This window comes from Escherichia sp. MAL-1 (genome assembly GCF_052948035.1).
The window spans coordinates 2696023-2753693 of sequence record NZ_CM129609.1; the positions used below are offsets into that span (position 1 = coordinate 2696023).

57 protein-coding genes and 4 pseudogenes (2 of these 61 only partly in view) are annotated in these 57671 nt (G+C 51.0%); 27 read left to right on the forward strand and 34 right to left on the reverse strand.

The genetic code is table 11. The annotated features are described in order from the left end of the window. Both fnr and uspE read left to right on the forward strand, forming a co-directional pair. A protein-coding gene (gene fnr / locus ACU8XX_RS13355; protein WP_000611911.1) for a fumarate/nitrate reduction transcriptional regulator Fnr crosses the window boundary here: on the forward strand, positions 1-289 show its end. It extends 464 nt beyond the left edge of the window; only the last 289 of its 753 coding nucleotides appear in the window; its start codon lies beyond the left edge, outside the window; it ends in the stop codon at positions 287-289. 151 nt (positions 290-440) lie between these two features. Then, positions 441-1391 (forward strand): universal stress protein UspE, encoded by a 951-nt coding sequence (uspE, locus tag ACU8XX_RS13360; protein WP_001262123.1) that lies wholly within the window; start codon positions 441-443, stop codon positions 1389-1391. A gap of 49 nt (positions 1392-1440) precedes the next feature. Here uspE and ACU8XX_RS13365 read toward each other — a convergent pair whose 3' ends face one another. Next, a complete protein-coding gene (locus ACU8XX_RS13365) occupies positions 1441-1698 on the reverse strand; it encodes a DUF2534 family protein (RefSeq protein WP_000605090.1) in 258 nt (85 codons plus the stop codon). Between the two features lie 243 nt (positions 1699-1941). Between ACU8XX_RS13365 and ynaI the strand changes: the two genes are divergently transcribed. Then, complete coding sequence (ynaI, locus tag ACU8XX_RS13370) at positions 1942-2973, forward strand: low conductance mechanosensitive channel YnaI (protein WP_000559900.1); 1032 nt, start codon at positions 1942-1944, stop codon at positions 2971-2973. A 50-nt stretch (positions 2974-3023) separates the two neighbouring features. Here the strand turns inward: ynaI and mppA are convergent, their stop codons facing one another. Together mppA and pgrR are read right to left on the reverse strand one after the other, a co-directional pair. Then, positions 3024-4637 (reverse strand): murein tripeptide ABC transporter substrate-binding protein MppA, encoded by a 1614-nt coding sequence (gene mppA / locus ACU8XX_RS13375; protein ID WP_240765174.1) that lies wholly within the window; start codon positions 4635-4637, stop codon positions 3024-3026. A gap of 336 nt (positions 4638-4973) precedes the next feature. After that, positions 4974-5873 carry a DNA-binding transcriptional regulator PgrR gene (gene pgrR, locus ACU8XX_RS13380; RefSeq protein WP_000817708.1) on the reverse strand — a complete coding sequence of 300 codons (900 nt, stop codon included), beginning with the start codon at positions 5871-5873 and terminating at the stop codon, positions 4974-4976. A 137-nt stretch (positions 5874-6010) separates the two neighbouring features. Between pgrR and ACU8XX_RS13385 the strand changes: the two genes are divergently transcribed. The 3 genes and pseudogenes from ACU8XX_RS13385 (at position 6011) to mpaA (ending at position 7994) form a co-directional block, all read left to right on the forward strand. Then, the gene (locus ACU8XX_RS13385) at positions 6011-6931 is read left to right on the forward strand and encodes an alpha/beta hydrolase (RefSeq protein ID WP_001300523.1); all 921 of its coding nucleotides are present in this window, start codon (positions 6011-6013) and stop codon (positions 6929-6931) included. Between the two features lie 70 nt (positions 6932-7001). Further along, positions 7002-7139 (forward strand): annotated as a pseudogene (locus tag ACU8XX_RS13390) (NAD-dependent dehydratase); the annotation flags it as partial. Between the two features lie 126 nt (positions 7140-7265). Continuing rightward, entirely contained in the window at positions 7266-7994 is a 729-nt protein-coding gene (mpaA, locus tag ACU8XX_RS13395; RefSeq protein ID WP_000219122.1) for a murein tripeptide amidase MpaA, read from the forward strand. Here the strand turns inward: mpaA and ycjG are convergent. Continuing rightward, complete coding sequence (gene ycjG / locus ACU8XX_RS13400) at positions 7969-8934, reverse strand: L-Ala-D/L-Glu epimerase (RefSeq protein ID WP_001261211.1); 966 nt, start codon at positions 8932-8934, stop codon at positions 7969-7971. The genes mpaA and ycjG overlap by 26 nt on opposite strands. 118 nt (positions 8935-9052) lie before the next feature. Between ycjG and tpx the strand changes: the two genes are divergently transcribed. Continuing rightward, positions 9053-9559 carry a thiol peroxidase gene (gene tpx / locus ACU8XX_RS13405; protein WP_000084387.1) on the forward strand — a complete coding sequence of 169 codons (507 nt, stop codon included), beginning with the start codon at positions 9053-9055 and terminating at the stop codon, positions 9557-9559. Between the two features lie 43 nt (positions 9560-9602). Here tpx and tyrR read toward each other — a convergent pair whose 3' ends face one another. The 3 genes from tyrR to ACU8XX_RS13420 all read right to left on the reverse strand — a co-directional run bounded on the left by tyrR (position 9603) and on the right by ACU8XX_RS13420 (position 13747). After that, positions 9603-11144 carry a transcriptional regulator TyrR gene (gene tyrR, locus ACU8XX_RS13410; protein WP_001300658.1) on the reverse strand — a complete coding sequence of 514 codons (1542 nt, stop codon included), beginning with the start codon at positions 11142-11144 and terminating at the stop codon, positions 9603-9605. Between the two features lie 147 nt (positions 11145-11291). After that, complete coding sequence (locus tag ACU8XX_RS13415) at positions 11292-12353, reverse strand: YcjF family protein (protein WP_000138728.1); 1062 nt, start codon at positions 12351-12353, stop codon at positions 11292-11294. Then, positions 12350-13747: a YcjX family GTP-binding protein gene (locus ACU8XX_RS13420; RefSeq protein ID WP_000825775.1), complete on the reverse strand. Its 1398-nt coding sequence runs from the start codon at positions 13745-13747 to the stop codon at positions 12350-12352. The genes ACU8XX_RS13415 and ACU8XX_RS13420 overlap by 4 nt, the downstream gene beginning before the upstream one ends. 155 nt (positions 13748-13902) lie before the next feature. Here ACU8XX_RS13420 and ACU8XX_RS13425 point away from each other — a divergent pair, with 155 nt between their 5' ends. Further along, a complete protein-coding gene (locus ACU8XX_RS13425) occupies positions 13903-14901 on the forward strand; it encodes a LacI family DNA-binding transcriptional regulator (protein WP_000075375.1) in 999 nt (332 codons plus the stop codon). A 110-nt stretch (positions 14902-15011) separates the two neighbouring features. Here ACU8XX_RS13425 and ompG read toward each other — a convergent pair. Beyond that, positions 15012-15818 (reverse strand): annotated as a pseudogene (gene ompG, locus ACU8XX_RS13430) (monomeric porin OmpG); the annotation flags it as partial. Positions 15819-15875: 57 nt separating this feature from the next. Here ompG and ACU8XX_RS13435 point away from each other — a divergent pair. Continuing rightward, a protein-coding gene (locus tag ACU8XX_RS13435) for an IS1-like element IS1A family transposase (RefSeq protein WP_103215986.1) occupies positions 15876-16573 on the forward strand; the annotation gives its coding sequence in 2 pieces (ribosomal slippage) (positions 15876-16125 and positions 16125-16573; 699 coding nt in all). 15 nt (positions 16574-16588) lie between these two features. Here the strand turns inward: ACU8XX_RS13435 and ACU8XX_RS13440 are convergent. The 16 genes and pseudogenes from ACU8XX_RS13440 to pspA form a co-directional block, all read right to left on the reverse strand. After that, a pseudogene (locus ACU8XX_RS13440) lies at positions 16589-16693 on the reverse strand (hypothetical protein); the annotation flags it as partial. Between the two features lie 44 nt (positions 16694-16737). Beyond that, a complete protein-coding gene (locus tag ACU8XX_RS13445; protein WP_000057985.1) occupies positions 16738-17820 on the reverse strand; it encodes an ABC transporter ATP-binding protein in 1083 nt (360 codons plus the stop codon). 13 nt (positions 17821-17833) lie between these two features. Continuing rightward, entirely contained in the window at positions 17834-18493 is a 660-nt protein-coding gene (gene pgmB, locus ACU8XX_RS13450) for a beta-phosphoglucomutase (protein ID WP_000775794.1), read from the reverse strand. Beyond that, positions 18490-20757, reverse strand: coding sequence for a kojibiose phosphorylase (ycjT, locus tag ACU8XX_RS13455; protein ID WP_097466532.1), 2268 nt, complete (start codon positions 20755-20757; stop codon positions 18490-18492). Before ycjT ends, pgmB begins: the two co-directional genes overlap by 4 nt. After that, on the reverse strand, positions 20754-21809 hold the full coding sequence (locus tag ACU8XX_RS13460) for a Gfo/Idh/MocA family protein (protein WP_001300711.1): 1056 nt from the start codon (positions 21807-21809) through the stop codon (positions 20754-20756). Before ACU8XX_RS13460 ends, ycjT begins: the two co-directional genes overlap by 4 nt. A 9-nt stretch (positions 21810-21818) precedes the next feature. Next, positions 21819-22607, reverse strand: a complete 789-nt coding sequence (locus tag ACU8XX_RS13465; RefSeq protein WP_000690229.1) for a sugar phosphate isomerase/epimerase family protein — start codon at positions 22605-22607, stop codon at positions 21819-21821. Positions 22608-22625: 18 nt separating this feature from the next. Next, positions 22626-23678 (reverse strand): zinc-dependent alcohol dehydrogenase, encoded by a 1053-nt coding sequence (locus tag ACU8XX_RS13470; protein ID WP_124791206.1) that lies wholly within the window; start codon positions 23676-23678, stop codon positions 22626-22628. Between the two features lie 30 nt (positions 23679-23708). After that, a complete protein-coding gene (locus tag ACU8XX_RS13475) occupies positions 23709-24551 on the reverse strand; it encodes a carbohydrate ABC transporter permease (protein WP_000224659.1) in 843 nt (280 codons plus the stop codon). Next, on the reverse strand, positions 24538-25419 hold the full coding sequence (locus ACU8XX_RS13480; protein ID WP_001080790.1) for a carbohydrate ABC transporter permease: 882 nt from the start codon (positions 25417-25419) through the stop codon (positions 24538-24540). Before ACU8XX_RS13480 ends, ACU8XX_RS13475 begins: the two co-directional genes overlap by 14 nt. Positions 25420-25439: 20 nt before the next feature. Next, on the reverse strand, positions 25440-26732 hold the full coding sequence (locus ACU8XX_RS13485; protein ID WP_000597460.1) for an ABC transporter substrate-binding protein: 1293 nt from the start codon (positions 26730-26732) through the stop codon (positions 25440-25442). Positions 26733-26745: 13 nt separating this feature from the next. Beyond that, the gene (gene ycjM, locus ACU8XX_RS13490; protein WP_000810500.1) at positions 26746-28425 is read right to left on the reverse strand and encodes a glucosylglycerate phosphorylase; all 1680 of its coding nucleotides are present in this window, start codon (positions 28423-28425) and stop codon (positions 26746-26748) included. A gap of 211 nt (positions 28426-28636) precedes the next feature. Then, positions 28637-28951, reverse strand: a complete 315-nt coding sequence (gene pspE / locus ACU8XX_RS13495; RefSeq protein ID WP_000473109.1) for a thiosulfate sulfurtransferase PspE — start codon at positions 28949-28951, stop codon at positions 28637-28639. Between the two features lie 74 nt (positions 28952-29025). Further along, complete coding sequence (gene pspD, locus ACU8XX_RS13500; protein ID WP_001295585.1) at positions 29026-29247, reverse strand: phage shock protein PspD; 222 nt, start codon at positions 29245-29247, stop codon at positions 29026-29028. Positions 29248-29255: 8 nt separating this feature from the next. Further along, positions 29256-29615, reverse strand: coding sequence for an envelope stress response membrane protein PspC (gene pspC, locus ACU8XX_RS13505; protein WP_016242071.1), 360 nt, complete (start codon positions 29613-29615; stop codon positions 29256-29258). Further along, the gene (gene pspB / locus ACU8XX_RS13510) at positions 29615-29839 is read right to left on the reverse strand and encodes an envelope stress response membrane protein PspB (protein ID WP_001274963.1); all 225 of its coding nucleotides are present in this window, start codon (positions 29837-29839) and stop codon (positions 29615-29617) included. Before pspB ends, pspC begins: the two co-directional genes overlap by 1 nt. Before the next feature lie 53 nt (positions 29840-29892). Then, the gene (pspA, locus tag ACU8XX_RS13515; protein WP_000511025.1) at positions 29893-30561 is read right to left on the reverse strand and encodes a phage shock protein PspA; all 669 of its coding nucleotides are present in this window, start codon (positions 30559-30561) and stop codon (positions 29893-29895) included. Positions 30562-30727: 166 nt separating this feature from the next. Here pspA and pspF point away from each other — a divergent pair, with 166 nt between their 5' ends. Beyond that, entirely contained in the window at positions 30728-31705 is a 978-nt protein-coding gene (pspF, locus tag ACU8XX_RS13520; protein ID WP_240765176.1) for a phage shock protein operon transcriptional activator, read from the forward strand. Positions 31706-31822: 117 nt separating this feature from the next. On the opposite strand, the gene puuE is transcribed toward pspF, so the two are convergent. The 5 genes from puuE to puuD all read right to left on the reverse strand — a co-directional run bounded on the left by puuE (position 31823) and on the right by puuD (position 37518). After that, positions 31823-33088, reverse strand: coding sequence for a 4-aminobutyrate transaminase (puuE, locus tag ACU8XX_RS13525; protein WP_000069247.1), 1266 nt, complete (start codon positions 33086-33088; stop codon positions 31823-31825). A 37-nt stretch (positions 33089-33125) separates the two neighbouring features. Then, positions 33126-34406 (reverse strand): gamma-glutamylputrescine oxidase, encoded by a 1281-nt coding sequence (gene puuB, locus ACU8XX_RS13530; protein WP_000134870.1) that lies wholly within the window; start codon positions 34404-34406, stop codon positions 33126-33128. 1 nt (position 34407) lies between these two features. Continuing rightward, positions 34408-35895, reverse strand: a complete 1488-nt coding sequence (puuC, locus tag ACU8XX_RS13535; protein WP_001009090.1) for an aldehyde dehydrogenase PuuC — start codon at positions 35893-35895, stop codon at positions 34408-34410. Positions 35896-36169: 274 nt separating this feature from the next. After that, complete coding sequence (puuR, locus tag ACU8XX_RS13540) at positions 36170-36727, reverse strand: HTH-type transcriptional regulator PuuR (protein WP_001278727.1); 558 nt, start codon at positions 36725-36727, stop codon at positions 36170-36172. Between the two features lie 26 nt (positions 36728-36753). Further along, positions 36754-37518, reverse strand: coding sequence for a gamma-glutamyl-gamma-aminobutyrate hydrolase (gene puuD, locus ACU8XX_RS13545; RefSeq protein ID WP_001300506.1), 765 nt, complete (start codon positions 37516-37518; stop codon positions 36754-36756). A 211-nt stretch (positions 37519-37729) separates the two neighbouring features. Here puuD and puuA point away from each other — a divergent pair, with 211 nt between their 5' ends. From puuA to rnb, 13 genes are all read left to right on the forward strand, one after another. Further along, positions 37730-39148 (forward strand): glutamate-putrescine ligase, encoded by a 1419-nt coding sequence (gene puuA, locus ACU8XX_RS13550; protein ID WP_001300763.1) that lies wholly within the window; start codon positions 37730-37732, stop codon positions 39146-39148. 148 nt (positions 39149-39296) lie between these two features. Further along, a complete protein-coding gene (locus ACU8XX_RS13555; protein ID WP_120795382.1) occupies positions 39297-39461 on the forward strand; it encodes a YmjE family protein in 165 nt (54 codons plus the stop codon). Next, positions 39451-40836 carry a putrescine/proton symporter PuuP gene (gene puuP / locus ACU8XX_RS13560; protein WP_016242070.1) on the forward strand — a complete coding sequence of 462 codons (1386 nt, stop codon included), beginning with the start codon at positions 39451-39453 and terminating at the stop codon, positions 40834-40836. The genes ACU8XX_RS13555 and puuP overlap by 11 nt, the downstream gene beginning before the upstream one ends. A 133-nt stretch (positions 40837-40969) precedes the next feature. Continuing rightward, entirely contained in the window at positions 40970-41215 is a 246-nt protein-coding gene (locus tag ACU8XX_RS13565) for a YmjA family protein (protein WP_001015099.1), read from the forward strand. 311 nt (positions 41216-41526) lie between these two features. Beyond that, positions 41527-43170, forward strand: a complete 1644-nt coding sequence (gene sapA / locus ACU8XX_RS13570) for an ABC transporter substrate-binding protein SapA (protein WP_001250216.1) — start codon at positions 41527-41529, stop codon at positions 43168-43170. Next, positions 43167-44132: a putrescine export ABC transporter permease SapB gene (gene sapB, locus ACU8XX_RS13575; protein ID WP_000583277.1), complete on the forward strand. Its 966-nt coding sequence runs from the start codon at positions 43167-43169 to the stop codon at positions 44130-44132. The genes sapA and sapB overlap by 4 nt, the downstream gene beginning before the upstream one ends. Beyond that, positions 44119-45009 (forward strand): peptide ABC transporter permease SapC, encoded by an 891-nt coding sequence (sapC, locus tag ACU8XX_RS13580; RefSeq protein ID WP_001146163.1) that lies wholly within the window; start codon positions 44119-44121, stop codon positions 45007-45009. Before sapB ends, sapC begins: the two co-directional genes overlap by 14 nt. Next, a complete protein-coding gene (gene sapD / locus ACU8XX_RS13585; RefSeq protein ID WP_001128858.1) occupies positions 45009-46001 on the forward strand; it encodes a peptide ABC transporter ATP-binding protein SapD in 993 nt (330 codons plus the stop codon). Before sapC ends, sapD begins: the two co-directional genes overlap by 1 nt. 1 nt (position 46002) lies before the next feature. Next, positions 46003-46809: a peptide ABC transporter ATP-binding protein SapF gene (gene sapF / locus ACU8XX_RS13590; protein ID WP_000573407.1), complete on the forward strand. Its 807-nt coding sequence runs from the start codon at positions 46003-46005 to the stop codon at positions 46807-46809. Positions 46810-46876: 67 nt separating this feature from the next. Then, on the forward strand, positions 46877-47230 hold the full coding sequence (locus ACU8XX_RS13595; RefSeq protein WP_000565727.1) for a DUF559 domain-containing protein: 354 nt from the start codon (positions 46877-46879) through the stop codon (positions 47228-47230). Between the two features lie 367 nt (positions 47231-47597). Continuing rightward, positions 47598-48386, forward strand: a complete 789-nt coding sequence (gene fabI / locus ACU8XX_RS13600) for an enoyl-ACP reductase FabI (RefSeq protein WP_000506490.1) — start codon at positions 47598-47600, stop codon at positions 48384-48386. A gap of 143 nt (positions 48387-48529) precedes the next feature. Then, positions 48530-49657 carry a carboxymuconolactone decarboxylase family protein gene (locus tag ACU8XX_RS13605; RefSeq protein WP_001301103.1) on the forward strand — a complete coding sequence of 376 codons (1128 nt, stop codon included), beginning with the start codon at positions 48530-48532 and terminating at the stop codon, positions 49655-49657. A gap of 67 nt (positions 49658-49724) precedes the next feature. Continuing rightward, a complete protein-coding gene (gene rnb / locus ACU8XX_RS13610) occupies positions 49725-51659 on the forward strand; it encodes an exoribonuclease II (RefSeq protein WP_112034047.1) in 1935 nt (644 codons plus the stop codon). A 76-nt stretch (positions 51660-51735) separates the two neighbouring features. Here the strand turns inward: rnb and ACU8XX_RS13615 are convergent. Beyond that, positions 51736-51841, reverse strand: a pseudogene (locus ACU8XX_RS13615) (hypothetical protein). Between the two features lie 53 nt (positions 51842-51894). Here ACU8XX_RS13615 and pdeR point away from each other — a divergent pair. Beyond that, on the forward strand, positions 51895-53880 hold the full coding sequence (gene pdeR, locus ACU8XX_RS13620; protein ID WP_000859984.1) for a cyclic di-GMP phosphodiesterase: 1986 nt from the start codon (positions 51895-51897) through the stop codon (positions 53878-53880). Here the strand turns inward: pdeR and ymiD are convergent. After that, positions 53862-53990 (reverse strand): protein YmiD, encoded by a 129-nt coding sequence (gene ymiD / locus ACU8XX_RS13625; RefSeq protein ID WP_023157074.1) that lies wholly within the window; start codon positions 53988-53990, stop codon positions 53862-53864. The two genes, pdeR and ymiD, sit on opposite strands and share 19 nt — an antisense overlap. A 37-nt stretch (positions 53991-54027) precedes the next feature. Here ymiD and ACU8XX_RS13630 point away from each other — a divergent pair, with 37 nt between their 5' ends. From ACU8XX_RS13630 to osmB, 3 genes are all read left to right on the forward strand, one after another. Then, positions 54028-54201: a YciZ family protein gene (locus tag ACU8XX_RS13630; protein ID WP_001288368.1), complete on the forward strand. Its 174-nt coding sequence runs from the start codon at positions 54028-54030 to the stop codon at positions 54199-54201. Between the two features lie 89 nt (positions 54202-54290). Continuing rightward, on the forward strand, positions 54291-55040 hold the full coding sequence (gene yciT, locus ACU8XX_RS13635; RefSeq protein ID WP_001088630.1) for a DNA-binding transcriptional regulator YciT: 750 nt from the start codon (positions 54291-54293) through the stop codon (positions 55038-55040). A 268-nt stretch (positions 55041-55308) separates the two neighbouring features. Beyond that, positions 55309-55527: an osmotically-inducible lipoprotein OsmB gene (gene osmB, locus ACU8XX_RS13640; protein ID WP_000498253.1), complete on the forward strand. Its 219-nt coding sequence runs from the start codon at positions 55309-55311 to the stop codon at positions 55525-55527. 125 nt (positions 55528-55652) lie between these two features. Here the strand turns inward: osmB and yciH are convergent, their stop codons facing one another. The 3 genes from yciH to lapB form a co-directional block, all read right to left on the reverse strand. Continuing rightward, positions 55653-55979, reverse strand: a complete 327-nt coding sequence (gene yciH / locus ACU8XX_RS13645; protein WP_001295580.1) for a stress response translation initiation inhibitor YciH — start codon at positions 55977-55979, stop codon at positions 55653-55655. Beyond that, positions 55979-56716 (reverse strand): orotidine-5'-phosphate decarboxylase, encoded by a 738-nt coding sequence (gene pyrF / locus ACU8XX_RS13650; protein WP_000176278.1) that lies wholly within the window; start codon positions 56714-56716, stop codon positions 55979-55981. The genes yciH and pyrF overlap by 1 nt, the downstream gene beginning before the upstream one ends. A gap of 192 nt (positions 56717-56908) precedes the next feature. Beyond that, positions 56909-57671, reverse strand: the 3' portion of a protein-coding gene (lapB, locus tag ACU8XX_RS13655) for a lipopolysaccharide assembly protein LapB (protein WP_000891353.1). It continues 407 nt past the right edge of the window; only the last 763 of its 1170 coding nucleotides appear in the window; its start codon lies beyond the right edge, outside the window; it ends in the stop codon at positions 56909-56911.

Consider the following 57671-nt stretch of genomic DNA (forward strand, 5'->3'; position numbering starts at 1 on the left):
GGACATGATCCTGCTGTTGTCGAAGAAAAATGCCGAGGAACGTCTGGCTGCATTCATCTACAACCTGTCCCGTCGTTTTGCCCAACGCGGCTTCTCCCCTCGTGAATTCCGCCTGACGATGACTCGTGGCGATATCGGTAACTATCTGGGCCTGACGGTAGAAACCATCAGCCGTCTGCTGGGTCGCTTCCAGAAAAGCGGCATGCTGGCAGTCAAAGGTAAATACATCACCATCGAAAATAACGATGCGCTGGCCCAGCTTGCTGGTCATACGCGTAACGTTGCCTGATTTTTCCGCATAACTCACTATCCTTCTGTCATATCATTAAATTTTTCTGATTTATTGATCTGGCAGAAGGTTCATCACTGTTTCATTCACCAGATATGGGTTAATCTTTTAATTACAAACTGCGTTGACAGTTGTTGTAAGGAGACCCTGTATGGCTATGTATCAGAACATGCTCGTTGTTATCGATCCTAACCAGGACGACCAACCAGCATTGCGGCGAGCTGTTTATTTACATCAACGGATTGGTGGCAAAATTAAAGCCTTTTTGCCGATCTATGACTTCTCATACGAAATGACCACCCTGCTCTCCCCGGACGAACGTACCGCTATGCGTCAGGGCGTCATCAGCCAGCGTACAGCCTGGATCCACGAGCAGGCAAAATATTATCTCAATGCTGGCGTTCCCATTGAAATTAAAGTGGTCTGGCATAACCGTCCTTTCGAAGCCATCATTCAGGAAGTGATCAGCGGCGGGCACGATTTGGTGCTAAAAATGGCGCACCAACATGACCGTCTGGAAGCGGTGATTTTTACGCCAACGGACTGGCATCTGTTACGCAAATGCCCAAGCCCGGTGTGGATGGTGAAAGACCAGCCGTGGCCGGAAGGAGGTAAGGCGCTGGTGGCGGTGAATCTCGCCAGTGAAGAGCCGTATCATAATGCGCTCAATGAAAAACTGGTCAAAGAGACGATCGAACTGGCAGAACAAGTCAACCATACCGAAGTTCATCTGGTTGGCGCTTACCCAGTAACGCCAATTAATATCGCGATTGAACTGCCGGAATTTGATCCGAGCGTTTATAACGATGCCATTCGTGGGCAACATTTGCTGGCAATGAAAGCCCTGCGGCAGAAATTCGGCATTAATGAAAACATGACGCACGTAGAAAAAGGTCTGCCAGAAGAGGTGATTCCTGATTTGGCGGAGCACTTACAGGCGGGGATTGTGGTTCTGGGCACGGTAGGACGCACCGGTATTTCAGCAGCATTCCTCGGCAACACGGCGGAACAGGTGATTGATCATCTTCGCTGCGACCTGCTGGTCATTAAACCTGACCAGTATCAGACACCCGTTGAACTGGATGACGAAGAAGACGATTAACGACTCTTCAATAACTGACAAGGCCCGAGTTATCGGGCCTATTTTTTACTTACTGCTCTTCGCCGCCAAGGAAATAAATTCCCAACGGGATTGCCAGCAACACAGTAAAGACCAGGCTATAAACAAAAATCATCGATGACTGAATCACATACATTGATGTCGTCCACTCAGACAGCGGAATATTGTACTGTTCTATAACGCCGCCGATGGTCGCGCGAGTCACAACCGACGCCGCAATAATGAAAACCGCCAACAAACCAAAGAGAAATTTCTTCCCTTTCGCTGACTTCAGTTTCGCCATAATCATGATGTAATCCTTGTGCAGACAAATTTCTTGTTACCTAAACGTAACAATACCATGACATTTCACCGTTGTCTGCTCTGAAAACCTCACCTCTTAGCTGGATTTACAATCAACGCATTGATTAGTTAGCTAATGTTGCTACTTCCTTCCCTGACTATTGATGATCTGAATGAATTGTCGCGGTAAAATAGCCCCGCCAGGGGTTTCCGGCATGACGACAATTATCTGGAGGAGCCTGATAAAACAATGATCGCTGAACTGTTTACAAATAATGCGCTTAATCTGGTCATTATTTTCGGTAGCTGCGCAGCATTGATTCTGATGAGCTTTTGGTTTCGCCGTGGAAATCGTAAAAGAAAAGGATTTTTATTCCATGCGGTGCAATTTTTAATCTACACCATAATTATCAGTGCTGTTGGTAGCATTATTAATTATGTTATAGAAAACTATAAACTCAAATTTATCACCCCAGGCGTTATCGATTTTATCTGTACGTCCCTGATTGCGGTTATTCTGACGATTAAGCTATTTCTGCTGATTAATCAGTTTGAAAAACAGCAGATTAAAAAAGGTCGCGATATCACCAGTGCGCGGATTATGTCGCGTATCATCAAAATCACCATTATTGTGGTGCTTGTTCTGCTTTATGGCGAACATTTCGGCATGAGCCTTTCTGGCTTGCTGACCTTTGGTGGTATTGGTGGTCTGGCTGTCGGTATGGCCGGTAAAGATATTCTGAGTAACTTCTTTTCCGGGATTATGCTCTATTTCGACCGTCCTTTCAGTATTGGCGACTGGATCCGTTCACCGGACAGAAATATCGAAGGTACAGTAGCGGAAATTGGCTGGCGAATTACCAAAATTACGACCTTTGATAATCGTCCATTGTACGTACCGAACTCGCTGTTTTCGTCGATCAGCGTAGAAAACCCAGGACGAATGACCAACCGCCGCATTACCACGACCATTGGTTTACGTTATGAGGATGCGGCAAAAGTGGGCGTTATTGTCGAAGCTGTACGTGAGATGCTGAAAAATCACCCGGCCATCGACCAGCGACAAACCTTACTGGTTTATTTCAACCAGTTTGCTGACTCTTCATTGAATATTATGGTTTATTGCTTTACCAAAACCACGGTATGGGCTGAATGGCTTGCTGCACAGCAAGACGTTTATTTGAAGATTATCGATATTGTACAGTCACACGGCGCGGACTTTGCCTTCCCCAGCCAGACGCTGTATATGGATAACATTACACCGCCGGAACAGGGTCGCTAAATCAGACATCACTGGCGTTATGCACAAGGGTAACGCCAGTTCCCATCACATCAATGCTTCACAATATACATAGTCCGACTGTACGCCACATCTTCAGGATTATTAATGGGATAACCTTTCAGCCACGGCTTGATTAATCGTCCATTGGTATATTGATAAATTGGTGCGATCGGTGCTTGCTCCATGAGGATTTTTTCTGCCGCGTTGTAATCGGCATTACGCGCTTTAACGGTATTTTCCGTCGATGCCTGGGCCAGAACTTTGTCATATGCCGGATTGTTAAAGCGTGAAATATTTCCTGAATGCGTTGACGTTAATAATGTCAGGAAAGTGGAGGGTTCATTATAATCCCCCACCCACGAGGCGCGGATAACATCAAAATTGCCGGTGTTACGGCTATCGATATAGGTTTTCCATTCCTGATTTTGCAATTTAACATCTACGCCAAGGTTCTTTTTCCACATCGATGCTACAGCAATCGCAATTTTTTGATGGTTTTCTGAAGTGTTATACAAAAGCGTCAGCGTCAGCGGTTTTTGCGGACCATAACCAGCTGCGCTCAACAAAGTTTTTGCCTGCGCATTCAGTTCTTCCTGACTCATTTGTTCAAACGGCGAAGGTTCCGGCGTAAATCCCGCGGTAACATCTGGTGTAAAATGCCACGCTGGCTTTTCGCCCGTCCCTAATACTTTTTCGGTCATCAGGCGGCGATCTATCGTCATACTTAATGCCAGACGAACGCGCTGATCTGCCGTCGGCCCTTTTTGCGTGTTAAACGCATAATAATAGGTCCCGAGCTGCGGCGGCGTATAAACCTGCCCCGGAATATCCTTCAACAGCTTCTGATACATATTTTTCGGGAAGGATTCGGTGATATCAATATCCCCCGCGAGGTAACGCTTAGTGGCTGCGGATTCCTGATTAATTGGCAGGAAGGTCACTTTTTGCAGTACCGTTTTGGCGTTATCCCAATAATGGGTATTCGGTACCACGACCAGTTTTTCATTGACTACGCGCTCTTTAAGAACATAAGCGCCATTGCCGATCAGATTTCCGGGTTTCGTCCACTCTTTACCGCTTTCTACGTTGGCTTTTTGCACCGGGAAGAAGGCAAAGTTAGCGGTTAAATTCACAAACCACGGCAACGGTTTATCAAGCTGAATTTTCAAAGTATGGGCATCAACTGCGGTGACGCCAAGCTGGTCAGGCGTAGCTTTACCATCAATAATCGCCTGTGCGTTGTTGATTCCCGCCAGCGCGGCAAACCATGCAAATGGCGACAATGTTTTTGGGTCCACCAGACGTTGCCAGCTGTAGACAAAATCTTGCGCCGTTACCGGTGTGCCATCCGCCCATTTTGCGTTATCGCGCAGGGTAAAAGTCCAGATACGGTTGTCATTACTTTTCCACTGAGTCGCAACGCCGGGGACAATCTCCCCTTTTTCGTTCTGATTCACCAGACCTTCAAACAGATCGCGAATGACCTGAATCTCTGGCAGGCCCACGGCTTTAGCGGGATCCAGCGACGCAGGCTCATCTTTAATGTGGCGCACCAGCTCCTGCTTCTCTGCCAGTACTGTGCCGCTCGGAACTTCTGCAGCATACGAAAGAGAAATGCTGCTGACCAACAGCGCACAACACGTGACTGAAACAGAGTGCTTCATAAGTTTCCCTCTAACCGACATTAAAATTGATGCGTAATTATTTGTTTCGCCTTAAAGAAATGCAAACAACTTCCATCAAAAAAGTGACAAAGGAAGCATCAAATGTTTTAAGTATCAATATATCAAATCAGATTTAGTGTAAATAATAGTCTCCAAAATGCGGTAAAGCACATAGAACTCCGAACACTACGTTCGGGCTTCGCACGTTCAAACCCGTTTTCGGTATCATAATCAGCATCTGTCGCCATTGTACGAAGAATAAAAAATGACCAAAACGTTGAAAGGAACTGAGAATACGTTAAGAGAAGAATTAAATTAATGTATCAGCAAGTAGTGCTAAACAGCACCTTTATACTTCAGCCTATCTATAAATAATGAGAATGCCGAGCCAGCATGTCGACGGTGTGGATAGTACAGGTGATAACCGGGTAAATCTGGTGTGAATTTATCCAAAACACGTATCAGTTTTTTTTCTTTAATAGCCCGCTCAACCTGATCATAAGGTAGATACGCCAATCCATGCCCATCAATTGCAGCATCAATGATCAGGTCTATCGTATTCAGTAAAAGCTGACCTTCCATGCGAACACGAACTTCACGTCCACCGCGTATTAATCTCCAGCGATTTGCTGTACCCGATGTGGGAAGATACAAATTAATTGCCTGATGATCTATTAATTGTGACACTGACGTTGGAACACTTCGGCGAGAAAAATAATCCGGTGAGCCAACAATAGCCATTGGTATATCTGGCCCGATTCGAATGGCGATCATATCTTTATCCATCTCCCCACCCAGACGGACGCCTGCATCAAAACGTTCAGAAACGACATCGGTCAAACCATAATCAATGGTGAGCTGAATATCAATTTCAGGATGCGATTTCAGGAATGTGCGCATTGCTGGTAACAATATCGTTTTTGCTGCATGTTCTACAGTAGTAATACGTATTGTCCCGGATGGGCGGTTCTGCAGATCGCTCAGGGATGCCATGGCTGAATCTATGTCATGCAACATAGGGCCAAGAACAGACAAAAGATGCTCGCCCGCTTCAGTTGGAACAACGCTGCGCGTGGTTCGCGTCAGAAGCCGCAATCCCAATCGTTCTTCTATACGACGCACTATCTGGCTTAAAGCTGACTGCGCCATGCTCAGGCGGGCTGCTGCACGAGTGAAGCTACGCTCCTCTGCAACGACGACAAACGCCATCAGATCAGCGATTTCTTCACGCTTCATTCAGTATCTCCATGCAATCTATTAATCATTTAAATGATAGGTCTAATCATGATTTTGGGTCTAATCAACTTAATGATCAATATCTATAGTGATATCACCAACCGTTAAAACGAACCGACAACTCCATGAGGAACGGAATGATGAATAATAAAGTCAGCTTCACTAACAGCAATAATCCAACCATCTCTTTGTCTGCAGTGATCTATTTCCCTCCAAAATTTGATGAAACCCGTCAGTATCAGGCAATTGTGTTATCTCACCCAGGTGGGGGCGTTAAAGAACAAACGGCCGGAACCTATGCCAAAAAACTGGCGGAAAAGGGATTTGTCACTATTGCTTATGACGCATCTTATCAAGGTGAAAGTGGCGGCGAGCCGCGTCAGTTAGAAAACCCATACATTCGTACTGAAGACATCAGTGCCGTGATTGATTACCTGACAACGCTTTCTTATGTCGACAATACCCGAATTGGTGCGATGGGAATTTGTGCCGGTGCAGGATATACAGCCAATGCTGCAATTCAGGATCGCCGCATCAAGGCCATCGGTACCGTTAGTGCGGTCAATATTGGTTCGATATTCCGTAATGGTTGGGAAAACAATGTGAAATCTATTGATGCCCTGCCATACGTTGAAGCGGGTTCAAACGCCAGAACCAGCGATATTAGCAGCGGAGAATACGCCATTATGCCACTGGCACCAATGAAGGAGTCCGATGCGCCGAACGAAGAACTGCGTCAGGCCTGGGAGTATTACCACACCCCTCGCGCGCAGTATCCAACAGCACCGGGTTACGCTACTTTGCGCAGCCTTAACCAGATTATTACCTATGATGCTTACCATATGGCGGAAGTGTACCTGACTCAGCCGACGCAGATTGTGGCGGGCAGCCAGGCAGGGAGCAAATGGATGAGTGACGACCTGTACGATCGAGCATCAAGCCAGGATAAACGCTATCACATTGTTGAAGGCGCAAACCATATGGATCTTTATGACGGCAAAGCCTATGTGGCTGAAGCAATTTCAGTATTAGCTCCGTTCTTTGAGGAAACTCTGTAATGAAACATATTCAAATCCGCAATAGTGATATGGCCTGGCATATTGCTGCCAATAATCTGGGATAATTTTCATGAAAAATGTACTGATTCTTGGTGCTGGCGGTCAGATAGCCCGCCATGTGATTAATCAACTGGCAGATAAGCAAACCATTAAACAAACTTTATTTGCCCGTCAGCCAGCAAAAATCCACAAACCCTATCCAACTAATAAAATGCAAACAACTTCCGGCAAAAAAGTGATACAAGATCGATGACATAGCGTTGAAGAAAAGGATTTGATAATCCGCAAAATTTGCACAACACTGCCTGTAATACTTCCTGAACCAGAGACGATCATGACCGTAACCCGCCCACGCGCCGAACGCGGCGCATTTCCGCCCGGAACAGAACATTACGGACGTTCATTATTGGGCGCGCCGTTAATCTGGTTTCCTGCCCCTGCAGCCAGCCGCGAAAGTGGTTTGATTCTGGCTGGCACTCACGGTGATGAAAACTCTTCGGTCGTCACGCTCTCCTGTGCTCTGCGGACGTTGACACCTTCTTTGCGCCGTCATCATGTGGTGCTGTGTGTGAATCCTGACGGCTGCCAGTTGGGGTTACGGGCCAATGCTAATGGTGTGGATTTAAACAGAAACTTTCCGGCGGCGAACTGGAAGGAAGGTGAAACCGTTTATCGCTGGAACAGCGCCGCTGAAGAACGCGATGTCGTATTACTGACAGGTGACAAACCTGGCTCCGAACCTGAAACCCAGGCGCTGTGCCAGCTTATACACCGCATTCAACCTGCCTGGGTGGTCTCATTCCACGATCCACTGGCCTGTATTGAAGATCCCAGACACAGCGAATTAGGCGAATGGCTGGCTCAGGCGTTTGAATTGCCTCTGGTAACCAGCGTCGGTTATGAAACGCCTGGCTCTTTCGGCAGTTGGTGTGCAGATCTGAACTTGCATTGCATCACCGCAGAGTTTCCGCCCATCTCCTCCGACGAAGCCAGCGAAAAATATCTCTTTGCGATGGCAAACTTGCTGCGCTGGCATCCTAAAGATGCAATTCGCCCGTCGTGAACTGAAGCGCCGGTTCCACATCTACCGCCAGCCAGGTCGGTCCGTCAAGATCGGCGAAACTGACCTGCGGCACCAGCGGTAAAGCGGCGCTAATGGCACGAGAGGTACACAACATGCAGCCCAGCATCAGACTGAAACCTTGTGCACGCGCTTCAGTCGCCAGCGCCAGCGCTTCCGTCAGACCCCCGGTTTTATCGAGCTTAATATTAACCATCTCATAGCGCCCTTTCAGCGCCTTCAAATTGCTACGAGTATGACAACTTTCATCAGCACAAATCGGCAACGGATGAATAAAATTCTCCAGCGCCGCATCGTCCTGCGCAGGAAGCGGTTGTTCAAGCATCGCAACGCCTAAATCCGCCAATAGCTGGCAACGCGCCGCCAACCCTTCTGCACGCCAGGATTCATTTGCATCAACGATCAGCGTCGCATCGGGCACAGCTGTGCGAATTGCCACCATCCGCTCACTGATAAGATGGTTATCCAGCTTCACTTTCAGTAATTTCGCGCCTGCCTGCCAGAGTGTTGATGCACTATTGGCCATCTGATCAGGCGTACCGATGACAACCGTCTGTGCAGTGATAACTGTCTCGGGAAGCGTTATGCCGATCAAATCAGCCAGCGATTGCTGCTGTCTTCGCGCGGCCAGATCCCACAATGCACAATCCAGCGCATTACGTGCTGCGCCGGCAGGGAGAATTTTTTGCAACTCCTCCCGTGTCAGCCCTTTCTCTAGTTGCGGCACGACGCTCATAATTTGCGCCATTACCGAGGCATCACTTTCCCCATAACGCGGATACGGCGTGCATTCGCCGGTGCCTTTAATACCCTCTTCTTCCAGTTCAACCACCACCACGCGCGCTTCACTGCGACTTCCCCGGGCAATCACAAACGGGGTATGTAAGGGCCAGGCTTCCTCGAATACCTTAACGGTTCTCATCTTTACTCCTTGTTGTCGCGGTGGTCTGCGGATTAAGCGCAAATAGCGTTTGCTGTGTTATTGACAGTTAGCATAAACTAGGTGTGACGTTAACTATATGTAAACAGGAAAGATAATCATGTCACAAACCGTTCATTTCCAGGGCAACCCGGTTACAGTCGCCAATTCCATCCCGCAGGCGGGTAGCAAAGCGCAGACTTTTACTCTCGTGGCAAAAGATCTGTCTGACGTCACCCTCGGTCAGTTTGCGGGTAAACGCAAAGTGCTGAACATTTTCCCGAGTATTGATACCGGTGTTTGCGCCGCATCAGTACGTAAGTTTAACCAACTGGCAACCGAGATCGACAACACCGTTGTGCTGTGTATCTCTGCCGATCTGCCGTTCGCCCAGTCTCGTTTCTGCGGCGCAGAAGGTCTGAACAACGTTATCACCCTCTCCACTTTCCGTAACGCTGAATTTCTGCAAGCCTACGGTGTGGCAATTGCTGATGGCCCACTGAAAGGTCTGGCAGCGCGTGCCGTTGTGGTTATTGACGAAAATGACAATGTGATTTTCAGCCAGCTGGTGGATGAAATCACCACCGAGCCGGATTACGAAGCAGCTCTGGCTGTACTGAAAGCATAATTTAATATGCCTGATGGTGTTGCACCATCAGGCATATTCGCGCTTACTCTTCGTTCTTCTTCTGACTCAGACCATATTCCCGCAACTTATTGGCAATCGCGGTATGTGAAACGCCGAGACGTTTTGCCAGTTTGCGCGTGCTGGGATAATTGCGATAAAGCTGGGTTAATACCGAGCGTTCAAAACGGCTGGTGATTTCGTCCAGCGAACCTTCCATCGCATCTTCGCCCACGGCTACCGTTGCGGCGTCATAATCCGGCAACAAAATATCCTGTGGACGCAGCTCATAACCGTCCAGTTGTGTCAGTGCGCGATAGATAGCGTTCTTTAACTGCCGCACATTTCCCGGCCACGCATAACGCGTAAGTACAGTATTCAGGTCAGCGGCCAGTTTCGGACGCGGCACGCCCTGCTCGTCGGCAAAGCGGGCGACGAACAGCTCAGTTAACGGCATGATGTCCTGCGGACAGTCACGTAGCGGCGGCAGATTGAGCGTCAACACGTTCAGACGATAATAGAGATCTTCACGGAACATGCCTTTTTGCACCAGTTCGACCAGATTCTTCTGCGTAGCGCAAATCACCCGCACATCGACATGCACCTCATGGTCTTCGCCAACCCGACGGAAAGTGCCATCATTAAGGAAACGCAGTAATTTCGCCTGCATCCGTGGTGACATTTCCCCTATTTCATCCAACAGCACCGAACCACCGTTCGCCTGCTCAAAGAATCCTTTCTTCCCTTCCGGAGCATGACCAAACAGTTCACTCTCGACCGCATCTTCCGGTATAGACGCACAGTTCAGCGCCAGGTAAGGTTTGCCCGCTCTGGGGCTTGCCTGATGGCAGGCGTAGGCAAAGAGATCTTTACCTGTACCTGTGTCACCCGTAATCAGCAGCGGCGCGCTTAGCATCGCCAGTTTCTGCGCCTGTTCGACAACATGCTTCATTTTCGGGCTGACGGCGACAATTTGACTGAAGGCGCTGACGTCCTGGGCGGCGACATTTTGCAACTGGCGGCCCATACGAATCGTTGATCGCAACATCACCACCGCACCGGTCAGGACGTGTTGATCATTTTCATCCTGAAGATAAACAGGCGTAATCTCCATCAGGAAATTCTGCCCATTAATAACGACATGCTCGTTATGCGAATCTTGCGGTTCGCTTTCCAGCCAACGTAAAAAATTAAAGCCGTTAATCAATTGTGCGGCGGTATGGTTGCGCAGGCGATCCAATTTTTGCCCAAAAAGCTGACAGCTCGCCGGGTTCGCCATATCCACTTTGCTTTTCATATCGACAGAGAGCACAGGTTCAGGCAACGCCTCCAGTAACGCGCTCAACGCCAGATGCTCACGTTCGGAAGGCATCCACGGGACAGTACGCACATCGGTAACACCCGCAATACGGCGTATTTCGGCCATCAGACTGCTGAAACTCTCAAACTCCAGTTCAGCAAAATTGAGGTAGATTCGCCCAATGGGATCAATCTCAATACCGCGTAAATCAATGCCTCTTAGCACGAGTAGATCGAGTAATTCGCGGGTCAGACCGAGTCGGTCTTCACAAAAGACTTCCAGACGCATGGGAACCTTCACCTGAAAAAAGAACAATTAATATGATGATATGACACTATTTGGATAGCAGGAAGGTTTCTGTCAACAATCATTGACACAAAGACGGAAAAACGGGCACTTCGGCGTAAAGATATCCGGTCAGCACCCGATATTGCATTATTTTTCGCTGGGCGTTTTGCCTTTTTGCAGCGTTTCTTTCACCTGACCGATAAGCTGACGACGGAAATCCCCGAGGCGAGGTTTGTCATCGTCAATCCACGGCAGCGGGCGGCAAAGCTCCATAGCTTTAATCCCGAGTCGTGCCGTCAGAAGTCCTGCACCAATCCCCTGAGCTGCGCGGGTAGACAAACGAGCAGCGAGATCTTGCGACATCCAGTCCATCCCCACTTCGCGCACCAGTTCGCTGGCTCCGGCAAAAGCGATATTCAGCAATACCAGCTTAAACAGACGCAAACGGCTGTAATACCCCAGTTCAATGCCATACAGCGTGGCGATGCGATTAATTAAACGCAGATTGCGCCAGGCGATAAACGCCATATCGACCAACGCCAGCGGGCTGACCGCAATCATCAACGTTGATTCCGCCGCCGAACGGCTGATTTCGCGCCGCGCCTGGGCATCTAAAACTGGCTGGACCAAATGCGCATACAGGCTGACCACTTCACGGTCGTTTTGCGTTTCATGGATTGAGGCATACCAGCGTTGCAGCGCCGGATGCGACTGATCAATACCCGCCTGCTGCGCCAGTTTTTCGCAAAATGCGCGGCCTTTGCCCGTGCCGTGGCTATGCAATAAATCACGCGCTTCGTCGCGTTCATGGGCGCGCTGTCGCAAGCGCCATAAGCGCCGCCACTCTGTTACCACAGAACCTACGCCAGCGCCGATAATCAATGCCCCAGCGGCACATCCACCCAGCGCCACCCAGTCCTGGGTTTGCCAGGCATTCATTGTCCACTGTACACCCTGCCCGACAACGCTTGCGCCAAACAGAGCCAGCCCGCCCATCACCATTTTGCGCCACAGGCTGCGTTTCGGACGTAACGCTGCGTCCATTACCGCTTCGACTTGCCCCTCTTCTTCCTGCGCTTCGTCGAGCGTGGCCGGGGCAAAATTTTGCGCCTGATTTTCGTCAAAGGTCTGCTGCGCCCTGAATTTAGGATTCTGATCGACCTCCAGAGGACCGTCGAAATCAATACGTGGTTTTAACGGTTCGGTCATCGCAATTTATCTCCTATTAAAAATTCCAGCGCAGCATCAAGACGAATATGCGGTAGTGGTTTGTCGACATCCATCACCTGCGGACGAAATGCCTCAAACTGGAAGCCTTGCTTATCCCAGAACGCCTGACCAGGCAAACGTGCGGGAACTTCGCCAGGATAAACAGTGAGCGGTGCGCCATCGCTAAGTCGATTACCACGCAGCGCCGGGATTTTCTCACCGTTAACATCAATAATGCCGCTGGTGGTCGCCTGAACTGACGCCAGCCCCAGGCAGTCCATGCTGATCCCTTCGAACGCCGCATTTTGCCAGGCATCCTGAATCAGTTGTTGCAGTAATGAAACCATATTAGCGTGCTGATCGATGGTCACATGGTCCGCTTTAGTAGCAGCAAACAATAGCTTATCGATAACCGGCGAAAACAAACGCCGGAACAGGGTACGCTGCCCGTAGTGAAAACTTTGCATCAGCTGCGTCAGTGCCAGACGCATATCATTAAATGCCTGTGGCCCACTGTTGAGAGGTTGCAGGCAATCCACCAGCACAATCTGGCGGTCAAAGCGCAGAAAATGATTCTTATAGAACCCCTTCACCACCTTCTCGCAGTAATAATTAAAGCGCTCGCGCAGCATTCCGGCATTGGTATGCTTATCGGCCTGCGCCAGTTTGGACTCGCCCCAGGTATCGACATCCGGCCACGGGAAGAATTGCAGCGCGGGCGCACCTGCCATATCTCCCGGCAAGACAAAGCGCCCAGGCTGAATAAAGTGCAGCCCCTGCTCTTTACAGTGGTGGAGATAATCGGTCCACGCGGCGGCAATGTCCGCCAGCCGGTTTTCGTCGGCAGGCGCTAGCGGGTCCAGCCCTTCGCTCATCATTCGCCATTTCGCCGACCATTCTCCGCGCTGACCATTGAGTAAGCCCGTCATCTGGCGCGACCAGCTTAAATAGTCCTGCGCCAGCATCGGCAGGTCGAGCAACCATTCGCCGGGATAATCCACAATTTCCAGATACAGCGTGGAGGTATCCTTAAAGTGGCGTAGCAGCGAATCATTCGATTTAAAACGTAGCGCCAGGCGGATTTCACTGACGCCGCGCGTTGGCGTTGGCCAGGCGGGTGGATCGCCATATAACTGCGCCAGCCCTTCGTCATAGGTGAAGCGCGGAATGCCAAAGTCACGCTGGGGAATGCGTTTCACGCCCAGCAGGCGCTCTTCACGCACCGCACTTAACAGCGGCAAACGTGCTCCGGCGTGAATATTAAGCAACTGATTAACCATCGCGGTGATAAACGCTGTTTTGCCGCTGCGGCTAAGTCCGGTTACAGCGAGGCGCAGATGTCTGTCGACACCCCGATTCACCAGCGCATTGAGTTCATTTTTAAGTCGCTTCATTGCTGTCCTGTGCTGCTCTGAAGACCAGAAAAAAAATCATTCGTAAGGATATGAATGTGGGGGCCAGGCCATTGATTATCAACTGCCCGTGTTGTCATCGACCGGCGAACTCCATAAGATGTGCAGCATTCACGTTCGGACGGAGTTCCTGACCTATGTCCCCTACTATTTATGATATTGCCAGGGTTGCAGGCGTATCAAAATCCACCGTATCACGCGTGCTGAATAAGCAAACTAATATCTCCCCGGAAGCGCGCGAAAAAGTGTTACGGGCCATTGAAGAATTACAGTATCAGCCAAACAAGCTGGCCCGCGCGCTGACCTCTTCGGGTTTTGATGCCATTATGGTGATTTCTACCCGTTCGACCAAAACTACGGCGGGTAATCCGTTTTTCTCTGAAGTTTTGCATGCCATCACCGCCAAAGCTGAAGAAGAAGGTTTCGACGTGATATTACAAACGTCGCACAATCCGGCAGAAGATCTGCAAAAATGCGAAAGCAAAATTAAGCAGAAAATGATTAAAGGCATTATTATGCTCAGTTCGCCAGCGGATGAGTCATTTTTTGCCCAACTCGATAAATATGATATTCCGGTGGTGGTGATTGGCAAAGTTGAAGGTCAATATGCCCATGTTTATTCTGTCGATACCGATAATTTTGGCGACAGCATTGCGTTGACCGATGCATTAATTGAAAGTGGGCATCAAAATATTGCCTGCCTGCATGCTCCGCTTGATGTCCATGTTTCGGTTGATCGCGTTAATGGTTATAAGCAGAGCCTGGCTGCGCATAATATTGCAGTGCGTGATGAATGGATTGTTGATGGCGGTTATACCCATGAAACTGCATTAAAAGCAGCACGGCAATTATTAAGCCAGTCACCGTTGCCTGAGGCGGTGTTTGCCACTGACAGCCTGAAATTAATGAGCATTTATCGTGCGGCAGCAGAGAAAAATATTGCTATTCCGCAGCAGTTAGCGGTGGTGGGTTATAGCAATGAAACGCTGTCATTTATTTTAACGCCTGCACCGGGCGGCATCGATGTTCCGACGCAGGAGTTAGGTCAACAAAGCTGCGAGTTATTATTCCGCTTAATTTCTGGAAAACCGTCACCACAGAATATTACCGTTGCCACGCATATGACGCTGAAATAAATACCAGCTACCTTGCCTGAATGCCGGATGCGATGCTAGCGCATCTTATCCGGCCTACATTTATAGATCGGATAAAGTACTCGCGCCGCATCCGGCAATTTAGCCCATTATCAGAACGAGTAATTTACGCCGACACCTGCATAATGGAATTTATCACTGTCGCCTTCGTCGTGATCCTGCCACTCAAACGCGTATTCCAGCGAAACGGAAAGTCCGTTCTGGAAATCATAACCGTAAAATAAACCTACACGGTTAAAATCATGGCCTTCACGTTCAATATCATCCTGCCAGTCCCAGTTACTCCAGCGATCCAGCCCAATGCGCGTATACGGCGTCACCGAGTGGTTGCCGAGCGTCAGCGGCAAATAGGCGCGAATTTCTTGCGTGGAAAACTCACCGTTATTGCGGCTGTCGTCCATATTGAAGCCGCGCTCGAGATAATAGTTCACTCGCAAGGCAACCGTTTCGTTGAAGGTATATTGCAGACCTGTTTCCGTTTCGACACGGGTATCAGCGTAACCGGTAGTGTTCAGATCGTTGGCAAATTTATACATCGACAACCAACCGTTGAAACGTAAATCGTCAGTCAGTTTCACATCCCAGTCTGGCGCGATTTTCCAGCGCTGCATATTCGCCGTGTCTTTACCCGGTTCATCAACGTAGTGATAACCATAATTACGGAAACCGCCGGTCAGGCCGAAACTGAAATCATCGTTTTCGAGGAACTGATAATGCACCTCCAGCTCCGGGCGATCAAACCACGTTCCACGTTTACCCGCGCTATAATCTACCGGCCCTTCCTGATAATAGGCCAGAGCAATTCTCCACGGCCCGTTGGCGGCATTAAAATAGACTGAAGGCTCCGCCAGCCCATCCATATCTTCGCCATAACCCTCGACGTTTTCTATTTCGTACATCGGGTGATGCTGCCAACTTACTGATTTAGTGTATGATGGTGTTTTTGAGGTGCTCCAGTGGCTTCTGTTTCTATCAGCTGTCCCTCCTGTTCAGCTACTGACGGGGTGGTGCGTAACGGCAAAAGCACCGCCGGACATCAGCGCTATCTCTGCTCTCACTGCCGTAAAACATGGCAACTGCAGTTCACTTACACCGCTTCTCAACCCGGTACGCACCAGAAAATCATTGATATGGCCATGAATGGCGTTGGATGCCGGGCAACAGCCCGCATTATGGGCGTTGGCCTCAACACGATTTTACGTCACTTAAAAAACTCAGGCCGCAGTCGGTAACCTCGCGCATACAGCCGGGCAGTGACGTCATCGTCTGCGCGGAAATGGACGAACAGTGGGGCTATGTCGGGGCTAAATCGCGCCAGCGCTGGCTGTTTTACGCGTATGACAGGCTCCGGAAGACGGTTGTTGCGCACGTATTCGGTGAACGCACTATGGCGACGCTGGGGCGTCTTATGAGCCTGCTGTCACCCTTTGACGTGGTGATATGGATGACGGATGGCTGGCCGCTGTATGAATCCCGCCTGAAGGGAAAGCTGCACGTAATCAGCAAGCGATATACGCAGCGAATTGAGCGGCATAACCTGAATCTGAGGCAGCACCTGGCACGGCTGGGACGGAAGTCGCTGTCGTTCTCAAAATCGGTGGAGCTGCATGACAAAGTCATCGGGCATTATCTGAACATAAAACACTATCAATAAGTTAGAGTCATTACCGTACATCGCGCCGATATTAAAGTGCCAGTCGTTCCTTTCCTCGGCCTGTGCGCAGGCCATTCCCGCACACATCACCAGTGCGGTACAGGGTAATAACTTTTTCATTATTGTTCCTTGTATTATCCTGGGGGAATGTCTTCCCCCTGTATTTAGCGAATTGCTATTTCCGTTTCTGCATCAAAGAAATGACATTTCGTCATATCAAAATGAATAGTGATATTTTCTCCTGCATGATAATCATTTAACGCACCAGCACGGACCACTAACTCGTGCCCCCCAACCGTGGTGTAGAGCATAAATTCCGCACCGGTTAATTCTGCCACGCTAATTTTGGCGGAAATGTTATTTTCCTCTTGCGCGTCCGGATGAATATCTTCCGGTCGTATTCCCATCACGATGGGCTTATGCAAACTTTCCTGTGTTTTCAGAACCGCTAATTTCTCTTCGGGAATGGTTAATTTAAGCGTTTCCGTAACGAATTTATCGCCATCGATCGTGCCGCGAATAAAATTCATCGCTGGTGATCCAATAAATCCGGAAACAAACATATTCGCGGGTTGGTTATAAACGGTTTTCGGCGCACCTACTTGCTGAACAATCCCGTCTTTCATAATCACAATCCGCGTCGCCATGGTCATCGCTTCGGTCTGATCGTGGGTCACGTAGATCATGGTGGTGTTCAGTTTCTGATGCAGCTTGCTGATCTCTGCGCGCATTTGCACGCGCAGCTTGGCATCAAGGTTAGAGAGCGGTTCATCCATTAAAAACACGCCCGCTTCGCGTACAATCGCCCGCCCAAGCGCCACTCGCTGACGTTGCCCGCCGGAAAGCGCCCCCGGCTTACGTTTCAGGTACTCACGCAGGCCGAGAATTTGCGCCGCCCAGTTCACCCGCTCATCAATCACCTCTTTGGCGATTTTTTGCATCTTCAGACCAAACGCCATGTTGTCGTAAACCGTCATATGCGGATACAACGCGTAGTTCTGGAACACCATCGCTATATTGCGTGCTTTGGCTGGAACGTCATTCATTCGTTTGCCGTCGATCAACAGATCGCCGCCGCTGATCTCCTCAAGCCCGGCAATCATGCGCAGGGTGGTCGACTTACCGCAGCCCGACGGGCCGACAAACACGATGAACTCTTTATCGGCAATTTCCAGGTTGAAGTCCTTCACCACATGCACCTGGTTATCGTAGATTTTTTGAATATGTTGTAACGAAAGCTGAGCCATGTTGATTCCTTTGCTATACGTTTTGCCAGAAGGCCGATAACCGCGGCCAGGTGAGTGATTCCGTTGAAGGCAACAGTAATTGCGCCCCGGTTAAGCCCGCGCCGATCCCCACCGAGCGCATACCGCTGGCGTTAATGGCGTCAATGCCCGCCTGCGCATCTTCAATGCCGATACATGCCTGCGGCGGCACGCCCAGCCCTGCACAGGCGGCGAGAAAGATTTCCGGGTCCGGTTTCGAGTTTTTAAGTTGGGAAGCATCCGCGCAGAAGGTGAAAAACTCGCGCAGCTCCAGCGCCGCTAAAATCGTCGGCGCATTCAGGGAGACAGAAGCCAGCCCAACCGAGATCTGCTGTGCACGGAGATCTGCCAGCAAAGAGCGAATGCCGGGTAGAACAGCGTTGACCGTCAACTCGCGTAGTGAGTGGACATAGAGCAGATTTTTGCGATACGCCAGTTGCGCCCTCTCCTGCGAGTTAAAGTCGCCCTCTTTGCCCCCGTGTTGCAGAATGCGCCGCAGAGACTCATCGCGGCTGATCCCTTTTAGGGATTCGTTAAACTGCGCATCAATGCTGATGCCAATTTCAGCGGCAATCTGCTGCCACGCCTGGAAATGCAGATGCGCGGTATCGGTGATTACACCATCCAGATCGAAAATTACCCCTTGCAGTTTCATTCATCCTCCTGATGTTTGGTAGCGGTCCCATTGAAGGGCAAAATAAAATCACCCAAACAGAAAACAGATTCTTCAGCCACGGTTATAAGCTGACCGTTCAAACGCAGTGAAACGGGCGCAGAAGTTCGAATCGCAATACGCTGCGCGTCAAGAGTGACCTGTAATTCGCAGCCCTGCCAGAACAGAGGGAAAGACAACTGTTGCCACTGCTCAGGTAACGCCGGATTGAGATGCAATTCACCGTCACGCACGCTCACCCCGGCAAAACCCTGAATCGCCCCCAGCCAGATAGCGCCAGTTGCGGCAGCATGGATACCATCATCACAACTATGCGGATCAGCACCAAGATCGATTTCAGTCCCCTCGCGCCAGAACTGATAACTTTGGGTCAGCAGGCCACAGCGTGCGGCAACAATGCCGTGGATTGCTTTACTTAATGACGAGTCGTGAATAGTGCGCGGTTCATAAAATTGCAGATTGGCAAGACACGATGCCGCTGAGAACTGCTCCGGCAGCATGTAATTGAGCATCACCACATCAGCTTGTTTGAGGATCTGCATCTCGTTCACTTCTGCGCGTGAATAATCCAGCAGTATGGTTTGCTTCCCCGCCGCCGCTTTGTATTTCGCCAGATTAATCGCCGGCTTAGCCATAAACGAATCATCCTGCGGCAAAACGCCGTCGGGCTGAATTTCTGGCATCCATAGCTCTTTGAGGAACATTTCGGCGCGATGGATAAACGCATCGTCGCTACAGCCGAACTGGCGGGCAATATTCAGCGCCTGTTGAACGTTGTAGCGGGCCATATAGCTGGTGTATGCATTATTATTGACATGTTCGGTATATTCGTCTGGCCCAATAACATCATGAATTTCCAGACGATCGTTAACTCTCACCGCGCGGCTAATCCAGAACTTTGCCGTCTCCAGAAGTAGCGCCATGCCTTCATGCGCAATGAAACTTTCATCCCCCGTGGTCTGCCAGTATTGAATAACCGCCCAGGCGATATCGGCCACCAGATGATGTTCCGCCTGCGCCGAGGCCACTTTTTGCCGCAGCCCGGTGCGAATGTTAATGGCGGCAAATTCCGGCGTCTCTTCTTCGCCGCTGCGCGCGCTTTCCCACGGAAATAGCGCGCCCTGCCAGCCGTTGCGTCGCGCTTTCTCCTGCGCGCCTGGCAAGTTGTGCCAGCGATAACGCAGTAAACTTCGGGCAACCGTCGGATCGCTAAACAGATGAAACGGTAACAAAAATACTTCTGTATCCCAGAAAACGTGGCCTTTGTAGCCTTCGCCGGTTAAGCCTTTTGCCGCAATGCTGCTGCGCTCGTCGTGGGCAGGCGTCATGATGCGCAGATGATAAAGCGCATAATCTAACGCTTGCTGATCGTGCGCTTCGCCGCCATTTACCGTGATACGACGTTTCTGCCACCATTGACGCCAGTTTTCTGTTGATGCTGCAAGAAGTTGGTCGTAACTCTGCTGCGCGCACATTTCAAGCTGGCGAAGCGACGCGCTGCCCCACTCGTCTAAAGCAGCTTGCCTGTCATCCCGCCAGTCGATCCACACCAGTTTTTGCAACGTCATTGTCTCGCCTGCATGAAGCTGCGCACTGGTATGTTGCAGTAAACGGCGCTCTTTGGCGGTATAGCATTGCTGCACATCACCGCTCACCTTACAGCAACAGCTGATGGCCACATCACTGCGTCCATCCTGGGTGGTGTAGCTCCCCTGCATCAGATGCTGACCAAACACCCGCACCTGGGTTTCGTCGAGATGTTGGCGACCGTGATTGGTTTGCGTGGCGTCAATGCCTGTTGAAATCAGCACTGACGCGTCGGCGTCCAGTGGCGTAATAGTGATTTCCAGCGCAATGAGCGGCAGTTGGTCTGCCGAAACAAAGCGACGGCTGGCGATGGTGTAACCTGAGCCGTTGCTGGTACGCCAGACAACATTGCGGCGTAATTCGCCACTGGCAAAGTCAAGCTCACGCTGCCAGGCTTCGTGGGATAACGAGAAAACCTCACCATTTATGGCAATCTCCATCCCCACGACATCAGGCAGGTTCACCAGTTCGTTGATTTCACCTTTTCCCGCCCGATGATACAGCCCCGCCAGATACATCCCTCGCGTCTGGCGCGTGTGATCTTCTTCATGGCTGGCGCGAAGCCCAAGATAGCCGTTCCCCTGCGCCATCAGCGATGCATACTTGTTCAGGGTATGCTGGCTGAAATGGGGTTCTGATAACGTTACTGGCCTGGTCATAATTCCACACGCGTCCCTGTTTCTGCGGATTGATACAACGCCGCCACCAGTTGCTGGATGATGTACCCCTGCTCGGCGTCGGCTATCATCACGGGCTTGCCCTGTACGTGATTGATAAAGGCTTCCATGCTGCGCAAATGGCGGTTGTCGTCTGCCATTTCCCGTTGCATCAGCGTCATTAATTCACCGTTGTTATCGGTGTAGATATGTGCTGGAAACAGCGTCGCACCAGCTTTATCACCACAAAAGCTGACGTTCATAATCGACTGTTCGCGGATGTTGAGTGCAAATGACGTTTCCAGCCACAGAATGCCGCCGTTATGAAATTCAATGGTGCCAAACAGCGAATCTTCGACGCTGTAAGTTGCCGGATCCCACTCACCAAATTGACCACAGCTCTTTTGCGTGCCGATCTTTTGAAAGCTATGCGCATTCACGCTTTTCACCGCCGGAAAGCCCAGCACATACATCGCAGCATCCAGCATATGAATGCCGATGTCGATCAGCGGGCCACCACCCTGCAGTTCTTTATTGGTAAAGACACCCCAGCCGGGAACGCCGCAGCGACGCAGGGCGCGGGCGGTGGTAACGTAAATCTCTCCCAAAACGCCGTTGGTCACCTGTTCACGCAGCTGTTGCGTATCGAGCGCAAAACGATGGTGAAAGTCGTAGGCCAGCACCTTGCCCAGTTTGCGCGCGGTATCGCACATTTCCCGCGCCTGTTCTGGCGTCATGGCGGGCGGTTTTTCGCACATCACATGGCAGCCCGCTTCCAGTGCCATCAGGGTATGTTCGTAATGAAAACGGTTAGGTGAGCAGACGCTAACCACATCAGGTTTCACCGCCAGCAGCATGGCCTGCGGATCGTCCCACACGGATGCATTCCCGTATTTTTCTGCCAGCGCCTGCGCCTGGGAAAGGCGGCTGTCACAGACAGCCACCAGTTCCAGATCGTTGCGGGTGCAGTAGTACGAAGCATGAACCTTATCCGCCACCTGGCCTGCGCCTATTATCGCGACCCGCAGCGGAGAGCTTGTCATTGCACTTTTCACAAAGACCTCTTAGCAGGTACGCAACCAGGCCAACGAATCACGGTACGCCTGGGCAGGATCTTCCGCCCGGATACGCCCTTCGTACACTACATAGCCCTGATAGTTATCCGCGCGCAGCTGTTCAAACAGCGCGTGGAAATCCAGGGTGCCGCTGCCCGGCTGGTAGCGATGGTTATCCGCAATATGCACATGACCGAGCAGGTCGCGGTTGTCATGCAGCGCCTGCGCCAGGTTATCTTCTTCGATATTCATGTGATAGAAATCGCCGATAATCTGTACATGTTTAAGATCGTTTTCGACGATGTAACGGCGGGCATCGGCGAGGGTGTTGATCATATGATCCTGATAGCGGTTTAACGGTTCGAGATACACCACGGTTCCGGTACGCGCGGCGACCTGTTCCAGTACGCGCAGGGAATCACTCACCATTTTGCGGTCGCCGTCCAGGCTACGCGGCGAGGTCATCGGCGGTAAGCGGAAGGTAAACATGCCCCACGCAGCCGGAACGACGATGCCTTTACCGCCCACTTCTGCCAGCGCTTCGAGAATGCGCTCGATCTGCTTTAAGCCATTAAGACGACGCTCTTCGATAAAGTCGCCAATCCATCCGTCATAGCCACCGCAGGCGGTGGTCACCGGTAAACCGGTTTCTTTGATCGCCGCTTTGACTTCTTCGATGTTGTTAACCAGCAGTTTGCCGTCAATCTCAAAACCATCGAAGCCCATCTCTTTGATATAACGAAATTTCTCCAGAATGTTTTCCGGAAAGAACGCCTGATTCTGTGTGCCGATTTTCATTTTTTTCATTCCTTTGAATTAAAACGTAACGCCCATTTTGATGCTCTGTTCCGGATGCTGGTCGACATACTGCATATAGCTTTCCGGGCTATTGGCAAAGGTCACCACCGGGTCGATTAAATCTTCGCAATTGAGATAACCGTTCATCAGCAGTTCCCAACAGGTTTCTTCAATACGCTTGCGGCTCCAGCGCGGATAATCCGGGTTCGGTTCGCTGCACACGCGAGAGAAGACAATTTTGGCGTTATTGAAATGCGCTTCGCGTCCGAGGTTAAAACCTTCGGCAAACGGCTTGGCAAACGCGACATAGGAGATGGTGCCGCCATAAGCCAGACCGCGGAGCGCCGATTGCAGCGCGTCGGCGTAGCCGCTGGTTTCGATAATCACATCGGCACCCTGCTTGCCGGTCAGCGTTTTGATCTCTTTACCTACATCAGTGCCGATGGGGTTAAGGCAGAAATCCGCGCCGTGGCGACGGGCAATATCACAGCGATGGGCGATAGGATCGACGCCAATCACCACAGAAGCGCCAGCGCGTTTAGCCAGTTGGATGGCAATTTGACCGATTGCGCCAAGCCCTACCACCACCACAAAATCCCCTACGCGCACGTTGGCATCGCGCACGCCGCTCATGGCAAACTGCGCCGGGTCGTAGCAGACGGCGTTTTTCCAGGAGCTGCCTTGCGGCATTTTGCGCAGCTTGTAGTTATTCACTGCGTTAATGATGACCGTCTCGGAGAGCGGGCCGTAGCCGCATACGCTGTCGCCCACCGCGTAGTCGGTAACGTCGCTGCCGCACTCGATAATGTCGCCAACCACCATGTTGCCAAGCTGGAATTTGCCAAACTCAATGCCGCGCGGCGCATCTGCCGGACGCGGAGTGAACATCTGCCATTCGCCGTTAAAGTCTTCATCAATAAACGGGCTGGCGGCGCGGAAGTCGACCACTTCCGTTCCGTGTTTCGGTGCGCCGAAACGCACGCGGATCTTCACTTCATTAGCTAAAATCGCCCGATCTTCATACTCAACCAGCGCAGCAACACGCGGTGCTGTGGCTACTAACTTTTTCATTTAAAACTCCTTGTAAAGAAACTGGCCGCTTTAGCCCTTCACGCCACCGGCGGTCAAACCACTCTTAATAAAACGTTCCGAAAGCGCATACATAATCACCACCGGCAATGCGGTCACCAGTGAGGCCGCCATCATCCGTCCCCAGATGTAATCTGGCGTACTGAACAGCGCGTTCAGGCCCACCGGTAAGGTGAAATTGCTGGCGCTGGAGAGGAAAATCGACGCAAACAGATAGTCGTTCCACGCCACCATAAAGCAGTAGACGAACACGGATATCAGCCCGGACATCGCCAACGGCACGGTGATGCGGAAGATAATTTGCAGACGGTTGAGGCCATCCATCATCGCCGCTTCTTCGATCTCATCGGGGATGGTGTCGAAGTAGCTTTTCAGCATAAACACGGCGGTGGGCAGAGTTTGCGTCACCATGGTGATGATCAGCGCCATCTCAGTGTCGTAAATGCCAAGCGCGGTGATGATTTTGAAAAGCGGCACCACCAGCAAAATGCCAGAGAACATATACACCGTGTAAAAGCTGGCGTTGATGGTCATCCGACCTTTAAAGCGCAGGCGGGAAAGCGCGTAAGCCCCAAGAATGCCGAGGAATACCGCCACCACGGATGAAACCACAGACACCACCAGACTGTTACGGAAGTAGTCGACAAACGGGAAAATCATCGGGTTAAAAATGTCGACGTAATGCTCCAGCGTCCACTGCTGCGGCAGCAGCGTAGGATGCAGTGAGATCGCCTCTTTCGCGCCCTTGAACGAGGTCATCAGCATCACAAAAAATGGAAACAGCGTGATGATGAGAAACAGCGCCAGCCCGCAGTAAAAACCGATGCGACTGAGTGTGCGTTTATTTGTTGCCATTGAGGTTCACCCGTTTCCTGGTCAGCAGAATGACAGCGAAAATAATGATGAAGAGCACCACCGAGATCGCCGCCGCTTTTCCTAAATCATTAAAGGCAAAGGCGGTTTTGTAGAGATATACACCGAGAATATCGACCTTGGTCGTCAGCAAATAAACATCCGCGAACATGTAGAACATCCAGATGGTGCGCAGTGTCACCACCGTCGCCAGGACCGGCATAATTGCGGGCAGCGTGACGATACGAAACCGTTGCCAAGCATTAGCGCCATCCATCTCTGCCGCTTCGTACAGCGATTTGTCGATGGTCTGCAAAATCGCCAGAAACGAGATAAAGGCATACGGGAAGTAGCGCCAGATGGCGAACAGCACCACCAGCACAAAGCTACTGCCCGGATTATCGAACCACAGCGGTGCCTGCTCATAGAGATGCAGAAGATCGACGCCGAGGTAGTTAACAATGCCGTAGCCGTTGTTGAACATGTATTTCCAGGCGAACACCAGCGAAATGGACGGCGTTACGTAGGAGAGGATCACCAGCGAACGCGCGGTTTTGCGCAGGCGGAACTCGCGGTTGAAAAACATCGCCACCGCCAGCCCGAGCACGGTGCTGCCCGCCACCACCAGCGCGGTATACCAGACCGTCATCCACAGCGAATGCCAGAAGCCGGGATCGGAGAGGATACGCACATAGTTGCTCACCCCAACAAACGTTGACTCGATGTTGGGATTGAGCGGCAGACGTAAAAAACTGATTTCGATATTCGACACCATCGGCCACGCCACCAGACCGCCCAGCAGTAATAAGCTGGGCGCGAGAAGCAGCAGCGCAAAGGGCATATCGGAACGACCTGAAAAAAGCCTGTTCATTGCGGATTCCTGTCCTGGGTTTAGTGCTGTTCGATCAGTTCATCCAGTTTTTTCTGGCTCGCTTGCAGCGTAGTAGAGAGATCGGCTTTACCCACGGTGACGTTATGCACCATTGAACTCACCACGCCAGAACCCGTCACATCACCCATGCGGGTAAAGTTTTTATCCCCTACTGCGCCAAAAACCTGAATATTTGGCAGTTCACCGATTAGCTGATTCGGTAGTTCACCCAGCGCCTTAATAACGTCGTTGTCTTTCCAGGTGGCGGTAGTCACCACCGCTTTATTCACCGGCAGCGCAGCACCTGGCGACATCATCACCCAGTCGGCAATGTTGTCTGCCTGCTCCATAAAGGTGACAAATTTTTCTGCTGCTTCCGTCTCTTCGGTCTTTTGCCCGGCGGTAATGGTCAGCGAGGTCAACATGCCGTAGACCGCAGAGTTTTTCTCGGTTGGCACCACGAAACCGACGTTTTTCGGGTCGCCTTCTTTAATCACAGCCGGAAGGATATAGGTGGAGTAAATCGCCATCGGCGCGGTGCCGTTCATAAAGGCGTCTTTCACTTCCATGATGTCGTTAGAACCCGGCATAGTGTTGGCAGCAAGGTCGCGGTAATAGGTCAGTGCCTGCATCATCTCTGGTGTATCAAGGGTGATTTTGCCTTCGGCGTTAAAGACGTTAGCCTGGTTGGATAACGCAAACTGGGAGAAGGATTGTTCCGTCAACACGCTTTCTGCTGTAGGCAGCGCAATGCCGTATTTTTTATTCGCCGGGTCATTCAGTTTCTGTGCAACGTCCAGCAGCTGTTGCCAGTTTTTCGGCTCCTCAAGCCCCGCTTTTGCCAGCACATCTTTGCGATACCAGATACCGCCAATCCAGGCGCTGACAGGAACACCGGTCCATGCGCTACCATCTTCGGTACGCACAATACGCAGTACGCCATCGTAAAACGCGCCTTCACCAACGTTGCTGATGACTGTGGCAACCGCTTTGCGATCGATAAGCTGCTCTTTGTCCATCACTTTGGCGTAGTCATGGCTGGTTTCGATCACTTCCGGCAGCGAACCGCTACGTGAAAGAGTAATGACTTTAGTGTTATAGGCATCTTCTTCCACGGGCACTTGCTTAACGGTGATGCCAGGGTTTTCTTTTTCAAAACGGGCAATCAATTTACTGATAACGGCCTGGCGCTCCTGCTCCACCGAAGAATGCATAAATTCGATGGATACATTCGTTTTATTTTCTTCTTTACAGCCTGAAATCAGGGCGCATGAAACCAGTGCTGATAACAGCACGATTTTTGATTTAATCATGAGATGTTCCTTTTTATTTAATCCACATAACCTGCCAGGGGCGCAGCGTTATTTCATTACCCAATATATCAACTTCACTAATCAGATCCCGACCATGCAGATTAGTAATATTTACATGCTGAATATTTTTACTGACATTAAACAATCCAGTCAGACAATTACCATCAGCGTTACTTCTTTGAATACGCATTACGGATGAATTAATCGTATCAATGGTAAAATTATTATCCGGATGAAACTCGTTATGGCTGCGACGAAGTGTAATTAAACGCGACAACTCATGATATACCGCATGCCTTAATGTAGCTTCATCGTTCAGTTCTCGGGTTATCTCTTTACTGTGATATTTTTTACGGTTAATCGCACGGTTATATCCGAGTTTTTCGACACCTGCGTAATCATTACGCGAGCCAAGAATACTTTGAATATATATCGCTGGCACACCGGGGAAACTTAACAAAATCGCATGGGCAAGGATAAACCTGGCGCAACGTTCTTCATCGCTACTCTCACGGCGGCTTAACGCATCCATATAGGTCACATTTATTTCATACGGACTGCGTGTACCGTCGGGATTATTTTTCCAGTTTACTAATGCACCTTCCTGCTGTAACGCCTCGACCAGCTCTAATATTTCGCTTTCAGGCAACAAGCCCCGTAGCGGGTTTAGCCCGATGCCATCGTGAGAGGCGAGGAAGTTAAACCAGGTGGTGTTGCTGGAAGGTAGTGTCAGGTTTTGCGCCCACGCACAAAGCGCCTCAACGTTCTGTTTTTGCACCGCATGCAGCACCAGTGGCGGCAGCGAGAACTGGTACACCATATGTGCTTCGTCATCGCCTGCGCCAAAGTAAGCAATGTTGTCTTTATGCGGAACATTGGTCTCGGTAATGATCACTGTACCTGGCGCAACGTTATCAATAATCGACCGTAACAGTTTGATAATCAGATGTGTTTTTTCCAGATGGATGCAGCTTGTTCCCGGCTCTTTCCACATAAAGCCAACGGCATCCAGGCGGACATACTCAGCACCTTTCGCAAGGTAACAGAGTAAAACATCCACCATCGCCAGCAACACTTCAGGGCTACGGTAATTCAGGTCAATTTGATCGTCACTAAAGGTGGTCCATAAATGGCGCGTTGAATGATCGCGCATCTGGAATGGCGTTAATAACGGTAACGCACGCGGGCGAGTGACGGCGCTGAGATCGGTTTGCGGGTCAACGGCAATAAAAAAATCTTCAAAACCTGGATGCTGTTGTAAATAGTTTTTAAACCATTCACTTTTTGCCGACATATGGTTGCAGACAAAATCAAACATTAAATGACTGCATTCACCGAGTTGCTGAATATCCTGCCACTCCCCCGCTTCACTGGCGACCTGATGATAATCAATTACCGAAAAGCCATCATCAGATGACCATGGATAAAACGGCAACAAATGAACATGTGAAAAAATGCTTTGCAGCCATTGATGGTAAAACTGATTAAATGTGGGTAATGGTTTTAAATCATTGCTGTGAAATTGATCGGCATAGGTAATTAACACGACATCACTTTCATCCCAGTGTTTTTTACGTCGCTGTGTAATTAATCGTTTCGCACTCTCAAGACGCGTTACAAGTTTCTGTAAATGAGTTGCGGTAAATGTTCCACCGTAGATTTCGTCCAGGTAATCCGTAATTTTCTGTTTCATGTTGCCTTTCCGTGGTAGCGGTCCCATTAAACGAGAGACTACTCCGCAGAAAATAAACTGTCAATTGAGCACAAGGGTTTTAGTCACGCAGGAAATCATTTTTTACCAGGGGAAAAGCGTATTTGTGAGCTGACGCAAATAATCTATGGGGATATAAATAAGGTGTGACAGAAAAAAAACGGCGCATAAGCGCCGCTCATGGTGAATTCTTTTAACCTTTGACCTTCGGCATTGCGATGTCTTTCAGGCCACCGGCGTTCTCAACGTGGGTATATCCCATCTCGCTAAGGATCTCTTTTGCCTGCCCGGACTGGCGTCCGGCATTGCAATACACTTTCACGGTGTCGTTTTTATCCGGAACGGCGGTGGCAATGCGCTCTTTCACTTCCTTCAGGGGAATATTGATGGCCCCCTGAACGTGCTCTTGCTGATACTGCTCTGGAACACGAACATCGATCCAGTGTTCAGCGGCGAAAACGGGCAGTGAAAACACCAGTGCCAGAGCAAGTAAGCCTTTTTTAAACATGTAAGCGTCCTTCTATGGATGAAAATTGCCATCCATTATAGGCCTGAGATTTAACAATTTTTGCGAAACTCCCCTCACCTTTTATAACGCTGCGCCAGTTTATTAGCAGCCCGACTTAACAGCGGTTCCAGCGCCACAGCCAGCAACATTTTCAGCGGTCGGCGAGCAACTGATTTTATCGCCCAGCCCGCCACACCCGCCGGGCCATAGCGCAGTGCGGTAAGAAGTACCAGCTTGCCTGCTAATTTGAAACCAGGCTTTACCTTTTGCCCGGCCTGTTGCCAGCGAGTATTCATAACTTTCCTCACAGTTGACGGAAACGGCTACGTAACGTGAATGTATCGGAAGTGACATAACGTTCCATCTCGCGTAAACGCGTTTCACTTGCCGCCAGTTCACGGTCGACTTCATCCAGCAATTCGCTGCTGGAAGGTAGCTGCTCACCAAAGGCCATGTTGTCCGGCATTGGATCAAGCGCAAATGACAAAATGATGTAAGCAACCAGGGTAAACAGCGCCAGACCGAAGAAAATCGACAGTACCACCAGGATACGCACCAGTTTTACCGGTACATTAAAATAGTTGGCAATCCCGGCGCAGACGCCGCGTACCATACCCTGCTGCGGAATACGCCATAATTTTTTATTAAGATTAATGCCCGCCATTAGCGATCCCTCCAGTTCGGATGTTCTGCATCAAGAATAGATTCCAGCGCCTGAATACGTTCGCGCATCCGTTTTGCTTCATCAGCCAGTTGCGCTAATCGCTGCTGCTCACTTTGCGACAATTCACTGCGACCAGAACGATTGCTGTAATGCAGCCATAACCAGATCGGTAAAACAAACAGCACAAAAATGGTTAATGGAATAGCCAGAAATAGCGCGCTCATAAGTACTCCTTAGACGATGAGCGGCGGCGCTTTCGGACGCCGCCTGGATGTTATTATTGATTGTCTTGCTTCATTTTGGCTTTTAATTGTGCCAGTTGCTCGCTTATTGCATCATCGGCTTTCAGTTCGGCAAACTGATCGTCCAGCGATTTTTGTTTACCGAAGCTGTGGCTTTCCGCTTCTGCTTCCATCTGGTCAATACGACGTTCGAAAGATTCGAAACGAGCCATTGCTTCATCCAGTTTGCCACTGTCCAACTGACGACGCACATCGCGCGACGAATTTGCCGCCTGATGGCGTAACATCAATGCCTGCTGGCGAGCGCGTGTTTCGCTCAATTTGTTTTCCAGCTCGCCAATCTCTTTCTTCATGCGTGCCAGCGTATCGTCCACCAGCGTCACTTCATGTTCCAGGCTCTTAATCAGATCGGTCAGTTTCTGTTTTTCAATTAACGCCGCACGCGCCAGATCCTCTCTCTCTTTCAGCAGCGCCAGTTCGGCTTTTTCCTGCCATTCAACTTCACGCGCCGACGCTTGTTCAATACGGCGAGTCAGCTGTTTCTTTTCTGCCAACGCGCGCGCCGAAGTAGAACGTACTTCAACCAATGTATCTTCCATCTCCTGGATCATCAGACGAACCAGTTTCTGTGGATCTTCCGCTTTCTCTAACAGAGCGTTGATGTTGGCATTCACGATGTCGGCAAAGCGAGAAAAAATACCCATAATGTTGTCCTCTTGATTTCTGCGTTCAGGATTGTCCTGCTGAACAGTTAATACAATTTGCGTGCCAATTTTTTATCTTTTTGATTTATAAAGATCTGATTGAAGAATCAACAGCAACATGCCAGGATGAGTTAGCAAATTACACTAACAAGTGGCGAATTTCATCATGGCAGAATACAAAGATAATTTACTCGGTGAGGCGAACAGCTTTCTCGAAGTGCTGGAACAGGTTTCGCATCTCGCACCGCTGGACAAACCGGTGCTCATCATCGGCGAGCGCGGAACAGGTAAAGAGCTGATTGCCAGCCGCCTGCATTATCTCTCCTCCCGTTGGCAAGGGCCGTTTATTTCCCTTAACTGCGCGGCGTTAAATGAAAATCTGCTGGATTCCGAACTGTTTGGTCACGAAGCGGGGGCGTTTACCGGTGCGCAAAAACGTCATCCAGGGAGATTTGAACGTGCCGACGGCGGTACGCTATTTCTTGATGAACTCGCTACGGCACCGATGATGGTGCAGGAGAAATTATTGCGCGTGATTGAGTACGGTGAACTGGAGCGCGTTGGCGGCAGCCAGCCATTGCAGGTGAATGTGCGGTTGGTATGCGCGACGAATGCCGATCTCCCGGCGATGGTCAATGAAGGCACTTTTCGCGCTGACCTGCTCGACCGACTGGCTTTTGATGTTGTACAAATGCCACCACTGCGCGAGCGCGAAAGCGACATTATGTTGATGGCAGAACACTTTGCCATCCAGATGTGTCGGGAAATCAAGCTGCCTCTGTTCCCGGGGTTTACGGAGCGCGCCAGAGAAACATTGCTGAATTATCGTTGGCCGGGAAATATTCGTGAATTGAAAAACGTGGTGGAACGTTCAGTGTATCGCCACGGCACCAGCGATTATCCGCTTGATGACATCATTATTGATCCCTTTAAACGGCGTCCGCCTGAAGACGCTATCGCCGTTTCAGAAACCACCTCGCTTCCAACACTGCCGCTGGATTTACGTGAGTTTCAGATGCAGCAGGAAAAAGAGTTGCTGCAACTCAGTTTGCAACAAGGGAAATATAACCAGAAGCGCGCGGCTGAATTACTGGGGTTAACCTATCATCAGTTCCGCGCGTTGTTGAAAAAGCACCAGATTTAGCGAAGTTGGGCAATACAACTTGCCGGATGCGGCGTGAATGCTTTATCCGGCATACATAATCAACGTCGTTTGCAGGCCTGATAAGCGCAGCGCATCAGACATTATTGCGTTGGGCTATTAATCGCTCAGCGCATCCTGCAAAATTTTCATTGCCGCATCGAATTGCGCATCCGGGATGGTCAGCGGATACAGGAAGCGAATCACGTTGCCGTATGCGCCACAGGTCAGCAGGAGCAGCCCCTGCGCCAGCGCGCGTTGCTGGATTTTCTGTGCAATCGCCGCTGACGGCTCGCCCGTTTGCGGATCGTTAAACTCTGCCGCAATCATCGACCCCAGGCCGCGTACCGCAGCAATGGCCGGAACGCTTTCTTTGGCATCAATCAACGTGTTTTTGAGACGCTGGCCCAGTTGATTCGCGCGTTCGCAGAGTGATTCTTTGTCGATAATATTGAGCACCGCGTGCGCGGCAGCCACCGCCAGCGGGTTCCCGGCGTAGGTGCCACCCAACCCGCCCGGCGCGGGCGCGTCCATAATATTCGCGTTACCGACCACGCCCGAAAGCGGCATCCCGCCCGCGAGGCTTTTCGCCATCGTCATTAAGTCCGGCTTATCGGCGTAATGATCCATGGCAAACAGTTTACCGGTACGCGCAAAGCCGCTTTGCACTTCATCGGCAATCATCACAATACCGTGCTCGTCGCACAGGCGGCGAATGGCGGCAACCAGCTCTTTTGGCGCAACGTTGAAACCGCCCTCGCCCTGCACCGGTTCGAAAATAATGGCCGCGACCTGCTTCGCTTCGATGTCTGATTTAAACAAGCGTTCGATGGCGTCGAGGGAGTCCTGTGTTGAAATGCCGTGTAAATCTGACGGATAAGGTACGTGATACACCGAACCAGGGAACGGGCCGAAGCCGATTTTGTACGGCGCAACTTTTCCGGTCAGCGCCATGGTCATATATGTACGACCGTGGAAGCCACCGCTAAACGCAATCACGCCAGGTCGTCCGGTATGGGCGCGAGCCATTTTCACCGCGTTTTCCACCGCTTCCGCGCCGGTAGTGAAGAACGCGGTTTTGGCCTGCCCGCTCACCGGGGCAAGGGCGTTGATTTTCTCCGCCAGGGTGACGTAGCTTTCATACGGCACAATCTGATACGCGGTGTGGGTAAACTGTTGCAGTTGCTGCTCCACCGCCGCGACCAGATCAGGGTGGCGATGCCCGGTATTCAGCACCGCAATGCCTGCGGCGAAATCGATGTACTCGTTGCCCTCAACATCCTTCAGCGTAGCGTTTTCAGCCGACTGGGCGAAGAAGTTACACATCACGCCAACCCCGCGCGGGGTGGCAGAAAGACGACGCTGATGGAATTCATTGTTGCTCATGTTTCACACCTTTTGACTCTTCACTGTTAATCGGAAATTAAACGCCCAGACGATCGCGCAGGCTGTAATACGCCGCGCCCATCGCGGTAAACGGTACGCGCAGCGTGCGCCCGCCGGGGAACGGGTAATGCGGCAGATTGGCGAAGGCATCGAAACGTTCGGCGTCGCCGCGCAGCAGTTCGGCAATCAAACGTCCGGCGAGATGAGTACAGGTGACGCCGTGGCCGCTGTAGCCCTGCATGTAATAGATGTTGGTATCGAGGCGACCAAACTGCGGCATACGCGACAGGGTCAGCAGGAAGTTGCCCGTCCAGCGATAGTCGATTTTCACGCCCTTCAACTGCGGGAAGGTTTTCAGCAGTTTCGGCACCACAAGACGCTCAACGTCATCCGGGTCGCGCGCGCCATACACTACGCCGCCGCCGTACAGCAGGCGGTTATCGGCGGTAAGACGGTAGTAATCAAGCAGATAATTACAGTCTTCCACGCAGTAGTTTTTCGGGATCAGCGAACGGGCTAAATCTTCCGACAGCCGCTCGGTGGTGATCACCTGCGTACCGCATGGCATGCTGCGTTTCGCCAGCTCCGGCTCCACTTTATCGCCCAGGTACGCATTCCCGGCGACAATCACATACTTCGCCGTCACCTGACCTTTGGCAGTACGCACCACGGCGGGCGTGGTGTGCTGGATCTGCGTGACCGCAGAAAGCTCATACACGCGCCCGCCGTTCAGGCGGATGGCATCGGCTTCACCAATGGCGAGGTTTAGCGGGTGAATATGCCCACCGCTGTGATCCAGCAGCGCACCAGTGTAGCGATCGCTGGCTACTTCACGGCGAATGGCGTTAGCGTCCAGCAGCTCCAGCTGTTTATTGCCGTAGCGTTCCCAGTTCTCTTTCTGCTCTTCGAGTGTGGCGAGCTGTTTATCATTCATCGCCACAAACAGGCCGCCGGGGCGGTAGTCGCAGTCAATCTGATAGCGTTTGATACGTTCGCGGATGATCTCGCCACCCTCGAACATCATGCTGCCGAGCATACGGGCGGTGTCCATGCCGTAGCTTTTTTCGATCACGTCGATGTCGCGGCTGTAGGAGTTCACAAGTTGCCCGCCATTGCGCCCGCTTGCGCCAAAGCCGATGCGTGAGGCTTCGAGAACCACTACGTCAAAGCCCGCTTCCGCCAGATGCAGCGCGGAGGAGAGCCCGGTATAGCCGCCGCCAACCACGCAAACGTCGCAGGTGATTGACTCATTCAGTGTGTCGAATGGTGCATATTTATTCGCACTGGCGGCGTAGTAACTGCTGGTATGTTCGGTCATTTCAGGCCTCCAGGCTTATCCAGATGGTTTTCAGTTCAGTGAATTTTTCAAGGGCATGCAGGGATTTGTCGCGACCGTTGCCGCTCTGCTTATAGCCGCCAAACGGCACGGTCATATCGCCGTCGTTGTAGTTATTGACGAAGACGGAACCGGCTTTCAGGCGTCGGCTCATGCGGTGCGCGCGGGAGAGGTCGCGCGTCCATACCGCCGCGCCAAGGCCGTACTGGCTGTCGTTGGCAAGCTGTAGCGCCTGTTCTTCTGATGTGAAACGCGTGACCACCAGCACCGGACCGAAAATCTCTTCGCGACTTAAGGACGCATTCGGGTCCACATCCACAAAGATGGTCGGGCCGATGGCGGCAGCCAGCCCGGCGTTACGGCCATCCAACAACAGTTGCCCTTTGCTTTCGCCTTCCCGAATAAAGCTATGGACCGAGTCGGCGTGGGCGCAGTCGATTAAGGTGCCCATGGTGGTTGCGGGATCAAGTGGATGGCCCGGCTGCCAGTTTTGCGCCTGCTGTTTTAACAGGGCTAAGAATTCATCGGCGATGCTCTCTTCCAGCAACAGGCGCGTTCCGGCGATGCACACCTGTCCCTGGTTGTAGAAAATGCCTGCTGCGGTGGCGCTTGCCGCCTGTTGCAAATCCGGGCAGTCAGCGAAAACGATGTTGGCGCTTTTGCCGCCCGCTTCCAGCCAGACGCGTTTCATGTTGCTGTCGCCCGCATCTTTCAGCAGCTGTTTCCCGGTACGGGTTGAACCGGTAAAGGCAATGGCGTCGATATCGTTATGACGCGACAGCGCCTGCCCGGCTTCATGACCAAAACCCGTCACCACGTTCAACACACCATCCGGCAAGCCTGCTTCTTTCGCCAGCCCCGCGAGACGAATCGCACTGAGCGGTGATTTTTCAGACGGTTTTAGAATCACGCTGTTTCCCGCCGCCAGCGCCGGGCCGAGTTTCCAGCAAGTCAGCAACAGCGGGAAGTTCCACGGCACGATGGCGGCAATCACGCCGACCGGTTCACGCACGATCATCGCCAGCTCATGGCTACTGGTGGTCGCCACTTCGCCATACACTTTGTCGATCGCTTCGGCGTACCAGCGAATGGCGCGCGCCGCGCCGGGAATATCATCACGCAGACTGTGACGAATCGGTTTGCCGGTGTCGAGAGTTTCCAGCAGTGCCAGCTCTTCGGCGTGGGCTTCCATTAAATCGGCGAGTTTATTCAGTACCGCTTTACGTTTAGCCGGAGAAGAGAGTGACCAGTCGCCGCGTTCAAATACGCCGCGTGCTGCGCTCATCGCACGGTCGATATCGACGCTCTTGCCGCGGGCAATTTTCGCCAGCGGTGCCTGGGTGACCGGATCAACGGTTTCAAAGGTTTCATTTTCCGCCGCAGCAGTATATTCACCGTTAATAAATAAGCGGTTTTCAATGGCGAGACTTAACGCTTTATCCTGCCAGTAAGCCAGATGATGAAAATTCATTATGACTCCTGTTTCACGTCTATCAGATATATGCAGTTTGTGAACGTCAGGGCGCAGAGATCCCCGGGCCGTATGCCCGTTTATTTCTGGCGACATTCTTTATATACACTTCATCCTTCAAGCCGCCTCTGCCTTGGCTGCGTTCGCTCCCCCGAATCACTTACCTGAGTAAGCTCATCGGGATTCGCTCACTTGCCGCCTTGATGCAACTTGAATGATTTTGTGTATAGATTGCCGGGCGCATTGCGCTTACCCGGCTTACAGAACAAAAAGATTAAAACGTGGTGGGCGTATGGGCGCTGATAATTCGGCAAATACCTGCCGACGTATTACTGAAACTGTGCGGGATGCCGGTATTAATGGCATAACTTTGCCCCGCGACGAGGTGGTAATCCTGACCATTAATCGTCAGAACAATTTCACCTTCCAGTACAGTGCCTATTTCCTCACCCTGATGCTTAATTCTTTCCCCAGTGGTTGTGCCCGGCTGGTACGTTTCAAAGATCATCGCCAGCGTGCGATTCGGGTTACCGTTATGAACCAGCTTCATTGACACACCCTGACTACCCATCTCAATTAAGTCGTCCTGATTAATGACGACCTGCGGCTCATCAGGTTTTTCCGGCTCGGAAAAGAATTCCGAGAGTGACAGACCATACACCTTCAGCAGCTTTTGCAGCGTACTGATGGCAGGGCTGACTTTATCTTGTTCTATCGTACTGATAGCACTGTGAGTCAGCCCGGAGAGTTCGGCGGCACGACGTTGTGAAAGCCCCTGCTGCTGGCGGATTTCCGACAAGCGTTTTCCTGGCGCCAGTCCCTCATCACTCATATTTGCATTTCCTTAAACTGTAGTGGTCAGAGTCGCTGTTTTTCAGCGATATGGTGCTGACAAGCGGTGATAAAGCCCTCGAACAATATACGCGAAAGCGCGTACTCGCTACTGTTCCATTCCGGGTGCCACTGTACGCCCAGCGCAAAAGGATGATTGATGACGCTAACCGCCTCAACTAAGCCATCCGGCGAGCGAGCTTCAACACGCAACCGTGGGCTAACGACCTTCGCCCCTTGTCCATGTAGAGAGTTTACCCAAAAGTTGCTACATTCAGGTAACAACGCAGACAGTAATCCCCCCTCTTCAACCTGAACTTCATGCGACGGTGCATATTGCTGTTCCACCGGCAGTTCGGGATCTTCCCGATGTTCCAGCAATTCAGGCTGTTCGCACAGCTTGCGATGCAACGAACCACCGGTTGCCACCACCAGTTCTTGTAAACCCCGGCAGATGGCGAAAATGGGGATGCGCCTTTCGAGTGCGGCATTAATTATCGCCATGCTCAGAAGATCACGCCCGGGATCGGCGTCAGGCTCATCGCCGTTTTCACCATATAGGTGCGGCTGCACATTGCTGGGACTACCAGGAAGATAAATGCCATCGAGTTTCGGCAAAAGTTGTTCAAGTAATGACGGTTCCGCCAGCGCATGTGGTAGCGCAATAGGCAAGCCGCCTGCATGGATGATGGCATTCAGGTACTTTTCTTGCAGAGTCTGGGTCGCATGACCCTTAAGCCTGTTCCTGCACATTACGACACCGATAACCGGATTGTTCATTATATTTTCCATGCTCAATCTCACAAAGTGGACTAAATTATCGCCATTACTGCGCTTTAAATGACCTTTATGTTCAATATTTTTTCAATCTAGCAGTGGGTTTTCATTTTTGCAAACTCAATTTAACATTTGACAAACATTTAGTTTGCATACAGATTCGAATGGTGGTCATTATATTTTACGCTTTGATAACGAGCGGAAAACAAACCAAAGGCGAAGAATCATGGAAACCAATATCGTTGAAGTAGAGAACTTTGTTCAGCAGTCAGAAGAGAGGCGGGGTAGCGCCTTTACGCAGGAAGTGAAACGCTACCTGGAGCGCTACCCGAATACGCAATATGTTGATGTTTTACTTACTGATTTGAATGGTTGCTTCCGTGGAAAACGTATCCCTGTTGCAAGCCTGAAGAAGTTGGAGAAAGGGTGTTATTTCCCGGCCTCGGTGTTTGCAATGGATATTCTGGGCAACGTAGTAGAAGAAGCGGGTCTGGGTCAGGAAATGGGCGAGCCGGATCGTACTTGTGTTCCTGTTCTCGGTTCCTTAACCCCTTCTGCCGCCGATCCAGAGTTTATCGGTCAGATGCTCCTGACCATGGTCGATGAAGATGGCGCTCCCTTTGACGTTGAGCCGCGGAACGTTCTTAACCGCCTGTGGCAGCAGCTACGCCAGCGCGGATTGTTCCCGGTTGTAGCGGTAGAGCTGGAGTTCTATTTACTGGATCGTCAGCGCGACGCTGAAGGGTATCTGCAACCGCCCTGCGCGCCCGGCACCGATGACCGCAATACACAAAGCCAGGTTTACTCCGTTGATAACCTCAACCACTTCGCCGACGTGCTCAATGATATTGATGAACTGGCGCAGTTACAGTTAATTCCCGCCGACGGTGCGGTCGCCGAAGCCTCGCCGGGTCAGTTTGAAATCAACCTTTACCATACCGATAACGTGCTGGAAGCCTGCGATGATGCGCTGGCGCTAAAACGCCTGGTGCGTCTGATGGCAGAAAAGCATAAGATGCACGCCACTTTTATGGCGAAGCCGTATGAAGAGCACGCGGGCAGCGGGATGCATATCCATATCAGTATGCAAAATAATCGTGGCGAGAACGTGCTTTCTGACGCGGAAGGCGAAGATTCGCCGCTGCTGAAAAAAATGCTCGCCGGAATGATCGATCTGATGCCGTCATCAATGGCGTTGCTGGCACCAAACGTGAACTCGTATCGCCGCTTCCAGCCGGGGATGTATGTACCGACGCAGGCGTCGTGGGGCCATAACAACCGCACCGTCGCCCTGCGTATTCCATGCGGCGATCGTCATAATCACCGCGTGGAATATCGCGTGGCGGGTGCCGATGCCAACCCATATCTGGTGATGGCAGCGATTTTTGCCGGTATTTTGCACGGTCTTGATAACGAGCTGCCGTTGCAGGAAGAAGTCGAAGGCAACGGGCTGGAACAGGATGGCTTACCCTTCCCGATTCGCCAGAGCGATGCCCTGGGTGAGTTTATCGAGAATGATCACCTGCGCCGCTATTTAGGCGAACGGTTTTGCCATGTCTATCACGCCTGTAAAAATGATGAGCTGTTGCAGTTTGAGCGCCTCATCACAGAAACAGAAATTGAGTGGATGTTGAAAAACGCGTAATACCCCTTGCGGGGTTGTTTCATCGGCCTGAGCGGAGCCAGGCCTGACATTTGCTGGTAATCCAGACATTTTCCGGATGTCGCGTTATGGAGCGCAGGCGGCAACGGGCTTCCGTTAACGATTAAGACTGTGACGAGGAAATGAGATGATGCCGATGATTAAATCCCCGCATGGCGAGGGAGGCTGCGTATGCGCCCCTCCTGCGACTGACTGGACTCCGCCCCCTTTGCTTCCCTTGCTAAACAGGTTTGATTTCAGGTCGACACGACCGCAAACCTTATTACGCAGGGGAGGCAGCAATTATGGCTATTAATTCACCACTGAATATTGCTGCGCAACCCGGCAAAACCCGTCTGCGAAAATCACTGAAATTGTGGCAGGTGGTAATGATGGGTCTGGCCTATCTCACGCCGATGACTGTGTTCGATACTTTTGGCATTGTGTCAGGCATTAGCGACGGTCACGTTCCGGCGTCCTATTTGCTGGCGCTGGCGAGCGTGCTGTTTACCGCTATCAGCTACGGCAAACTGGTTCGCCAGTTTCCGGAGGCCGGTTCGGCCTATACCTACGCGCAAAAGTCGATTAACCCGCACGTCGGATTTATGGTCGGCTGGTCATCACTGCTGGATTATCTCTTTTTGCCGATGATCAACGTTTTGTTGGCGAAAATCTATCTCTCCGCCCTCTTCCCGGAAGTGCCGCCGTGGGTGTGGGTGGTAACCTTCGTCGCCATTTTAACCGCCGCGAATCTGAAGAGCGTCAACCTGGTCGCTAACTTCAATACCCTGTTTGTGTTGGTGCAAATCTCCATCATGGTGGTGTTTATCTTCCTGGTGGTTCAGGGACTGCATAAAGGAGAAGGCGTTGGCACGGTCTGGTCGTTACAGCCGTTTATCAGCGAGAACGCGCATCTGATTCCGATTATTACCGGGGCGACGATCGTCTGCTTCTCTTTCCTTGGTTTCGATGCAGTGACCACACTTTCGGAAGAGACACCAGACGCCGCACGCGTGATCCCGAAAGCCATCTTCCTGACGGCGGTCTATGGTGGCGTTATCTTTATCGCGGCGTCGTTCTTTATGCAGCTGTTCTTCCCCGATATCAGCCGCTTTAAAGACCCGGACGCCGCACTGCCTGAAATTGCACTCTACGTCGGCGGTAAGCTGTTCCAGTCGATTTTCCTTTGCACCACGTTTGTGAACACGTTAGCGTCTGGCCTGGCCTCACATGCCAGCGTGTCACGTCTGCTGTATGTGATGGGGCGCGACAATGTGTTTCCGGAGCGCGTGTTTGGCTATGTGCATCCGAAATGGCGGACTCCGGCACTGAACGTCATTATGGTCGGGATTGTCGCGATGTCGGCGCTGTTCTTCGATTTAGTTACCGCCACAGCGTTAATTAACTTCGGCGCGTTGGTAGCGTTTACCTTCGTTAACCTGTCGGTGTTCAACCACTTCTGGCGGCGCAAAGGAATGAATAAAAGCTGGAAGGAACACTTCCACTATTTATTAATGCCGCTGGTTGGCGCGCTGACGGTGGGCGTGCTGTGGATTAACCTCGAAGCCACCTCGCTGACGCTGGGTCTGGTATGGGCTTCGTTAGGCGGCGCATATTTGTGGTATCTGATTCGCCGCTATCGCAAAGTGCCGCTGTACGAAGGTGACAGAACGCCAGTGAGCGAAACGTAATAGTCGGATGCGCGCCGCATTATCCTGCCTGAGGGTAATGCGCCGCGCCATTAACTATAAAAAGATGTATGACCCGGATCACGAGTGCTATCATCCGCCCTTATGCTTAGCGCATTAACCCCAGGGGCAAATAATGAACCACGATATCCCGCTAAAATATTTTGATATTGCCGATGAGTACGCGACCGAATGCGCAGAGCCTGTCGCAGACGCTGAACGCACACCGCTGGCCCACTACTTCCAGTTACTGCTCACCCGTTTGATGAACAATGAAGAGATCAGCGAAGAAGCCCAACATGAAATGGCTGCTGAAGCGGGGATTAATCCCGTACGCATTGATGAGATCGCAGAGTTTTTGAATCAATGGGGTAATGAGTAATTATTTAATTGCAGACGATCGGTCAGTATCGTTGTCCGGATAAAGCGTTCACTCTGCATCCGGTTAAAATGACACGCATTGCAGCGTGCTTTAATGGGTTTCTCACGATCGTACCGCTCTGCTCCTCGCTAAGTTATTCTGTGAGTTATAGTTATAGAGAAATCACGGGTACGAATGTTGAACAGATGGCGACGCCATCTGTTCAACGACCAACCACACGGCCCTCATTACGACCCCTGAACACAAACGGTAATGGCAAATGTCATTAAATATTAGTAAGATAGCCTCTTTACATAAAATCCCTTAATATTATGCGCCAGGTATTATCGTCTCTTTTGGTGATTGCTGGACTTGTGAGTGGTCAGGCAATCGCCGCGCCTGAATCTCCCCCGCATGCTGATATCCGCGACAGCGGTTTTGTCTATTGCGTCAGCGGGCAAGTCAACACCTTTAACCCATCCAAAGCGAGCAGTGGGTTAATTGTCGATACCCTTGCCGCCCAGTTTTATGATCGACTGCTGGATGTCGATCCCTATACCTATCGCCTGATGCCGGAACTTGCCGAAAGCTGGGAAGTACTCGACAACGGCGCGACCTATCGCTTCCACCTGCGTCGCGATGTTCCGTTTCAAAAAACCGACTGGTTTACTCCCACTCGTAAAATGAATGCCGACGATGTGGTGTTTACCTTCCAGCGAATTTTTGACCGCAACAACCCGTGGCATAACGTCAACGGCAGCAACTTCCCCTACTTCGACAGCCTGCAATTTGCCGATAACGTGAAAAGCGTCCGCAAACTGGATAATCATACCGTTGAGTTCCGACTCGCCCAGCCGGATGCTTCTTTTTTGTGGCACCTCGCAACCCATTATGCTTCGGTCATGTCGGCAGAATATGCCCGGAAGTTAGAGAAAGAAGATCGCCAGGAGCAACTCGACCGTCAACCGGTCGGCACCGGTCCGTATCAGTTGTCGGAATACCGCGCCGGGCAATTTATTCGCCTACAACGTCATGATGACTTCTGGCGCGGTAAACCGTTAATGCCGCAGGTAGTGGTGGATTTAGGCTCCGGCGGCACCGGACGTCTGTCGAAACTCCTGACCGGGGAATGCGACGTTCTGGCCTGGCCTGCTGCCAGCCAGCTATCCATTTTGCGTGACGACCCGCGCTTGCGTTTAACGCTGCGTCCTGGGATGAACGTCGCCTATCTGGCATTTAACACCGCCAAACCGCCGCTAAATAATCCCGCTGTCCGCCATGCGCTGGCACTGGCGATTAATAACCAGCGCCTGATGCAATCCATCTATTATGGTACGGCTGAAACGGCGGCCTCTATTTTACCGCGCGCCTCGTGGGCCTATGACAACGAGGCTAAAATTACTGAATACAATCCGGCGAAATCGCGCGAACAGTTGAAGTCGTTGGGGCTGGAAAATTTAACGCTGAAACTGTGGGTGCCCACACGTTCGCAGGCGTGGAACCCCAGTCCACTGAAAACTGCCGAACTGATTCAGGCGGATATGGCGCAGGTTGGCGTAAAAGTGGTGATTGTGCCGGTAGAAGGTCGCTTTCAGGAGGCGCGGTTGATGGATATGAGCCATGATCTGACGTTATCCGGTTGGGCGACGGACAGTAACGACCCGGATAGTTTCTTCCGTCCGTTACTGAGCTGCGCGGCAATTCATTCGCAGACCAACCTCGCCCACTGGTGCGATCCGAAATTCGACAGCGTATTGCGTAAGGCGCTCTCTTCGCAGCAGCTGGCGGCGCGTATTGAAGCCTATGACGAAGCGCAAAGTATTCTGGCGCAGGAATTGCCCATTTTGCCGCTGGCGTCGTCATTGCGTTTGCAGGCCTATCGGTACGATATCAAAGGTCTGGTACTTAGCCCGTTTGGTAACGCCTCCTTTGCTGGGGTGTATCGCGAGAAACAGGATGAGGTGAAAAAACCATGATTATCTTCACCTTACGCCGCATTTTGTTATTGATTGTCACCTTGTTCCTGCTGACCTTCGTTGGCTTCAGCTTGAGCTATTTCACCCCTCATGCGCCGTTACAAGGCGCGTCACTGTGGAATGCCTGGGTGTTCTGGTTTAACGGCCTGATCCACTGGGATTTTGGTGTTTCCAGCATTAACGGTCAACCGATTGCCGAACAGTTAAAAGAGGTCTTCCCGGCGACGATGGAACTGTGCATCCTCGCCTTCGGTTTTGCGCTGATTGTTGGCATCCCCGTGGGGATGATTGCCGGGATTACGCGCCATAAGTGGCAGGATAACTTGATCAACGCCATCGCCTTACTGGGCTTTTCAATCCCGGTGTTCTGGCTGGCGCTTCTGTTGACGCTGTTTTGTTCACTCACGCTAGGTTGGTTGCCCGTTTCAGGGCGTTTCGATCTGCTCTACGAAGTGAAACCGATTACCGGTTTTGCGTTGATTGATGCCTGGCTTTCGGACTCACCATGGCGGGATGAAATGATCATGAGCGCAATCCGCCATATGATATTGCCCGTGATCACCCTGTCGGTTGCGCCAACAACTGAAGTGATCCGCCTGATGCGTATCAGCACTATCGAAGTGTATGACCAGAACTATGTAAAAGCGGCGGCGACCCGCGGTTTGTCGCGCTTTACTATTTTGCGTCGCCACGTTCTGCATAACGCGTTACCGCCGGTTATTCCTCGCCTGGGCTTACAGTTTTCCACCATGCTGACGCTGGCGATGATCACCGAAATGGTTTTTAGCTGGCCGGGTTTAGGGCGCTGGTTAATTAACGCCATCCGCCAGCAGGATTACGCAGCCATTTCCGCCGGAGTGATGGTGTGTGGCTCACTGGTCATTATTGTTAACGTGATTTCTGATATTTTGGGTGCCATGGCTAACCCTCTGAAACATAAGGAATGGTATGCCTTACGATAGCGTATACAGCGAAAAGCGCCCGCCGGGCACGCTGCGTACCGCCTGGCGCAAATTTTATAGTGACGCCTCTGCGATGGTCGGCCTGTACGGCTGCGCGGGGCTGGCTGTACTGTGTATTTTTGGCGGCTGGTTTGCGCCTTACGGCATCGACCAGCAATTTCTCGGTTATCAATTATTGCCGCCGTCATGGTCGCGCTATGGCGAAGTTTCTTTCTTCCTGGGGACTGACGACCTCGGACGCGATGTTTTAAGCCGTTTACTGAGCGGAGCTGCGCCAACCGTGGGTGGCGCATTTGTGGTGACGCTTGCCGCGACGATCTGTGGCCTGGTACTGGGCACCTTCGCCGGGGCGACACACGGCCTCCGCTCAGCGGTGCTTAACCATATTCTGGATACCTTACTGGCGATCCCTTCGCTGCTGTTGGCAATTATCGTTGTAGCGTTTGCCGGACCGAGTTTGTCCCACGCTATGTTTGCTGTCTGGCTGGCATTGCTGCCGCGTATGGTACGTTCGATTTACAGCATGGTGCATGACGAACTGGAAAAAGAGTACGTTATCGCCGCCCGTCTGGATGGCGCATCAACGCTGAATATTCTCTGGTTTGCTGTGATGCCAAACATCACCGCCGGGCTGGTCACCGAGATCACCCGCGCACTGTCGATGGCAATTCTCGATATCGCCGCGCTGGGCTTTCTCGATCTCGGCGCACAACTCCCCTCGCCTGAATGGGGAGCGATGCTCGGTGATGCGCTGGAACTGATTTATGTCGCCCCGTGGACTGTCATGCTGCCAGGTGCGGCAATTATGATTAGCGTGTTGTTGGTTAACCTCCTTGGCGATGGCGTTCGTCGTGCGATTATTGCGGGGGTGGAATAATGCCATTACTCGATATTCGTAACCTGACCATTGAATTTAAAACCGGTGATGAGTGGGTTAAAGCCGTCGACCGGGTAAGTATGACCTTAACCGAAGGTGAAATCCGCGGTCTTGTTGGTGAATCCGGTTCCGGCAAGAGTTTGATTGCGAAAGCGATTTGTGGGGTGAATAAAGATAACTGGCGTGTTACTGCTGACCGTATGCGTTTTGATGATATCGATTTGCTGCGTCTCTCCGCACGCGAACGGCGCAAACTGGTTGGCCATAACGTGTCGATGATTTTCCAGGAACCGCAGTCGTGTCTTGACCCTTCAGAACGTGTGGGCCGCCAGTTGATGCAAAACATCCCAGCCTGGACCTATAAAGGCCGTTGGTGGCAGCGTTTTGGCTGGCGCAAACGCCGTGCCATTGAACTGCTGCACCGCGTGGGGATTAAAGATCACAAAGATGCGATGCGCAGTTTTCCCTATGAGTTGACCGAAGGTGAATGTCAGAAAGTGATGATAGCCATTGCACTGGCGAATCAACCGCGTCTGCTGATTGCTGACGAACCGACCAACTCAATGGAGCCAACAACCCAGGCGCAAATCTTTCGCCTGCTGACGCGTCTCAACCAAAACAGCAATACCACTATTTTGCTTATCAGCCATGACTTACAAATGCTTAGCCAATGGGCGGATAAAATTAACGTGCTTTACTGCGGTCAAACAGTGGAAACCGCGCCGAGTAAGGAGTTGGTGACGATGCCACATCATCCTTATACCCAGGCGCTGATCCGCGCGATACCAGACTTCGGCAGCGCGATGCCGCATAAAAGTCGCCTCAATACGCTACCCGGCGCTATCCCACTGCTGGAACAGTTACCGATTGGTTGTCGTCTGGGGCCACGTTGCCCGTATGCACAACGAGAATGCATTGTGACGCCACGTTTGACGGGGGCGAAAAATCATCTCTATGCCTGTCATTTCCCGCTGAACATGGAGAAAGAGTGAGATGATCGAAACGCTGCTTGAAGTGCGTAATTTAAGTAAAACGTTCCGCTACCGGACCGGCTGGTTTCGTCGTCAGACCGTAGAAGCGGTAAAACCCTTGAGCTTTACGCTACGTGAAGGCCAGACACTGGCGATTATTGGCGAGAATGGTTCGGGTAAATCCACGCTGGCAAAAATGCTGGCGGGAATGATAGAGCCTACCAGCGGCGAGTTATTGATTGACGATCATCCGCTGCATTTTGGCGATTATTCCTTCCGCAGTCAGCGTATTCGCATGATTTTTCAGGATCCTTCGACCTCGTTGAATCCCCGTCAACGTATCTCGCAAATTCTGGATTTTCCATTGCGTCTGAACACCGACCTGGAACCGGAACAGCGTCGCAAACAGATTATTGAAACGATGCGTATGGTTGGGCTGCTACCGGATCACGTCAGTTACTATCCGCATATGTTGGCACCCGGGCAAAAACAGCGTCTGGGTCTGGCGCGCGCGCTGATATTGCGCCCAAAAGTCATTATTGCCGATGAAGCCCTCGCTTCACTGGATATGTCGATGCGTTCGCAGTTGATTAATCTGATGCTGGAATTACAGGAAAAACAGGGCATTTCGTATATTTATGTTACCCAGCATATCGGAATGATGAAGCACATTAGCGACCAGGTGCTGGTGATGCATCAGGGCGAGGTTGTCGAGCGAGGCAGCACCGCGGATGTGCTGGCATCGCCGCTGCATGAACTCACCAAACGGCTGATTGCCGGTCATTTTGGCGAGGCATTGACGGCGGATGCGTGGCGTAAAGATCGCTAATTTTCTGAATCCTCCTTCCAGATTATTCACCTCATTCTGACAAAAGATTAAATCTTGTCAGAATGAGGTGATAGATAAAATTAAATCAAATGCGCGTGATTTAAGACGCAATCTCACTTTGCAGGAACGAAAGCTCTGGCGATATCTTCGCAGCCGACGTTTTAGTGATTTCAAATTTCGCCGTCAACATCCAGTGGGGAGCTACATTCTCGATTTTGCTTGCTGCTCGGCGCGTGTAGTCGTTGAGCTGGATGGTGGGCAGCATGATTTAGCAGTTGCCTATGATTCCAGGCGCACTAGCTGGCTTGAGTCGCAGGGCTGGACCGTGCTGCGTTTCTGGAATAACGAGATTGATTGTAATGAGGAGACGGTGCTGGAGAATATTCTGCAGGAACTGAACCGCCGGTCACCCTCTCCCTGAAAGAGCGAGGGGGCAGACCGAGCCGAATAGCTGTTGTGGTGAAAACATGGAGACGGTGCTGGAGAATATTCGGCAAGGTCTGAACCGTCCCAGCCATCGCCATGAAAGGGTTAGGGGCTGTATGAGCCTGTTTGTTGCTGGGGTAACAATATTTGCACAATACAGTCCCCTCGCCCCTCTGGGGAGAGGGTTAGGGTGAGGGGAAAAGCGCCCCCCCTGCCGCAGCCTGCTCCGGTCGGACCTGGCAACTATAGCTACTCACAGCCAGGTTGATTATAATAACCGTTTATCTGTTCGTACTGTTTACTAAAACGACGAATCGCCTGATTTTCAGGCACAACAAGCATCAACAATAAGGATTAAAGCTATGGGTTTTCTTTCCGGTAAGCGCATTCTGGTAACCGGTGTTGCCAGCAAACTATCCATCGCCTACGGTATCGCTCAGGCGATGCACCGCGAAGGAGCTGAACTGGCATTCACCTACCAGAACGACAAACTGAAAGGCCGCGTAGAAGAATTTGCCGCTCAATTGGGTTCTGACATCGTTCTGCAGTGCGATGTTGCAGAAGATGCCAGCATCGACACCATGTTCGCTGAACTGGGGAAAGTTTGGCCGAAATTTGACGGTTTCGTACACTCTATTGGTTTTGCACCTGGCGATCAGCTGGATGGTGACTATGTTAACGCCGTTACCCGTGAAGGCTTCAAAATTGCCCACGACATCAGCTCCTACAGCTTCGTTGCAATGGCAAAAGCTTGCCGCTCCATGCTGAATCCGGGTTCTGCCCTGCTGACCCTTTCCTACCTTGGCGCTGAGCGCGCTATCCCGAACTACAACGTTATGGGTCTGGCAAAAGCGTCTCTGGAAGCGAACGTGCGCTATATGGCGAACGCGATGGGTCCGGAAGGTGTGCGTGTTAACGCCATCTCTGCTGGTCCGATCCGTACTCTGGCGGCTTCCGGTATCAAAGACTTCCGCAAAATGCTGGCTCATTGCGAAGCCGTTACCCCGATTCGCCGTACCGTTACTATTGAAGATGTGGGTAACTCTGCGGCATTCCTGTGCTCCGATCTCTCTGCCGGTATCTCCGGTGAAGTAGTCCACGTTGACGGCGGTTTCAGCATCGCTGCAATGAACGAACTCGAACTGAAATAATCGTTCTGTTGGTAAAGATGGGCGGCGTTCTGCCGCCCGTTATCTCTGTTATACCTTTCTGATATTTGTTATCGCCGATCCGTCTTTCTCCCCTTCCCGCCTTGCGTCAGGATAACGATTTCCTTTACGACCAAGGAGCGCCCATGGAACAACGCCACATCACCGGCAAAAGCCACTGGTATCATGAAACGCAATCCAGTACTGCGGAGTATGACGTTCTGCCTCTGGTCCCGGAAGCCGCAAAGGTCAGCGATCCCTTTCTGCTCGACGTGATCCTTGATGAAGAAACGCTGGCCCCCTTCCTTTCATGGCTGGTCCCTGCGCGCGTTCTTGCAGTGGAATTGTTCCCTGACCAGCTTACCGTGACCCGTTCACAGACTTTCACCGCTTATGAACGCTTGTCTACGGCCCTGACGGTTGCTCAGGTTTGCGGCGTCCAGCGGTTATGTAACTACTATTCGGCGCGACTTACGCCGCTCCCCGGGCCTGATTCCTCCAGGGAAAGTAATCATCGGTTGGCACAAATCACGCAATATGCCCGCCAACTGGCTAGCTCGCCTTCTATTATCGACAACCGATCGCGCCAGCATCTGAATGACGTCGGTCTTACTGCCTGGGACTGTGTAATCATTAACCAAATCATTGGATTTATTGGCTTTCAGGCGCGGACCATTGCGACATTTCAGGCTTATCTTGGACATCCGGTACGCTGGTTACCCGGTCTGGAGATACAAAACTATGCCGACGCGTCACTGTTTACTGATGAATCAATACGCTGGCGAAGCAGCTATGAGGTGGAAAAACTACCTGAAGATTACACAAAAAGTTCAACTGCAGAACTTTGCCAACTGGCTGAAACACTCTCTCTCCACCCTATTTCACTTTCCCTTCTTGAAAAGTTGTTAAACAGCACACGGGTTAATACACAGCCGGATAATCAGCTTGCGGCGTTGTTATGCGCACGGATAAATGGCAGCCCTGCTTGTTTTGCCGCCTGTATGGATTCATTAAATGAATATAAAAAAATCAACACCCTTCTGCGCAAGGGCGAAAATGAAATTAACCAATGGGCTGACCGTCATTCTGTTGAGCACGCTACCGTTCAGGCGATACAATGGCTGACCCGAGCACCCGATCGCTTTAGCGCCGCCCAGTTCAGCCCTTTACTCGAACACGAAAAATCATCAACGCAGATTATTAATCTGCTGGTATGGAGCGGGCTGTGTGGCTGGATAAATCGCTTAAAAATCGCGTTGGGTGAGACATATTAACCTTGCCGCGTCAGACAGATTCGCGTAAAACTGTCAGCCGCTCTAATGGCCACCAAAATAGACAATTATGTTTCAGGACAACCCGCTGCTAGCGCAGCTTAAACAGCAACTGCATTCCCAGACGCCACGCGCTGAAGGGGTGGTAAAAGCCACAGAAAAAGGCTTTGGCTTCCTGGAAGTCGACGCGCAAAAAAGTTATTTCATTCCGCCGCCGCAGATGAAAAAAGTCATGCATGGCGACCGAATTATCGCGGTGATCCACAGTGAAAAAGAACGTGAATCCGCAGAGCCAGAAGAACTGGTTGAACCGTTCCTGACTCGTTTCGTGGGTAAGGTTCAGGGCAAAAATGACCGTCTGGCCATCGTTCCTGATCATCCACTCTTAAAAGACGCCATTCCTTGCCGCGCAGCCCGTGGCCTGAACCACGAGTTTAAAGAAGGCGACTGGGCGGTTGCCGAAATGCGCCGTCATCCGCTGAAAGGCGATCGTTCTTTCTATGCAGAACTGACACAATACATCACTTTTGGTGACGATCACTTTGTACCGTGGTGGGTTACCCTTGCACGCCATAATCTGGAAAAAGAAGCACCAGACGGCGTCGCTACCGCAATGCTCGATGAAGGTCTGGTTCGTGAAGATCTGACCGCGCTGGATTTTGTCACCATCGACAGTGCCAGCACAGAAGATATGGATGACGCCCTTTTCGCTAAGGCGTTGCCGGATGACAAACTTCAGCTGATTGTGGCGATTGCCGATCCAACCGCGTGGATTGCTGAAGGCAGCAAGCTGGACAAAGCCGCGAAAATTCGCGCATTCACCAACTATCTGCCTGGCTTCAACATCCCTATGCTGCCTCGCGAGCTTTCTGACGATCTCTGCTCACTGCGCGCCAATGAAGTCCGCCCGGTACTGGCATGCCGCATGACGCTCTCCGCTGATGGCACCATTGAAGATAATATCGAATTCTTTGCCGCCACCATCGAATCCAAAGCAAAGCTGGTGTATGACCAGGTTTCTGACTGGCTGGAAAATACCGGTGACTGGCAGCCTGAAAGTGAAGCAATTGCCGAACAAGTCCGTTTGCTAGCGCAAATTTGCCAACGCCGCGGCGAGTGGCGTCATAACCACGCACTGGTGTTTAAAGATCGCCCGGATTACCGCTTTATTCTCGGTGAAAAAGGTGAAGTGCTGGATATCGTCGCCGAGCCTCGTCGCATTGCCAACCGTATCGTCGAAGAAGCGATGATTGCCGCTAACATTTGTGCGGCCCGCGTACTGCGCGATAAGCTCGGTTTTGGCATCTATAACGTGCATATGGGCTTTGATCCGGCGAATGCCGACGCGCTGGCAGCGTTGCTGAAAACGCACGGTCTGCATGTCGATGCCGAAGAAGTGCTCACGCTGGACGGTTTCTGCAAACTGCGTCGTGAACTGGATGCGCAACCAACTGGTTTCCTCGACAGCCGCATTCGTCGCTTCCAGTCATTTGCTGAAATTAGCACTGAACCCGGTCCTCACTTTGGCCTCGGTCTGGAAGCATACGCCACCTGGACATCGCCGATCCGTAAATATGGCGACATGATCAACCACCGTCTGCTGAAAGCGGTTATCAAAGGCGAAACTGCGACGCGTCCACAGGATGAGATCACTGTCCAAATGGCCGAGCGTCGCCGTCTCAATCGGATGGCAGAACGTGATGTTGGTGACTGGTTATACGCACGCTTCCTGAAAGACAAAGCCGGGACCGACACCCGTTTCGCGGCGGAAATTGTCGATATCAGCCGTGGCGGCATGCGTGTTCGTTTGGTTGATAACGGCGCTATCGCCTTTATTCCTGCACCTTTCTTACACGCTGTGCGCGATGAAATGGTTTGCAGCCAGGAAAACGGCACCGTACAAATTAAAGGTGAAACGGTTTATAAAGTAACTGACGTTATTGACGTCACCATTGCCGAAGTCCGCATGGAAACCCGCAGCATTATTGCGCGCCCGGTCGCGTAATCTCCTTTCACGGCCCATTCCTTATGAATGGGCCGTTTATTTCCCCGCTCTACCTTCATCATATCCCGGCAGTTTTTTAACTGACTTTCGTTTGAAAACTGGCGTTTTTCCAAAACTGGATTACAAATAAATATATAAAAAAAAACAATGCGTTTAGCCGCCGTTAATTTCATGTAAGTCATGTTGTTCCTTTTATTTAACCGCGGACTCCGCTGTTAACCGGAGGATATGCATCATGAAAACCGTTAGGGAGTCCACAACGTTGTACAACTTTCTCGGATCGCACAATTCATACTGGCGGTTGACGGAAAGCAGCGATGTTTTGCGCTTTTCTACCACCGAAACCACAGAACCTGAACGTATGTTGCAGTTATCTGCCGAACAGGCTGCTCGAATCAGGGAAATGACGGTCATCACCTCCAGCCTGATGATGAGTCTGACCGTCGATGAAAGCGATCTTTCTGTGCATCTGGTAGGACGAAAAATCAATAAACGGGAATGGGCTGGCAACGCGTCTGCATGGCATGACACACCGGCGGTTGCTCGTGATTTATCACACGGGCTTTCCTTTGCTGAGCAGGTAGTTTCTGAAGCACATTCCGCAATAGTCATTCTCGACAGCCGGGGGAATATTCAACGCTTCAATCGCTTATGTGAAGATTACACAGGGTTGAAAGAACACGACGTCATTGGGCAAAGCGTGTTTAAACTGTTTATGAGCCGTCGTGAAGCTGCGGCATCCAGGCGCAATAACCGTGTATTTTTTCGAAGCGGCAATGCATATGAAGTCGAACTGTGGATACCAACACGTAAAGGCCAGCGGCTGTTTCTGTTTCGCAATAAATTTGTCCACAGCGGCAGTGGCAAAAACGAGATTTTTTTAATCTGTTCCGGTACCGACATTACCGAAGAGCGCCGCGCTCAGGAGCGACTGCGTATTCTGGCAAATACCGACAGTATCACCGGACTGCCGAATCGTAACGCAATGCAGGAGTTAATCGATCACGCTATTAATCATGCAGATAACAATAAAGTTGGGGTTGTGTATCTTGATTTGGATAATTTTAAAAAGGTCAACGACGCCTATGGGCATTTGTTTGGTGACCAGTTATTACGCGACGTGTCATTGGCTATTTTAAGCTGTCTCGAACATGACCAGGTGTTGGCGCGTCCAGGTGGCGATGAGTTTCTGGTACTGGCATCCAATACCTCACAAAGCGCGCTGGAAGCAATGGCATCACGAATTTTGACCCGCTTACGCCTCCCCTTTCGTATTGGTTTAATTGAAGTTTATACCAGCTGTTCAGTAGGTATTGCACTCTCTCCCGAACATGGTTCGGACAGCGCGGCTATTATTCGTCACGCCGACACAGCAATGTACACAGCGAAGGAAGGCGGACGAGGACAATTTTGCGTTTTTACCCCAGAAATGAATCAACGGGTATTTGAATATCTCTGGCTGGATACCAACTTGCGTAAAGCACTAGAAAACGATCAGTTGGTTATTCACTATCAACCGAAAATCACCTGGCGTGGCGAAGTGCGCAGTCTGGAAGCACTAGTACGTTGGCAGTCACCTGAACGTGGGTTGATTCCACCGTTGGACTTCATTTCCTACGCCGAAGAGTCAGGGCTAATTGTGCCTTTAGGCCGTTGGGTGATTCTCGATGTCGTACGCCAGGTGGCAAAGTGGCGGGATAAAGGCATAAACCTGCGAGTGGCGGTAAATATTTCTGCACGTCAGCTCGCCGATCAAACCATTTTCACCGCCCTGAAACAGGTTCTCCAGGAACTCAATTTTGAATACTGCCCTATAGATGTTGAACTGACAGAGAGTTGTCTGATTGAGAATGATGAACTGGCACTGTCTGTTATTCAACAATTTAGCCAACTAGGTGCGCAAGTGCATCTGGATGATTTTGGTACCGGCTACTCTTCACTTTCGCAACTGGCGCGCTTTCCGATCGATGCCATCAAACTTGACCAGGTTTTTGTTCGAGATATTCACAAACAACCTGTCTCGCAGTCACTGGTCCGGGCGATCGTCGCTGTGGCCCAGGCATTGAATCTTCAGGTGATCGCCGAAGGTGTAGAGAGTGCAAAGGAAGATGCTTTTTTAACCAAGAACGGGATCAATGAGCGGCAAGGATTTTTGTTTGCCAAACCGATGCCCGCCGTCGCCTTCGAACGCTGGTATAAACGCTACCTGAAGCGCGCATAAGTAGATGAATATATATACTTAGCGTTATATTCCGTCATTATATATCGTATTCCAGGATGATAATTAGCCGTTGCTGTTAAACACTTCTCTTTTAGCGGCAATTTTTGCATTATTCATTTTCCCCCTTTTGCTATAAGGATGTCCTTGATGTCTGAATTTGATGCCCAGCGCGTTGCCGAACGTATTGATATTGTGTTAGATATCCTTGTGGCAGGCGATTACCACTCTGCGATCCATAATCTCGAGATACTTAAAGCAGAACTCTTGCGCCAGGTTGCTGAATCTACGCCAGACATCCCGAAGGCACCGTGGGAGATTTAACAATCGTGCCTTCAGGTTTTCCTATTTGAGGATGCCCGGCGCGTCAGTATTTTTTTATTTAGTATTATAACGTTATAAGAATTACAGCGATGAATTCCCGACAACAAACTATTCTACAGATGGTCATTGACCAGGGTCAGGTTAGCGTAACCGATCTGGCAAAAGCCACTGGAGTTTCTGAAGTTACCATTCGCCAGGATCTCAACACCCTCGAAAAACTGAGTTACCTCCGCCGTGCACATGGCTTTGCAGTTTCGCTTGATAGTGATGACGTCGAAACCCGTATGATGAGCAACTATACGCTGAAGCGTGAACTCGCCGAGTTTTCCGCGTCACTGGTTCAACCGGGCGAAACCATCTTTATCGAAAATGGTAGCAGCAATGCCCTGCTCGCCCGGACTCTGGGCGAACAGAAGAAAAATGTCACTATCATCACAGTCAGCAGCTACATTGCGCATTTGCTGAAAGACGCGCCTTGTGAAGTCATTTTGCTCGGTGGCGTGTACCAGAAAAAAAGCGAAAGTATGGTTGGCCCTTTGACACGCCAGTGCATCCAGCAGGTACATTTCAGCAAAGCATTTATTGGTATTGATGGCTGGCAACCTGAAACTGGATTCACCGGTCGCGATATGATGCGTACCGATGTGGTCAATGCCGTGCTGGAAAAAGAGTGCGAAGCGATAGTCCTGACTGACAGCTCGAAATTTGGTGCTGTACATTCATACTCCATCGGTCCCGTTGAGCGATTCAATCGCGTGATTACCGATTCGAAAATACGCGCCAGCGATCTGATGCATCTTGAGCACAGTAAACTCACCGTTCACGTCGTTGACATTTAACCATTTCCCTTCTCTACGGATGATTTGCAGTTTGGCAAATCATCCGCTCTAAGATGATTCCTGGTTGATAATTAAGACTATTTACCTGTTATTAACACTCTCAAGATATAAAATTATTATCAGCGATATAACAGGAAGTCATTATCACCTGCGTGATATAACCCTGCGCGCGAGCGGATTTCACGGAATAATTTCACCAGGCTTATTCTTAGCTATTATAGTTATAGAGAGCTTACTTCCGTGAATCATAAATTCAGGAGAGAGTATTATGTTTGTAACGAGCAAAAAAATGACCGCGGCTGTTCTGGCAATTACTTTGGCAATGTCTCTGAGTGCCTGTTCTAACTGGTCTAAACGGGACCGCAACACCGCAATCGGCGCGGGTGCAGGGGCATTAGGCGGTGCAGTACTGACCGATGGCAGTACGTTGGGTACATTAGGTGGTGCAGCTGTCGGTGGTGTTATTGGTCACCAGGTCGGTAAATAATCGTAAATAAATGTCGATTATCGACTCGCAATTATAATACGCTTGATTCTGTTCAGTACGAAATAACTGAATAATACGCACAGTAAAATATTCGAAAGCCACGGATATATCCGTGGCTTTTTATGTTAACCGCCTGCGAGTTTTACCTTCATCCCTTTCGCTTCAAGTAGTGATTTTAATAAATCACGCTTATCGCCCTGGATTTCAATAACTCCATCTTTAACTGCTCCGCCGCAGCCGCATTTTTTCTTCAGTTCCGCTGCAAGTTTTGTCAGTTCGGCATCATCGAGATCGACACCGGTAATCAGGCAAACGCCCTTACCTTTACGTCCACTGGTCTGACGCTGAATACGCACCACACCGTCGCCTTTAGGGCGTACAGGGGCCGCTTTGGGCTCATCAATACGTCCGGTTTCCGTTGAGTAGACCAGACGGCTGTTGGAATCACTCATCATGCACTCCGCTGTAAAGAGGCGTTGATCGCTTTCAGCGTCTGCGCTGGATCTACCGATTGCGTTACCGGGCGACCAATCACCATATAATCAACACCAGCCGACAACGCCTGTTCTGGCGTCATAATGCGGCGCTGGTCACCAGCTTCACTCCCCTGCGGACGAATGCCCGGCGTAACCAGTTTGAACTCCTGACCGAATACCTGTTTAAAGCGCACAGCTTCCTGAGCAGAACACACCACACCATCAAGGCCACATTTTTGCGTCAGTGCCGCCAGACGTTCTGCATAATCTGCAGGTGACAGTGTCATGCCAAGATCGACCAGGTCGCTGGCTTCCATGCTGGTCAACACTGTCACAGCAATCAAAAGCGGTGCATCTTTGCCAAACGGAACCAGTGCCTCACGCGCTGCGGTCATCATACGCGCCCCACCAGAGGCATGAACATTCACCATCCACACGCCTAAGTCAGCTGCAGCAGCGACAGCGTGCGCTGCAGTGTTAGGAATATCGTGGAATTTCAGGTCAAGAAAGATATCAAAACCACGCTGTTGAAGTTCGCGCACAAACTGTGGCCCAAACAATGTAAACATCTCTTTGCCGACCTTCAGACGACAATCGCGTGGGTCGATCTTGTCGACAAAGGACAGCGCGTCATCACGATTATGATAATCAAGGGCAACAACCACAGGAGAATTCGTAACAGCGCGGGAAGAAGATGAAGCAGTTAACGTCATGACCAGACCTTCTTGATGATGGGCACCGGAAGTGGCGCGAAACAGGTAAACGGCGAGCATTCTACCCGTGGAAATAAAAAATTAACAGTTGCGATTTTTCCCCTGGCAGGCTTTTTCTGCGCCGTCGTTGCCGGAGCACAATGGAACATCAATAACTAGTATGTTGTAACTAAAGTAGGATTTTTTTAAAAATTACAGGCCATCAAGACCGCGAATCGGTTTAATGGTTGACCAGGCCCGACAAGACGGACAATGCCAGTAGAGGGTGTATGCGGTAAAACCACATTTCTGGCAGCGATAACGAGGCTTACTACGTACCTTTTCGCCAACCATGTCACGCAGCACCATCAGGCTCTCTTTGGCACGCCCTTCTTCCGCTTCATTTAAGTGGTAATCCATTAACTTATGGAACACACGCATGGTCGGATGACGCTGAAGCTGGCGCGTAATATAGACCTGTGCGGCCTCACTACCGTCGCGCGCTTCGATGATATCAGCAAGCATCAATTCAGCATCGGCACCGGTGTTCTCTTCCACCGCACGCTGCAGGAATTCTGCCCATTCGGCAGTTTTACCCAACTGCTGATAGCAGGTTTGCAACATTTCCAGCGTTTCGCTGACCAGTTCTCTGTCCTGGGATATCACGCGTTGCAGACTTTCGACGGCTTTGGCGTATTCTCCTTTCGCCATAAACACGCGTCCCATCATTATGGATACGCGGGCGCTGTTTTTATCTGCCGCCGCCCCTTTTTTTAGCAAGGTCATGGCACGATCGAGATCGTCGCTGGCCATATGCTGCAGGGCTAACTCACAGTAGAAATGGGCAATTTCGACGCGCTGTTTATCTTTACCCAGCTTCACCAGGCGTTCGGCAACATCAATTGCTTTCTGCCACTCACTGGTAGCCTGGTAGATTTGTAGCAACTGTTGCAGCGCGCCAATGCGGAAGTCAGTT

Excerpts from the sequence above, each read along its gene's own strand:
- pspD (WP_001295585.1), bottom strand. The coding sequence starts at position 29,247 with ATGAATACTCGCTGGCAACAGGCCGGGCAAAAGGTAAAGCCTGGTTTC.
- ycjM (WP_000810500.1), bottom strand. The coding sequence starts at position 28,425 with ATGAAACAGAAAATTACGGATTACCTGGACGAAATCTACGGTGGAACA.
- ACU8XX_RS13420 (WP_000825775.1), bottom strand. The coding sequence starts at position 13,747 with ATGAAGCGACTTAAAAATGAACTCAATGCGCTGGTGAATCGGGGTGTC.
- sapA (WP_001250216.1), top strand. The coding sequence starts at position 41,527 with ATGCGCCAGGTATTATCGTCTCTTTTGGTGATTGCTGGACTTGTGAGT.
- ynaI (WP_000559900.1), top strand. The coding sequence starts at position 1,942 with ATGATCGCTGAACTGTTTACAAATAATGCGCTTAATCTGGTCATTATT.
- mppA (WP_240765174.1), bottom strand. The coding sequence starts at position 4,637 with ATGAAGCACTCTGTTTCAGTCACGTGTTGTGCGCTGTTGGTCAGCAGC.
- osmB (WP_000498253.1), top strand. The coding sequence starts at position 55,309 with ATGTTTGTAACGAGCAAAAAAATGACCGCGGCTGTTCTGGCAATTACT.
- pdeR (WP_000859984.1), top strand. The coding sequence starts at position 51,895 with ATGAAAACCGTTAGGGAGTCCACAACGTTGTACAACTTTCTCGGATCG.
- pspA (WP_000511025.1), bottom strand. The coding sequence starts at position 30,561 with ATGGGTATTTTTTCTCGCTTTGCCGACATCGTGAATGCCAACATCAAC.
- ACU8XX_RS13465 (WP_000690229.1), bottom strand. The coding sequence starts at position 22,607 with ATGAAAATCGGCACACAGAATCAGGCGTTCTTTCCGGAAAACATTCTG.
- pspC (WP_016242071.1), bottom strand. The coding sequence starts at position 29,615 with ATGGCGGGCATTAATCTTAATAAAAAATTATGGCGTATTCCGCAGCAG.
- ACU8XX_RS13555 (WP_120795382.1), top strand. The coding sequence starts at position 39,297 with ATGCCGATGATTAAATCCCCGCATGGCGAGGGAGGCTGCGTATGCGCC.
- rnb (WP_112034047.1), top strand. The coding sequence starts at position 49,725 with ATGTTTCAGGACAACCCGCTGCTAGCGCAGCTTAAACAGCAACTGCAT.
- sapC (WP_001146163.1), top strand. The coding sequence starts at position 44,119 with ATGCCTTACGATAGCGTATACAGCGAAAAGCGCCCGCCGGGCACGCTG.
- ACU8XX_RS13475 (WP_000224659.1), bottom strand. The coding sequence starts at position 24,551 with ATGGCAACAAATAAACGCACACTCAGTCGCATCGGTTTTTACTGCGGG.
- yciH (WP_001295580.1), bottom strand. The coding sequence starts at position 55,979 with ATGAGTGATTCCAACAGCCGTCTGGTCTACTCAACGGAAACCGGACGT.
- ycjT (WP_097466532.1), bottom strand. The coding sequence starts at position 20,757 with ATGACCAGGCCAGTAACGTTATCAGAACCCCATTTCAGCCAGCATACC.
- pgmB (WP_000775794.1), bottom strand. The coding sequence starts at position 18,493 with ATGAAACTGCAAGGGGTAATTTTCGATCTGGATGGTGTAATCACCGAT.
- ACU8XX_RS13445 (WP_000057985.1), bottom strand. The coding sequence starts at position 17,820 with ATGGCTCAGCTTTCGTTACAACATATTCAAAAAATCTACGATAACCAG.
- ACU8XX_RS13425 (WP_000075375.1), top strand. The coding sequence starts at position 13,903 with ATGTCCCCTACTATTTATGATATTGCCAGGGTTGCAGGCGTATCAAAA.
- mpaA (WP_000219122.1), top strand. The coding sequence starts at position 7,266 with ATGACCGTAACCCGCCCACGCGCCGAACGCGGCGCATTTCCGCCCGGA.
- puuB (WP_000134870.1), bottom strand. The coding sequence starts at position 34,406 with ATGACCGAACATACCAGCAGTTACTACGCCGCCAGTGCGAATAAATAT.
- pspB (WP_001274963.1), bottom strand. The coding sequence starts at position 29,839 with ATGAGCGCGCTATTTCTGGCTATTCCATTAACCATTTTTGTGCTGTTT.
- yciT (WP_001088630.1), top strand. The coding sequence starts at position 54,291 with ATGAATTCCCGACAACAAACTATTCTACAGATGGTCATTGACCAGGGT.
- ACU8XX_RS13630 (WP_001288368.1), top strand. The coding sequence starts at position 54,028 with ATGTCTGAATTTGATGCCCAGCGCGTTGCCGAACGTATTGATATTGTG.
- ACU8XX_RS13365 (WP_000605090.1), bottom strand. The coding sequence starts at position 1,698 with ATGATTATGGCGAAACTGAAGTCAGCGAAAGGGAAGAAATTTCTCTTT.
- ACU8XX_RS13565 (WP_001015099.1), top strand. The coding sequence starts at position 40,970 with ATGAACCACGATATCCCGCTAAAATATTTTGATATTGCCGATGAGTAC.
- sapD (WP_001128858.1), top strand. The coding sequence starts at position 45,009 with ATGCCATTACTCGATATTCGTAACCTGACCATTGAATTTAAAACCGGT.
- pspE (WP_000473109.1), bottom strand. The coding sequence starts at position 28,951 with ATGTTTAAAAAAGGCTTACTTGCTCTGGCACTGGTGTTTTCACTGCCC.
- puuR (WP_001278727.1), bottom strand. The coding sequence starts at position 36,727 with ATGAGTGATGAGGGACTGGCGCCAGGAAAACGCTTGTCGGAAATCCGC.
- tyrR (WP_001300658.1), bottom strand. The coding sequence starts at position 11,144 with ATGCGTCTGGAAGTCTTTTGTGAAGACCGACTCGGTCTGACCCGCGAA.
- ACU8XX_RS13385 (WP_001300523.1), top strand. The coding sequence starts at position 6,011 with ATGATGAATAATAAAGTCAGCTTCACTAACAGCAATAATCCAACCATC.
- ACU8XX_RS13470 (WP_124791206.1), bottom strand. The coding sequence starts at position 23,678 with ATGAAAAAGTTAGTAGCCACAGCACCGCGTGTTGCTGCGCTGGTTGAG.
- puuD (WP_001300506.1), bottom strand. The coding sequence starts at position 37,518 with ATGGAAAATATAATGAACAATCCGGTTATCGGTGTCGTAATGTGCAGG.
- pgrR (WP_000817708.1), bottom strand. The coding sequence starts at position 5,873 with ATGAAGCGTGAAGAAATCGCTGATCTGATGGCGTTTGTCGTCGTTGCA.
- ACU8XX_RS13485 (WP_000597460.1), bottom strand. The coding sequence starts at position 26,732 with ATGATTAAATCAAAAATCGTGCTGTTATCAGCACTGGTTTCATGCGCC.
- puuC (WP_001009090.1), bottom strand. The coding sequence starts at position 35,895 with ATGAATTTTCATCATCTGGCTTACTGGCAGGATAAAGCGTTAAGTCTC.
- ACU8XX_RS13415 (WP_000138728.1), bottom strand. The coding sequence starts at position 12,353 with ATGACCGAACCGTTAAAACCACGTATTGATTTCGACGGTCCTCTGGAG.
- uspE (WP_001262123.1), top strand. The coding sequence starts at position 441 with ATGGCTATGTATCAGAACATGCTCGTTGTTATCGATCCTAACCAGGAC.
- pyrF (WP_000176278.1), bottom strand. The coding sequence starts at position 56,716 with ATGACGTTAACTGCTTCATCTTCTTCCCGCGCTGTTACGAATTCTCCT.
- fabI (WP_000506490.1), top strand. The coding sequence starts at position 47,598 with ATGGGTTTTCTTTCCGGTAAGCGCATTCTGGTAACCGGTGTTGCCAGC.
- ACU8XX_RS13605 (WP_001301103.1), top strand. The coding sequence starts at position 48,530 with ATGGAACAACGCCACATCACCGGCAAAAGCCACTGGTATCATGAAACG.
- sapB (WP_000583277.1), top strand. The coding sequence starts at position 43,167 with ATGATTATCTTCACCTTACGCCGCATTTTGTTATTGATTGTCACCTTG.
- ACU8XX_RS13480 (WP_001080790.1), bottom strand. The coding sequence starts at position 25,419 with ATGAACAGGCTTTTTTCAGGTCGTTCCGATATGCCCTTTGCGCTGCTG.
- puuP (WP_016242070.1), top strand. The coding sequence starts at position 39,451 with ATGGCTATTAATTCACCACTGAATATTGCTGCGCAACCCGGCAAAACC.
- tpx (WP_000084387.1), top strand. The coding sequence starts at position 9,053 with ATGTCACAAACCGTTCATTTCCAGGGCAACCCGGTTACAGTCGCCAAT.
- sapF (WP_000573407.1), top strand. The coding sequence starts at position 46,003 with ATGATCGAAACGCTGCTTGAAGTGCGTAATTTAAGTAAAACGTTCCGC.
- ycjG (WP_001261211.1), bottom strand. The coding sequence starts at position 8,934 with ATGAGAACCGTTAAGGTATTCGAGGAAGCCTGGCCCTTACATACCCCG.
- pspF (WP_240765176.1), top strand. The coding sequence starts at position 30,728 with ATGGCAGAATACAAAGATAATTTACTCGGTGAGGCGAACAGCTTTCTC.
- puuA (WP_001300763.1), top strand. The coding sequence starts at position 37,730 with ATGGAAACCAATATCGTTGAAGTAGAGAACTTTGTTCAGCAGTCAGAA.
- ymiD (WP_023157074.1), bottom strand. The coding sequence starts at position 53,990 with ATGCAAAAATTGCCGCTAAAAGAGAAGTGTTTAACAGCAACGGCTAAT.
- puuE (WP_000069247.1), bottom strand. The coding sequence starts at position 33,088 with ATGAGCAACAATGAATTCCATCAGCGTCGTCTTTCTGCCACCCCGCGC.